41 protein-coding genes and 2 tRNA genes (1 of these 43 running past the window's edge) are annotated in these 57671 nt (G+C 39.2%); 23 read left to right on the top strand and 20 right to left on the bottom strand.

Annotated features, from left to right (window positions below; translation table 11 throughout):
• On the bottom strand, positions 1–669 hold the 5' portion of the coding sequence (locus M0Q46_02715; protein MCK9582522.1) for a hypothetical protein. It extends 345 nt beyond the left edge of the window; only the first 669 of its 1014 coding nucleotides appear in the window; its start codon is at positions 667–669; the stop codon falls past the left edge of the window.
• A 128-nt stretch (positions 670–797) separates the two neighbouring features.
• Between M0Q46_02715 and M0Q46_02710 the strand changes: the two genes are divergently transcribed.
• The 18 genes from M0Q46_02710 to hisS all read left to right on the top strand — a co-directional run bounded on the left by M0Q46_02710 (position 798) and on the right by hisS (position 24942).
• Positions 798–1151, top strand: a complete 354-nt coding sequence (locus M0Q46_02710; protein MCK9582521.1) for a DUF192 domain-containing protein — start codon at positions 798–800, stop codon at positions 1149–1151.
• Between the two features lie 547 nt (positions 1152–1698).
• Entirely contained in the window at positions 1699–2760 is a 1062-nt protein-coding gene (locus M0Q46_02705) for a DUF1646 domain-containing protein (protein ID MCK9582520.1), read from the top strand.
• A gap of 159 nt (positions 2761–2919) precedes the next feature.
• Positions 2920–5154, top strand: coding sequence for a trehalose-6-phosphate synthase (locus tag M0Q46_02700; GenBank protein MCK9582519.1), 2235 nt, complete (start codon positions 2920–2922; stop codon positions 5152–5154).
• A gap of 1 nt (position 5155) precedes the next feature.
• Complete coding sequence (gene otsB, locus M0Q46_02695) at positions 5156–5944, top strand: trehalose-phosphatase (protein MCK9582518.1); 789 nt, start codon at positions 5156–5158, stop codon at positions 5942–5944.
• 1 nt (position 5945) lies between these two features.
• Complete coding sequence (locus tag M0Q46_02690) at positions 5946–6605, top strand: DUF5752 family protein (protein MCK9582517.1); 660 nt, start codon at positions 5946–5948, stop codon at positions 6603–6605.
• 1 nt (position 6606) lies between these two features.
• Positions 6607–7818: a glycosyltransferase gene (locus M0Q46_02685; protein ID MCK9582516.1), complete on the top strand. Its 1212-nt coding sequence runs from the start codon at positions 6607–6609 to the stop codon at positions 7816–7818.
• Positions 7819–7910: 92 nt separating this feature from the next.
• Positions 7911–7983 (top strand) — tRNA-Lys (locus M0Q46_02680).
• Between the two features lie 61 nt (positions 7984–8044).
• Positions 8045–8126, top strand: a tRNA-Leu gene (locus tag M0Q46_02675).
• A 39-nt stretch (positions 8127–8165) separates the two neighbouring features.
• Entirely contained in the window at positions 8166–9443 is a 1278-nt protein-coding gene (tig, locus tag M0Q46_02670) for a trigger factor (protein MCK9582515.1), read from the top strand.
• A 306-nt stretch (positions 9444–9749) separates the two neighbouring features.
• Positions 9750–10358: an ATP-dependent Clp protease proteolytic subunit gene (locus M0Q46_02665; protein ID MCK9582514.1), complete on the top strand. Its 609-nt coding sequence runs from the start codon at positions 9750–9752 to the stop codon at positions 10356–10358.
• A 1-nt stretch (position 10359) separates the two neighbouring features.
• Entirely contained in the window at positions 10360–11619 is a 1260-nt protein-coding gene (gene clpX / locus M0Q46_02660; protein ID MCK9582513.1) for an ATP-dependent Clp protease ATP-binding subunit ClpX, read from the top strand.
• A gap of 41 nt (positions 11620–11660) precedes the next feature.
• A complete protein-coding gene (gene lon, locus M0Q46_02655) occupies positions 11661–14018 on the top strand; it encodes an endopeptidase La (protein ID MCK9582512.1) in 2358 nt (785 codons plus the stop codon).
• A 353-nt stretch (positions 14019–14371) separates the two neighbouring features.
• Positions 14372–15514, top strand: coding sequence for an alanine--glyoxylate aminotransferase family protein (locus tag M0Q46_02650; GenBank protein MCK9582511.1), 1143 nt, complete (start codon positions 14372–14374; stop codon positions 15512–15514).
• Positions 15515–15555: 41 nt separating this feature from the next.
• The gene (gene serA, locus M0Q46_02645; GenBank protein ID MCK9582510.1) at positions 15556–17136 is read left to right on the top strand and encodes a phosphoglycerate dehydrogenase; all 1581 of its coding nucleotides are present in this window, start codon (positions 15556–15558) and stop codon (positions 17134–17136) included.
• Positions 17137–17204: 68 nt separating this feature from the next.
• Positions 17205–18440: a M48 family metallopeptidase gene (locus tag M0Q46_02640; GenBank protein ID MCK9582509.1), complete on the top strand. Its 1236-nt coding sequence runs from the start codon at positions 17205–17207 to the stop codon at positions 18438–18440.
• Positions 18441–19170: 730 nt separating this feature from the next.
• On the top strand, positions 19171–21669 hold the full coding sequence (locus M0Q46_02635) for a mannose-1-phosphate guanyltransferase (GenBank protein ID MCK9582508.1): 2499 nt from the start codon (positions 19171–19173) through the stop codon (positions 21667–21669).
• 504 nt (positions 21670–22173) lie between these two features.
• Positions 22174–23607: a phosphoglucomutase/phosphomannomutase family protein gene (locus M0Q46_02630; GenBank protein ID MCK9582507.1), complete on the top strand. Its 1434-nt coding sequence runs from the start codon at positions 22174–22176 to the stop codon at positions 23605–23607.
• Between the two features lie 81 nt (positions 23608–23688).
• Positions 23689–24942, top strand: coding sequence for a histidine--tRNA ligase (gene hisS, locus M0Q46_02625; GenBank protein ID MCK9582506.1), 1254 nt, complete (start codon positions 23689–23691; stop codon positions 24940–24942).
• 14 nt (positions 24943–24956) lie between these two features.
• Here hisS and rsfS read toward each other — a convergent pair whose 3' ends face one another.
• The 15 genes from rsfS to cysE form a co-directional block, all read right to left on the bottom strand.
• Positions 24957–25313, bottom strand: coding sequence for a ribosome silencing factor (gene rsfS, locus M0Q46_02620; protein MCK9582505.1), 357 nt, complete (start codon positions 25311–25313; stop codon positions 24957–24959).
• Positions 25314–25337: 24 nt separating this feature from the next.
• Positions 25338–26510 (bottom strand): LCP family protein, encoded by a 1173-nt coding sequence (locus M0Q46_02615; protein MCK9582504.1) that lies wholly within the window; start codon positions 26508–26510, stop codon positions 25338–25340.
• Positions 26507–27100, bottom strand: a complete 594-nt coding sequence (gene yqeK / locus M0Q46_02610; protein ID MCK9582503.1) for a bis(5'-nucleosyl)-tetraphosphatase (symmetrical) YqeK — start codon at positions 27098–27100, stop codon at positions 26507–26509. The genes M0Q46_02615 and yqeK overlap by 4 nt, the downstream gene beginning before the upstream one ends.
• Positions 27097–27678 carry a nicotinate-nucleotide adenylyltransferase gene (gene nadD, locus M0Q46_02605; GenBank protein ID MCK9582502.1) on the bottom strand — a complete coding sequence of 194 codons (582 nt, stop codon included), beginning with the start codon at positions 27676–27678 and terminating at the stop codon, positions 27097–27099. Before nadD ends, yqeK begins: the two co-directional genes overlap by 4 nt.
• 61 nt (positions 27679–27739) lie before the next feature.
• On the bottom strand, positions 27740–28477 hold the full coding sequence (locus M0Q46_02600; GenBank protein MCK9582501.1) for a hypothetical protein: 738 nt from the start codon (positions 28475–28477) through the stop codon (positions 27740–27742).
• Positions 28474–30402 carry a BatD family protein gene (locus M0Q46_02595; protein MCK9582500.1) on the bottom strand — a complete coding sequence of 643 codons (1929 nt, stop codon included), beginning with the start codon at positions 30400–30402 and terminating at the stop codon, positions 28474–28476. The genes M0Q46_02600 and M0Q46_02595 overlap by 4 nt, the downstream gene beginning before the upstream one ends.
• A 616-nt stretch (positions 30403–31018) precedes the next feature.
• On the bottom strand, positions 31019–31732 hold the full coding sequence (locus M0Q46_02590) for a tetratricopeptide repeat protein (GenBank protein ID MCK9582499.1): 714 nt from the start codon (positions 31730–31732) through the stop codon (positions 31019–31021).
• Positions 31729–32736, bottom strand: a complete 1008-nt coding sequence (locus M0Q46_02585) for a VWA domain-containing protein (GenBank protein MCK9582498.1) — start codon at positions 32734–32736, stop codon at positions 31729–31731. The genes M0Q46_02590 and M0Q46_02585 overlap by 4 nt, the downstream gene beginning before the upstream one ends.
• Before the next feature lie 9 nt (positions 32737–32745).
• On the bottom strand, positions 32746–33741 hold the full coding sequence (locus M0Q46_02580; protein MCK9582497.1) for a VWA domain-containing protein: 996 nt from the start codon (positions 33739–33741) through the stop codon (positions 32746–32748).
• Entirely contained in the window at positions 33738–34673 is a 936-nt protein-coding gene (locus M0Q46_02575) for a hypothetical protein (protein MCK9582496.1), read from the bottom strand. Before M0Q46_02575 ends, M0Q46_02580 begins: the two co-directional genes overlap by 4 nt.
• A 38-nt stretch (positions 34674–34711) precedes the next feature.
• Positions 34712–35593: a DUF58 domain-containing protein gene (locus tag M0Q46_02570; GenBank protein ID MCK9582495.1), complete on the bottom strand. Its 882-nt coding sequence runs from the start codon at positions 35591–35593 to the stop codon at positions 34712–34714.
• A gap of 68 nt (positions 35594–35661) precedes the next feature.
• The gene (locus tag M0Q46_02565) at positions 35662–36657 is read right to left on the bottom strand and encodes a MoxR family ATPase (GenBank protein MCK9582494.1); all 996 of its coding nucleotides are present in this window, start codon (positions 36655–36657) and stop codon (positions 35662–35664) included.
• Positions 36658–36864: 207 nt separating this feature from the next.
• Positions 36865–38127 carry a glutamate-5-semialdehyde dehydrogenase gene (locus M0Q46_02560; GenBank protein ID MCK9582493.1) on the bottom strand — a complete coding sequence of 421 codons (1263 nt, stop codon included), beginning with the start codon at positions 38125–38127 and terminating at the stop codon, positions 36865–36867.
• 95 nt (positions 38128–38222) lie between these two features.
• Entirely contained in the window at positions 38223–40160 is a 1938-nt protein-coding gene (locus M0Q46_02555; protein ID MCK9582492.1) for an aconitate hydratase, read from the bottom strand.
• Positions 40161–40219: 59 nt separating this feature from the next.
• Entirely contained in the window at positions 40220–40921 is a 702-nt protein-coding gene (gene cysE / locus M0Q46_02550; GenBank protein MCK9582491.1) for a serine O-acetyltransferase, read from the bottom strand.
• 526 nt (positions 40922–41447) lie between these two features.
• On the opposite strand from cysE, the gene M0Q46_02545 reads away from it, so the two are divergent.
• From M0Q46_02545 to M0Q46_02535, 3 genes are read left to right on the top strand one after another with little or no spacing between them, the layout of a single operon-like run.
• Positions 41448–42332 (top strand): metal ABC transporter substrate-binding protein, encoded by an 885-nt coding sequence (locus M0Q46_02545; protein ID MCK9582490.1) that lies wholly within the window; start codon positions 41448–41450, stop codon positions 42330–42332.
• A 25-nt stretch (positions 42333–42357) separates the two neighbouring features.
• Positions 42358–43089, top strand: a complete 732-nt coding sequence (locus M0Q46_02540) for a metal ABC transporter ATP-binding protein (protein MCK9582489.1) — start codon at positions 42358–42360, stop codon at positions 43087–43089.
• Between the two features lie 17 nt (positions 43090–43106).
• On the top strand, positions 43107–43952 hold the full coding sequence (locus M0Q46_02535; protein ID MCK9582488.1) for a metal ABC transporter permease: 846 nt from the start codon (positions 43107–43109) through the stop codon (positions 43950–43952).
• 222 nt (positions 43953–44174) lie between these two features.
• Here M0Q46_02535 and gltA read toward each other — a convergent pair whose 3' ends face one another.
• The 4 genes from gltA to M0Q46_02515 all read right to left on the bottom strand — a co-directional run bounded on the left by gltA (position 44175) and on the right by M0Q46_02515 (position 48754).
• Entirely contained in the window at positions 44175–45551 is a 1377-nt protein-coding gene (gene gltA / locus M0Q46_02530; GenBank protein MCK9582487.1) for an NADPH-dependent glutamate synthase, read from the bottom strand.
• Positions 45548–46375 carry a sulfide/dihydroorotate dehydrogenase-like FAD/NAD-binding protein gene (locus tag M0Q46_02525; protein ID MCK9582486.1) on the bottom strand — a complete coding sequence of 276 codons (828 nt, stop codon included), beginning with the start codon at positions 46373–46375 and terminating at the stop codon, positions 45548–45550. The genes gltA and M0Q46_02525 overlap by 4 nt, the downstream gene beginning before the upstream one ends.
• Before the next feature lie 358 nt (positions 46376–46733).
• On the bottom strand, positions 46734–48092 hold the full coding sequence (locus M0Q46_02520) for a TrpB-like pyridoxal phosphate-dependent enzyme (protein ID MCK9582485.1): 1359 nt from the start codon (positions 48090–48092) through the stop codon (positions 46734–46736).
• Between the two features lie 62 nt (positions 48093–48154).
• The gene (locus M0Q46_02515) at positions 48155–48754 is read right to left on the bottom strand and encodes an HNH endonuclease (GenBank protein ID MCK9582484.1); all 600 of its coding nucleotides are present in this window, start codon (positions 48752–48754) and stop codon (positions 48155–48157) included.
• Positions 48755–49056: 302 nt separating this feature from the next.
• On the opposite strand from M0Q46_02515, the gene M0Q46_02510 reads away from it, so the two are divergent.
• Both M0Q46_02510 and M0Q46_02505 read left to right on the top strand, forming a co-directional pair.
• Positions 49057–52860 (top strand): carboxypeptidase-like regulatory domain-containing protein, encoded by a 3804-nt coding sequence (locus M0Q46_02510; GenBank protein ID MCK9582483.1) that lies wholly within the window; start codon positions 49057–49059, stop codon positions 52858–52860.
• A 7-nt stretch (positions 52861–52867) separates the two neighbouring features.
• Positions 52868–57671 (top strand): fibronectin type III domain-containing protein (locus tag M0Q46_02505; GenBank protein MCK9582482.1); only part of this gene is annotated, 4804 nt, incomplete at its 3' end.

The raw sequence follows: 57671 nt of genomic DNA, 5'->3' as shown, positions 1-57671 counted from the left end.
AGCAATTGGGTTTAGGCGAAGTTTAATTTCACCGAGCATTCTTGATAGGTCTTTTGGCAGTTGTTGCGAAGAGTTAGTAAGAGCTTTAAGCAATTTGTTTCTTGCATTTGTTACGCTCAACTTTGAGATGTAGTAAAATACAAAAGAAAGTACAATTATCAGTATAACGCATAAAAGTAGGGTCGTTCTTAAAAAGGTGTCTAATGCCGCAGCTTGCTCTTTGGTAGATGCGCGCAAAAAAAGCAAATGTTCATTTGAAAGTGAGAAAGCGTAATAAGGGTTTTGAGCAATTTTGGTTTTAACATACGCTTGCGCCTTTAACTTTTCAAATATATCGCTTGTTACAATTGGGTATTTTTTGCCCCATTCTTGAGTGTTTGTGTGCGCAATTACGAGAGATTCTTTATCTAATACAAAAATGCTCTCAATACTTTCTTGTTTTGAAAGTTTTTCAAGTGCAATAAGCAAGGCTATATCATCTTTTGCATTAAGTGCTTGTTGGATTTCCGGGGTAGAAATTTTTGCTATGGCATTAATTCTTTGCTCCAATGCGCTCTGCATAGTTTTTTGCGTGAAAGGCAATGTTTGAAAATAAATTATTGCCCCTGCGAAAAGTGATATAAGAACAATAAATAAGATAGTTGAAGTTTTTGTGGTAGATAATTGCATAACATATTTATTATATAATAGCTTAAAGGTTTATTGCAAAATGCAATGAAGTTTTTTATTTTTATTTTTTTACTTATTAATTGCAATAATATGTTACTTTTTAAAATCAAAATTATTGTGGGGTGAGCGTGAATAAATTAATTTGCCCAAATGGTACACTTGAAATTTGTGTTGCGAAAACTTTTTTTAGTAAATTTTTAGGCCTTATGTTTATGCCGCAAGAATTTTTCTGTGGTGCGTTGCTGATACTAAAGTGTTCTTCAATACACACTTTTTTTATGCGTTTTTACATAGATGTGGTTTTTTTAGATAAAACATATAAAGTCTTAAGGGTTGTTAAAAACCTAAAGTCATGGCATGTAGTTATGCCGGTAAGTAGTGCCAGCTCGGTGCTTGAGTTAAAAGCTGGTCTTGTAGACATATATGGAATAAAAGAGGGTATAACATTGTTGTTTGAATTTTCGGATTGTAATGAAAAATGAGCTGATATAGCTTAGAAACTCTTTGCAGTACTTATTTTTATATTTTCAAGAGATTGCGCATTTAGTGAGAAAAGTTGTAAAATCCACATAACTTAATAGCAAACCAACAGGGTTCGAAAGCTTTAATGCTTTCGGAGGATTTGGATGGTCGGGCCGCCATCTGGTTTATAACCAGTGGGCGGTTTTTTATTGCCACTTACTGGATAAAAATTCAGGGGTGGCTTTTAATTTTAACAGGGAGGTATATAACACATGAATTTTGCGCAAGATTGGCCGGTGATTGTTGTTATGATAATATTTGCCGGGTTTATTGTTTATGTTTATCAAAACAGCAGAAAAAACTCTATGAAGGATAAAGATAAAAATAAAAAGTAAAAGAATCATAACACAAAAACATTTGAAATATTATTGTGAAAATTAGCGGCTGGATAATTATGCTGATGTTTTGGTCGGCTATTATAAGCTTGGCGATATTCTGTTGTAGCAGAATATTAAAAGACAATAGCAAGTCAATAGAAATGAAAAAGCTGGACAAGGAAAATTTATAGTGATAGAAATAGGGTTGATCAGTGCCATTATTCTTGTATTAATTTTACCTCTTACATTGCATGTTATAGAAAAAAATTTGGAAATATTTCTTTTTATCATGGGTGTGTTAGTGGTAAGTATTTCGCATTTTTGGGGAATAGAACCGGCGTGGTCAATGCACCTTATTAGGGAATCATTAGTTGAACCAATAATGATAACTTTGGCTGTTATTACGATAGGGTTTTTAGTTTATTTTTTCAGAAATAAAATAACAAATACCGTCGTTAATATAGAGCGTAAAATCGGTTCAAAATTATTCTGTTTTGTGTTGATTATGGTTTTAGGATTGCTTTCAAGTATTATTACGGCTATTATGGCAGCTATAATACTTGTTGAAATTATTAGTGCATTAAAATTGGACAAGAAATATGAAATAAAGCTTACGGTACTCTCTTGCTTTTCTATTGGGCTGGGCGCAGTGCTTACCCCTATAGGAGAACCGCTATCAACCATTACTATAGCAAAGCTAAAAGGAGAGCCATTCAATGCCGATTTCTTTTTCTTATTCAGGGAGCTTGGCCTATATGTCTTGCCGGGCATTTTGCTTTTAGCAATAATAGGCAGTATAATAAACCCTTCTGTTAAAAAAGGAGAAAACATAAAAGGATTAGTAGAAGAAAAAAGCAGTAATATTAAAGAAATTTTTGTTTATGCTGGGAAAGTTTATATCTTTATCATGGCTTTGATACTTCTTGGTTCCGGCTTCAAACCTATTGTTGATATGTACATAATAAAATTTCCGACTACGCTACTTTACTGGATAAATTCTCTTTCGGCTGTTTTAGACAATGCAACTTTGGCTGCTGCAGAAATAAGCCCTAAAATGAATTTGCCTCAAATTAAGTATATACTTATAGGGTTTTTGATATCAGGTGGAATGCTTATTCCCGGGAATATTCCAAATATAATTTCTGCAGGAAGGCTTAAGATAACAAGTTGGGAATGGGCGAAAATAGGGTTGCCGATTGGTTTTGTTTTTATGGTTGTCTATTTTATTGTTTTTTCCCTGATATTTTCATAAGTACTTGGCATTTATTCGCATATCAACATTCAATAAATTATAATTAAACATATAGCAAACCAATGGGTTCTAGAGCTTTTAAGCATTCTGAGGACTTAGATGGTCGGGTTGCTGTTTGACAAAAGCCATAAAGTGGCATTTATATTAAAAGGGGATGTAATGAAAAAAATTCTGATATTCTTATTACCCATACTGATAGTCATTACTGCCGGCTTTATTATTGCCGGGTTTTTCCAGATTGAGTTTCAAAAAGAAAAACTCATTGACGATATAAAAAGAAAAACCAAAAATGTGGCTGAAAGTATTGAGGTTTCAGCGGGCAGTGTGTTGGAATCTAAAGACAAAAAGACTGCCCAGAAGCTGGTCGGTACATTTCAGAAGAGAGAGCGGTTTCAGGGTGGGATTTTTTATACAAAGGATGGAAATATATTTGCTTTTACCGAAAGATTATCTAATTGGATAAAAGAAGAAAAATCTTATGTTAAAAAAATATTTTCTGAAAAGAAAGTATATGAAGGTTTTAATAATTACGGCAAATATAATCTATATACTTATGCATTGCCGGTTACTGATGAAAGTGGCCAGTTTTTGGGAGTTGTTGAGGTTGTGTATGATGTTTCTTATGTAAATGAGCTTCTTGTTGTTTTTTGGAAAAAGATGAGTATAGGGCTTATTTTTTTAATAAGTTTAATCTCTATAATTATAATTGTGCTTCAAAGGCAGATATTTCTATTGCCGGTTAGAAGAATTACCTTTTGGCTGCAAAAATTTTATAAAGGTGAAACCGACGAGAATCTTAATTATAAATATACCGATGAACTGGGTAAATTTGCCAGTGAAATAGAACAGGTTGCATTAAACTTACGAATTGCGCGAAAATCTGTGTCAGAAAGCGCGAAAGAACGAATTAAAGATGAAAAAAAGTGGACGCCGTCAAAACTTAAAGATTTAGTTAATGCGAAACTTGGCGAAGATTCTCTCTTTGTTGTTTCAAACAGGGAACCTTATATGCATGTTTCCGATGAACACAAAGGTAAAGCAAAGTGTGTAAGCCCTGCAAGCGGTGTTGTTACGGCGCTTGACCCTGTTATGCGCTCTTGCGGCGGTATGTGGATAGCTCATGGAAGCGGCAATGCCGACAAACAATTTGTAAATTCCAGAGATAAACTTGGTGTCCCGCCAAACGATATCCATTACATTCTCAAAAGAATCTGGCTATCAAAAGAAGAAGAGAAGGGGTATTATTTTGGTTTCTCTAATGAAGGTTTGTGGCCGTTATGCCATATAACGCACAATCGCCCTACTTTCCGTGAATCTGACTGGCAGATGTATAAGAAAGTAAATCAAAAGTTTGCGGACTCTATTATTGAAGAACTGCCAAAAAGCGCGCCTTTTATTTTTATTCAGGACTATCACTTTACGTTGCTTGCCAGAATGATTAAAAAGAAAAGACCGGATGCTAAAATTGCAATGTTTTGGCACATACCATGGCCAAACCCCGAAGTATTCGCAATTTGCCCTTATCAAAAAGAAATTTTAGATGGTATGCTTGGTTGCGACCTTATAGGGTTTCATATACAGTACCATTGCAACAATTTCTTAGATACCGCAAACCGCTTTCTTGAAAGCAGGGTAGATGCCGAAAGATTCTCGGTAGTGCGTTCGGGCAAGGAAACATTTATTAAGCAGTACCCAATTAGCGTTGATAATTTTGCCGACCCAAAATTGGCAGGCGCAATTACCAGTCAAAAAGAAAAAATAATAAGTGAGTTAAACCTGGAAGGTAAAATTGTTGCCCTTGGTGTTGAAAGAATAGATTACACAAAAGGCCTTGCTGAGCGAATGCTTGCCATAGACAGATTTCTTGAAAAATATCCTCAATATAAAGGCAAGTTTGTTTTAGTTCAGTTGGCGGCTCCAAGCAGAACTCAAATAAAAAAATATCACGATTTGATAGCCGAAATAGATGAATTGGTTGAAAAAATAAACTGGAAACACTCCGAAAACTCGTGGAAGCCGATAATTTACTTTAAACAGCATTTTTCAAGTGAAGAAATTAAACCATATTATCAGCTTGCCGATATTTGTGTTGTAAGTTCGTTGCACGATGGTATGAACCTTGTTGCCAAAGAATATGTTGCCGCAAAAAATGATTTAAATGGAACGCTTATACTTTCAGAGTTTGCCGGCGCGTCAAGGGAACTTACTGATGCAATTCTTATAAACCCATATTCAATTGAAGAGTTTGCCGAAGCATTCAAACTTGCGGTAGAAATGCCTCAAGAAGAAAAAGAAAAACGCATGAAAGCAATGCGTTCTATAATTGAAAACAATAATGTATATAAATGGGCAGGAACAATTATTTCTGACCTGATTTCATTAAAAAAGGAATAAAATGCGCCAAATTACGCCAGAGTATCTTGTTGAAAAACTTTCCGATAATATTATTTTATTGATGCTTGATTATGATGGAACAATAGTTCCAATATATCCAAAGCCTGAACTTGCTATATTGCCCGAGTCAACAAAAAAAATTCTGTCTTCTGTAGCCAAATCTCAGAGAGTAATTTTCTCTGTAATAAGCGGAAGAGCCCGTGAGCAAATAAGTAAAGTAATAAATATTAAAAAAGCAATTTATGTGGGTAACCACGGTTTAGAAATTACGACACCGCATTTTAAATTTAACTCTATGCTAAATGCGCCAATGCAAAAAAAAATACAAGATATCGCGCAGGAAATGGAAACTGCGGTTATTGGTAAAAAGGGTGTAATTTTTGAAAACAAAGGTTTTACATTGAGTGTTCACTACCGTTTGGTAGATAAAAAAAATGTTTCTGCAATAAAAAAAATAATAAAAGACATTGTTTCAAAGGCAGTGCAAAAACAGTTAATTAAAATTCATTATGGGAAAAAGGTTATTGAAATAAGGCCAAATGTAGCATGGGATAAGGGGAAAGCCGCGCTGTGGTTAGTGAAAAAATACAAAATTATGTATTCCGGTAAAAAAATAATTCCTGTTTATATTGGCGACGATCGCACCGATGAATCGGCCTTTAGTGCTCTTAAAAAAAATGGTTTAACGGTGCGGGTTGGATACAAAAAAAATTCTTCTGCCAAATACGCGCTAAAAAATGTCAGTCAAGTTTTAGAGTTTCTAAAAATGGTTGCAATAAGGAGTAAATGAAATGGGCAAAAAAGCAAAAAATTCATTTCAATTCTATACCCGATTGCATTTATCTGAGGCAACTGGCCTAAAAGCTGAGACACTAAATGAGTTGCTTGAGATGCTAAAAATTGTTCCGGGCTCAAGCATTTATCATCATACTCACCGTTTTTTACAGCAGCACCAATTTTATTCTCCGGAACCTCCAAATGATTTTGCTTATTGGGTGCGTGATGCCCTTGGCGAAGATGAACTTGCGGAAAGTGTTGCTTCTATTGATATTGTTCAATTTAGCACTATACGGGAATTGAGAGAAGAAATAATTTCAAGAGTTGAAAAATATATTAACCAAAACACAACAACAGCGAACAGAGTAGTTAAAAGCAATAAAATATTTTACTTTGTCAAATCTACTAGTTTTATTATTCGCACTCCCTATGTTGTAAATAACCTAAATGAGTTTTGTGAAGCATTAAAAAAAATCTCAATAAATTCTTTATACTTTCATATATTTGAATCGCGTCTGCGGCTTGAAAATGAAAGCAACGATTTTTCTAGGTGGGTTGAAATGTCGTTAGGAAACAAAGAACTTGCCAGCGCAATTTCAAATATTGATCCTTACACCTTTGCCATGGAAGATTTAAGAAAAATTGTAATTAAATTAGTTGAAAAGGCGGTGTAAAATGCCGAAAATAAATGATTATATACCAATTGTCGGCCAGGTCAACATTGATGACTTGCATTTGCTCGCCCAAAAACTTAAAGGGAAGCTTATACAGCACTTTAATTCTGCTGCGGTTGGTGGAGGTGTTGCCGAGATACTTAACCGAATGGTACCTTTGTTATTGGATTTAGGAGTAAATTCTCGCTGGGATGTAATAAAGGGAGGGGAACAGTTTTTTGAAGTAACAAAGAAATTTCATAATGCACTGCACGGAAAAGATGCTAAATTAAAGGAAAGAGATTTTGAGATATTTGCTGAAACTAATGAAAAAAATGCGCGGGAATTTGAAATCATAGGTGATATAGTATTTGTCCATGATCCTCAACCGATAGGCCTTATCAAAAAAAAGAAAGGAAATAAGTGGATATGGCGATGCCATGTAGATGTTTCTCAACCTGATATGAAAGTATGGGATTTTCTTTTGGACTATATTCAAAAATATGATGCCTCGGTTTTTTCTTCGCCAAAATATTCGCATAAACTTCCGATTAGGCAATTTCTTATTGCTCCTTCAATAGATCCGTTAAGTGACAAGAATAAAGAGCTTGAGCAGCATGAAATTAATGCCGTTCTTCAAAAATATGATGTTCCCCAAGATAAGCCGATTATAGCCCAACTTTCCCGGTTTGACCGGCTCAAAGATCCAATAGGGGTAATTGAAGTTTACAAACTCGTCAAAAAATATGTGGATTGCCGATTAATTTTGGCTGGTGGGCTTGCCGCGGATGACCCTGAAGGGGTACAAGTTTTTGAAGAAGTAAAAGAAAAAGCAGGAAATGACCCGGACATACATCTGTTGCTTCTTCCCCAGGATGATATTGCGGTTAATGCTATACAAAGAGCGTCATCGGTAATTCTTCAAAAGTCGGTCAGGGAAGGGTTTGGGCTGACTGTTACAGAAGCTCTTTGGAAGGGGAAACCTGTTGTTGCGTCAAATGTCGGCGGGATACCGCTTCAAATAACTCACAAGTTTTCCGGTCTTTTAAGTTATTCAACGGAAGGTATGGCATTTGCCGTAAAACAGTTTTTGAATAATCCTGAATATGCCAAAAAACTTGGGCAGAATGGCAAAGAACATATAAGAAATAATTTTCTTATAACACGGCATCTGAAGGAATACTTGCTATTATTTCTCTCGCTTTATCATAATGAAAATATAGTTTATCTTTGATTGTCTGTATGAAACTTTGTTGGCATTAGATTTTATTGACTATACACCTAAGCGTTTGATAGAATACATAACCCCAAACAATATTTACTAATGCGCTGCTAGCTCAATTGGTAGAGCAGGCGACTCTTAATCGTCAGGTTATAGGTTCAAATCCTATGCGGCGCACTCTTCTTTACAAAGACCTTTGGGTATACTCAAAGGTTTGGTGTTTTTATAGTCAAATTTTGCGGACGTGGCGGAACTGGCAGACGCGCTAGACTTAGGATCTAGTGCCGCAAGGCTTGTGGGTTCAACTCCCTCCGTCCGCATAATTGTTATGTTAATTAAATTAATTGGAGCCAATTGTAATGGAAAACCTGAAAGTTAGCGTTGTTGAAAGTAAGCCATGTTCAGTAACTTTAAAAGTAGAGGTGCCGGAAGGGGAAGTTGTTAATACCGTTGAAAAAGTATTCACCCAAATACAAAATGAGGCAAGGGTTCCCGGTTTTAGGGTAGGCAAGGCACCAAAAGAGTTTGTAAGAAAAAACTTTGAAGGGCTTGCAAAAGAACGCGCGTCTGAAAAAGTTATTCAGGCGGCTGTTTTCTCCGCTTTTAAAGAGAAAAATATTGACCCTATAACATATCCGCAAATTGGCGAGTTTAGTTTTGAATTTAATAAACCATGTGTTTTTAATATTACGGCGCAGGTTCATCCAAAAGTTACTATAAATGACTATACAGGCATAAAAATAAAAAAAGAAGATAAGCCAGTCACCGACGAAATGGTTGAAAAGTTGTTGCAAGAACAGTGCGAAAGAAATGCGCGCTTAAAAGATGCATCACAGGACACTGTGATTGGCACAAACAGTTTTGCTTTATTAGATTACGATTCGTTTGTTGATAATGAACCCCTTAAAGAATTATCCGCCAAAAATCAGTTAATAGATCTTTCTTCAAAACAGCTTATAGAGGGTTTGCAAGAAGGCCTGCTTGGGGCAAAAAAAGGCGATGAGCGCCAAGTTGAAGTAAGCTTTCCTGCAGATTCACCGATTAAGAAAGCGGCTGGCAAAAAAGTACTTATTAAGGCAAAGGTAAACCAGATAAAAGATAAGATACTGCCAAATATTGATGACGAATTTGCCAAAGACCTTGGTTTAAAAGATATCTCTGAGCTTAAAGAAAAACTAAAACAATCGCTCGAAGCGCAAGAAAAGAGCCGTGTTGAATCTGACTTGGAAAAACAAATAGTGGACGAGCTTCTTGCAGCCAACAGCTTTGAAGTTCCAGCTGTGCTTATAGAGGAGCAAATGAGCTTTATCTCATCAAAGGCCGATGAGTATATGCGTTCTTATGGAATGCCGGAACCTGAACGCAAAAAAAAGATAGAGGCAGAAAAAGAAAATTATAAAAAAGAAGCCGAAAAAACAGTAAGGCTTTCTTACATACTCAATATAATATCAGAGAAAGAAAAGCTTGAAGTTACTTCGAATGATATGAACGCGGAAAAAGAACGCCTCTTAGCCGCAAACCACTCAAGTAAAGAACAGACAATTAAATATTTTTCGGAAAATTCAGACAAAATAACAGCACACTTAAAAGAAGAAAAAATATTTAAGTTCCTTATAGAAAAAGCAAAAATAAAATAAACACAGAAATATTTTCTTAATAAGTTCTTTTTACGTCCTCGCTTGTTATTCCCCATTGGCTGATAATGAACGAGTATTTTTTTGGAGGTTTCGGCGAGGACTGTCTGAGTCCGACACGCAGTGGCGAGGCGAGTTCCACAGCCGCCAAAAAAAACGAGTGAATAGCCATCAGGGGGTGCATTTCTTTTGGTTACTTTTCTTTGGGCATACAAAGAAAAGTATCACAGGGGTGCAGGGGCAGAATAGCCCCGCGACTTAAAAATGTTTTAGTAAAAAACAGATGGCAAATGTAACATAGGAGTTCTTATGAGCATTATTCCAACAATTATAGAAAGATGGAACCAGGGTTCGGCCGTTGGCTATGATATATATTCCAGGTTATTAAAAGACCGCATTATTTTTGTTGGTGGTGTTGGCGGCGCGGTAAGCACCGATTCAGCAAATCTAATAATTGCCCAATTGCTTTACCTTGAAGCCGAAGACCCCGAAAAAGATATAAACCTATACATCAACTCACCTGGTGGTTTAGTTAGCGCGGGCCTTGCCGTTTACGATACAATGCAATACATAAAATGCCCCATTACAACTATATGTATGGGTATGGCAATGTCTTTTGGTGCGCTTTTATTGGCCGCCGGCACTAAAGGTAAACGCTATGCTCTGCCGCGTAGCCGGATTATGATACACCAGCCGCTAATTTATGGCGAGGGACTTTCTGGTCAGGTTACAGATATAGATATTGAGGCAAAAGAACTTTTTAAAACCAAAGAAAAACTTATAGAAATTATGTCAAAGCACACAGGTCAAAGTGTGGACAGGATAAAGCAAGACACCGAGCGTAATTATTATATGTCTGCGCAGGAAGCACTAAGTTACGGCATAATTGATGAAGTAATAGAAAGCAGGAAAAAATAATATGGACAACATAAAAAAAACAAGCTGTATTTTTTGCGGTTCCGTGGAAAATGGCAATGGCAAAATGATAGGTGGTAACGGGGCGTATGTGTGCGAAGAGTGCCTAAGGAGCTCTATAGAACTTCTTAATAAGCTTGAAAGTGAAGAAGAAAAAAAGAACATCACCACCTTGCCAAGCCCAAGCGGCATAAAAAAATTCTTAGATGAATTTGTTATAGGCCAGGAGCACGCAAAGAAAGTTCTCAGTGTGGCTGTGTACAATCATTATAAACGCCTTGATTGCGCCAAAGACAAAAAATCAGATGTTGAAATTCAAAAATCAAACATACTTTTAATTGGGCCGACAGGCACAGGAAAAACACTGCTTGCCCAAACGCTTGCAAAGCTTTTACATTTGCCATTTGCCATAGCGGACGCAACCACGCTTACCGAGGCCGGTTATGTTGGGGAAGATGTAGAAAACATAATTCTTCGTTTATTGCAAAATGCGAATTTTGATGTAAAACGCGCCGAAAAAGGCATTATCTACATAGATGAAATTGATAAAATTTCAAGAAAATCCGATAATCCGTCAATAACCCGCGATGTATCGGGCGAAGGTGTTCAGCAGGCACTTTTAAAAATACTTGAAGGCACTATTGCCAATGTGCCACCGCAAGGAGGCAGAAAACACCCTCAACAGGAATACATAAAGGTAGATACCACCAATATACTATTCATTTGCGGCGGCGCGTTTGAGGGTTTAGATAAAGTGGTGCAGGCGCGTTTAACAACAAAAAATATGGGCTTTAATTCGGAAATAAAAACAAGAAAAGATTATGCTTACAGCCAGCTTATGACTTCATTGCAAAGCGAGGACTTAATAAAATACGGGCTTATACCTGAGTTTGTCGGCAGGTTGCACAGTGTTGCGGTGCTTGAGCAGTTAAAAGAGGCGGACCTTGTGCGTGTGCTTAAAGAGCCAAAAAACGCGCTTATTAAACAGTATAAAAAAATGTTTTCAATAGAAGGTGTTGAATTAGATTTTACCGACGGTGCATTAGTTGAAATTGCCAAAGCCACATTAGTGCGTGGCTCAGGAGCTAGAGGGCTTCGTTCAATAATGGAGAAGCTTTTAATAGATGTTATGTATGAATTACCCGATAAAAAAGATCTTAAAAGCGCTATAGTTGATGAAGACGTTGTGCGCGGCAGTTCGGCAGTAAAATTAACTTATAAAAAAAATATAAACGATAATGTTAAACTTAATAAGGCTGTTTAACCCAGCTGTTGCAAAAGCCGGGTTTAGAGTGGAGTGAAAATATGAGCGAAGTAGATAGACAAACCAAAACAAGCAAATTAGAAGATATACCAAATAAGCTTCCATTATTACCGGTGCGTGATTTGATTGTTTTCCCTGCCATGGTTGTGCCACTTGCCGTTGGCCGCGATAAATCTATAAAAGCGCTTGAAGAGGCAATGTCGGGTAATCGCTTAATATTTCTTGCAACGCAAAAACAACTGCAAATAGAAGACCCTTCTCCTGATGATATTTACCAAATAGGTACTGTTGCCGATGTGTTGCAGTTACTAAAAATGCCCGATGGCACTTTGAAAGTTTTGGTAGAGGGTTTGTTGCGCGCTCGTTGGACCGACTTTCATATGCACGAAAGGGGCTATGTGGAAGTTGGGTTGAACCTGCTTAGCGAAGTTTCGGTGCTAACTCCTGAAACGCAAGCGCTTATGCGCCGTTCGGTTTCACTTTTTGAACAGTATGTTAAATTAAACGCAAGAATCCCGCTTGAAATAGGTGTTGCCGTTGCAAACATAAACGACGCGGGCCGCCTGGCAGATACAATTGCTTCTCACATGTCCGTAAAAGTTTTTGAAAAACAATCTATTCTTGAACTTGCAAACCCAAGTGAACGCCTTGAAAAGCTTGTGCAAATTTTAAGTTCTGAAATTGAAATTTTAAATATTGATAGGCGCATACAAAGCCGCGTGCGTACTCAAATAGAGAAAAGCCAAAAAGAGTACTACCTTACAGAACAGATGAAGGCCATACAAAAAGAACTGCGACAAAAAGATGATTATGCCAAGGAGTTAGAAGAATTAAAAGCAAAAATTAAAGCCGCAAAAATGTCTAAAGAGGCACAGGAAGCGGCCGATAAAGAAATTGCCAGATTAGAAAAAATGATGCCTTTTTCACCTGAGGCAACGGTAATAAGAACATATATTGACTGGCTTATAGCACTTCCGTGGCACGAAAGTACAAAAGATAACTACGACCTTAGGCAAGCACAAACTATATTAGACCAAGACCACTTTGGTTTAGAAAAAGTAAAAGAACGAGTTACTGAATACCTGGCTGTACTTAAACGCGTTCAAAAAATAAAAGGCCCTATTCTTTGTTTTGTCGGGCCTCCGGGTGTCGGCAAAACATCTATAGCTAAATCAATTGCCAGAAGTTTAGGCAGAAATTTTGTACGCATATCTATGGGTGGTGTGCGAGATGAGGCCGAAATAAGAGGACATAGAAGAACTTACATTGGCGCATTGCCCGGCAGAATAATACAATCTATGCGCAAAGCAAAATCAAACAACCCTGTATTTATTTTAGATGAAATTGACAAAATGGGCAGCGATTTTAGGGGCGACCCTTCTTCGGCATTGCTTGAAGTGCTTGACCCAGAGCAGAACTATGCTTTTGTAGACCACTACCTTGACCTTGACTACGACCTTTCAAAGGTAATGTTTATTACAACCGCAAACACGCTTTACAACATTCCAAGCACTCTATTAGACCGTTTGGAGGTTATAAGGTTCCCGGGTTATACATTAGAAGAAAAGTTAAAAATAGCAGAAAAATTTCTACTGCCAAAGCAAATGAAAGAACACGGTTTAAAAGATGGAGAGCTTGTTATTACACCTAAAACCATGGAACTGCTAATTAAAAACTATACGCACGAGGCAGGTGTAAGAAATCTGGAGAGAGAAAGCGCGAACCTCTGCCGAAAAGCTACAAAAGCAATGGACTTGGAGAAAAAAACTTCTATTAAAATAACCCCTGAAAACTTAGAAAAGTTTTTGGGTATACCAAAGTTTTCAAAAGACAGTGTAGCTGCAAACAACATTGGTGTGGCAACTGGCCTTGCCTGGACGGAAGCCGGAGGGGAAACCCTTACAATTGAAGTAAATAAAATGAAAGGTAAAGGCATATTAAGCTTAACCGGCAAACTTGGAGATGTTATGAAGGAGTCGGCTCAGGCAGCGTTATCTTATGTGCGTTCTTCCGCAAAAAAATTAAAAATTGACGAAGACAGCTTTAAGGACTTAGATTTTCATATTCATGTGCCCGAAGGTGCTGTTCCTAAAGACGGGCCAAGTGCCGGTATAGCGCTGGCAACCGCTCTTGCATCGGTAAGCACCGGCAGGGCGGTAAAAAAAGATCTTGCAATGACAGGTGAAATTACTTTGCGTGGCAGGGTGCTTGCCATAGGCGGACTAAGAGAAAAAACACTTGCCGCTTACCGTGATGGCATAACAACAATTCTTTTTCCGGAGGGCAACAAAAAAGACCTTATTGAAATTCCAAAAGATATTTTAAAAAAAATAAAAATGATACCTGTAGCGCATATGGACGAAGTGTTATCGCTTGGGCTTGAAAAGGCAACAAAGTAAGCTATTTTTTTCTTGGTGTGTCATCTCGGGTGAGCGAAGCGAATCAGCCCGAGGCAATGTTTCTTTCAATGTGTTTTGTCATTGCGAGAAGCATAGCGACGAAGCAATCTAACAGTTAATAAAAGATTGCTTCACCCATTCGGGATTTCCGCCTTTGGCGAGATCTAGCCCCTTGTCAGCCTGAGTCTTGTCTAGACCTCGCCAAAGGCGGGGGCTGACGCAATGACAGCTAAAAAAGAAACCATGTCTCAAATTTTAATTTGACAGAACAAATTTTTTTTAATAGTATTTCATTGTGAAATATTTCACAATGTTTTTATTGAGTGTAAAATAATTTTTGTATTGGAGGCAGAATGAAAAAACATTATCTTTTAACACCTGGACCAACACCCATTCCAACAGAGGTTGCTTTAGCAGGAGCAAAACCAATTATTCACCATCGCACAGCAGAATTTGCGGCAATATTTGGTAAAGTTATAGAAGGCCTTAAATATGTTTTTTGTACTCAAAACGATGTGCTGATAATGGCATCTTCCGGTACGGGTGCAATGGAGTCGTCAGTTGTAAATCTGCTTAGCCCGGGCGATGATGTAATAGTTGCCCAAAGTGGAAATTTTGGAGAACGTTGGGTAAAACTTTTAAGTGCTTACGGAATAAATCCGATAATTGTTGACACAGAGTGGGGCAAAGCTGTCAATCCAAATGAAATTGAAAAAGCGCTCAAGGCAAACCCGGGTGTTAAGGTTGTTTATACCACTCATGTTGAAACCTCAACAGGTGTTGTAAACGACATAGAAACAATAGGTAAAATTGTTCATTCATCGCAGGCAGTGCTTGTGGTAGATGCAATATCTGGTTTGGTCGGCCAAGAGCTTAAAACCGATGCTTGGCATATTGATGTTGTTGTAACCGGTTCTCAAAAGGGCCTTATGCTCGCACCCGGCCTTGCGTTTGTTTCAATAAGTAAGAAAGCGTGGCTTTTGGCAGAAAATGCAAAGCTCCCAAGGTTTTACTGGGACTGGCGCAAAATGAAAAAATCGCTTGCTGATAACGAAACTCCATTTACGCCGGCAATTACTCTTATAGTTTCACTTGCAGAGGCAATAAAAATGATTGAGGCCACGGGGCTTGAAAATATGCAAAAAGAGTATAAGGTAATGGCGGCCGCCACAAGAGCAGGTATGCAAGCTATTGGAATGGAACTTTTTGCGCAAAGACCTTGTGAAGTTGTTACAAGTGCCCGTGTTCCAGATGGTATTGAAGGCGGCAAAATTGTAAAGTTGTTAAGAGAAGAATTTGGTATATCAATAGCAGGTGGGCAGGGCATACTTAAAGGAAAAATAATTCGTTTTGCTCATATGGGTTACATCACAAAAGCAGATTTGCTTGTTGGTTTTGCCTGTCTTGAAATGGTGCTTACAAAACTTGGGTACAATGTGCAAAAAGGCAAAGCTGTTGCGGCAGCGGAAGAAGTGCTTTTGAAAAATAATATCTGACAATTTAGATTACTATAAAAGACATATTTGGAGAGTATAAAATGTTTAAAATACTTATGACATACGACAGTACCGAAGGGCTTGAGAAAGTTCTTGAGAATAAGAACTTCGCTATAGAAATACACGCAAAACCGACTCCAGAGCAATTCAAAGAATTAATTGCCAACTATGATGGCTTGCTTATTCGTTCAGAAGTAAAGGTAACAGCCGAAATAATTGGGGCAGCAAAAAAGTTAAAATTTATCGGAAGGGCAGGCACAGGTGTTGATAATATAGACATTATGGCTGCCACACAAAAAGGCATTGTAGTGGCAAATGTTCCCGGAGGAAATACAATTTCGGCCGCAGAACATACAATTGGTTTAATAATGGCAATGGCACGGAACATTCCTCAGGCACATGCTTTGCTAAAAAATAAAGAGTGGAAACGCGAAAAGTTTATGGGTACTGAGTTATATGGCAAAACGCTTGGGCTTATTGGACTTGGCAGGATTGGCAGAGAGGTCTCTCATAGAATGCGTTCGTTTGGTATGAGAATTGTGGCGTATGACCCTTTTGTAACTGAAGAATTTGGCAAAAGTTTAGGTATAGAAATAAAAACACCCGAAGAAATTTACGCCGAGGCCGATTATATTTCAATTCATTCTCCGCTTAATGACAGCACAAGAAATATGATCAACGCTGAAGCACTTAAAAAAATGAAAAAAGGCGTTAGAATTGTAAATTGTGCCAGAGGTGGAATTATAGATGAAAAAGCTCTCGCCCAGTCCATAAAAGATGGTCATGTAAGAGGTGCCGCCATAGATGTATTTGCAAAAGAACCGCCGGTTGACTGGACTATAATTGAATGCGAGAACACAGTTGTAACGCCGCATCTTGCCGCGTCAACTGAAGAGGCACAGGTAAAAATTGCGCAAGAACTTGGCGAAGTGCTTGTTGATTTTTTTACAAAAGGCCTTATTAGAAATGCCGTAAATGTGCCAACTGTCAACTGGGAAGAATATAAACAGATTGAACCATACATAGCGCTTTGCGAAAAGCTTGGTTCATTTCAAAGCCAGCTTGTTAGCGGCGGGGTTGTAGAAGTTGAGCTTGAATACGCAGGAACCATAAGCAAATTAAATACGAACCCGCTGCTTGTAGCTTATTTAAAAGGCCTGCTATCTCCAATGTTAGACATAGAAGTTAACTTTGTAAATGCTCCTTTGCTTGCAAAAGAAAGGGGTATAAAAATAAAAGAACTTAAAACAGATGTTTCGGATGATTACACAGAGCTTGTAAGCGCAAGCGTGTCAACACAAAAAGGTACACTTAAAGCATCTGGCACTATATTTGGCAGCAAAATGGCGCGCCTTGTTATTGTTGACGGCGTAAGCGTAGATATACCACTTTCTGGTTGCTTGCTTTTGGTAAAAAATGTAGATAAACCAGGTATTATAGGTCAAATTGGTACATTTTTGGGTAAGAGTAACATCAATATAGCAGGTATGCAGGTTGGCAGAACGCAGTCGGGCGGGGAAGCAACAACCATAATTAGCATAGACAGCTGTGTAGAGGCAGATGTTATAAAACAAATTGCAACACTCCCGGGTATAACAAGTGTTAAGCATGTTGCGCTTTAATAGGTAGTTTATAAGGCACTGTCTCAAGAAACCTGAGGCGGTGCTTTTTTATTTTAACTGGAGAAAATATGTCTATTTTTACAGTGGTGATTATAAGTTCAATAGTTTTATCTTTGATTGTGCGCTTACTTGTTGAAGCGCTAAACATCTCTGCGCTAAAAAAAGAAGTGCCCGATGAATTTATTGGTGTTTATGATAATGAGCGCTACGCGAAAGCTCAAGGTTACCTTAAAGACAACACAAAGTTTACAGTATTTAACACAGTTTTTATGGGAGTTATTACTGTTTTAGCGTTAATGTTTGGTTTTTTTGAAAAAATAGATATTATGGCAAGAGGTTTTGCCTTAAATCCAATATTAACCGGTTTAATTTTCTTTGGGATAATTTTTTTAATTTCAGAGTTGTTAAGTTTGCCATTTTCACTATACAAGGTTTTTGTCTTAGAGGAAAAGTATGGTTTTAATAAAATGAACGCACGAACTTTTATTGGAGATTTCATTAAGAGCTTTATTCTTCAAACAGTTTTAGGAGCTATATTGCTTTTTGGTGTACTTTATATTTTTCAAAAATTTGGTTTTTCCGGCTGGATTTTATGCTGGGTATTTATGCTTATTTTTGAGGTTCTGCTTATATATATCTGGCCTGCGTTAATTATGCCGTTATTTAATAAATTTATTCCATTAGAAGAGGGAGAGTTAAAAAACGCAGTGTTAAATTTTGCAAAATCAGAAAACTTTAAAATGCAGGGAATTTACAAAATGGACGGCTCGCGCCGGTCGGCTAAAACAAACGCTTTTTTTACAGGTTTTGGCAGATTTAGAAAAATTGCTCTTTTTGACACTCTAATTGCAAAACACACAACAACTGAAATTGTTTCCATACTTGCACATGAGATTGGGCATTACAAAAAACGACATATTATAAAACAGTTTGCCCTATCACTTATATTTTCCGCTATTGGTCTTTTTTTAGCAGGGTATTTCGCAACAAATGAAAATTTCTCATACGCATTGAATGTTAAAACCTATTCTATTTATGCGGGGTTATTTGCATTTATGATCCTTTATCCTGTTATTAATTTGTTTTTTTCTGCGATTAGTAATTACTTTTCAAGAAAACATGAGTACGAAGCCGATGCCTTTGCTGCAAGTAGTGTTGGAAACAGTAGTGATATGCTAAACGCCTTAAAAAAACTTAGCGTGGATAACCTTTCAAACCTCACACCCCACAGTGTTAAAGTATTATTTGACTACACCCACCCTCCTGTGCTTATGCGAATACAAGCACTTATAGATAGAAAATAATGGCGGGGCTATCCTGCCTCACTTCACTCGTCGAGGTGACAAATTTTTTGCCTTACTAACTTTATCCCCACTTTGGCTGATAATGAACGAGCATTTTTGTGGAGTTTTCGGTGAGGACTGCCTGAGCCCGCCACAAAGTGGCGAGGCGAGTTCCGCAGCCGCCAAAAAAATGTGAGTGAATAGCCACCGTGGGTGCATTTCTTTTGGTTACTTCAACCCAGATTTTGCAATAGGTGTGTGGACCGAGACGAGCGAGGCCGAGGGTTTTTCAACTCAAAAAGAGAGAGCGATGTGTGAACATCGGTCGAGCTTTTTTGAGGAAGAAAAAGTCCGGCATCGTTTGTCGAATCCCGCATCCTATTGTAAACTCTGGGTGTAACTTTGGGCATGCAAAGAAAAGTATTACGGGGGCGTCAGCCCGAGGCTGACAGGATAGCCCCGCGACTTTGATTTTCAGTAGTCAAAATTAATTTGGGCAGTTGTGGCAAAAAAACAAAAATCTCCGACTTAAAGAACAAATTACCCATAAAACAATAATCTTGCCTTTTGATGGCGAATTTTGTACCATCAATTAGCATTTTTTATCACAATAATTTCTTATAGACATTCTGTAAGATTCAGGATGTCTTGACTACACGGATGGAACAAATAGATCCGTTAACTGAAAAAATATATCAAAATGCAATTTTGGAAACAAAAGGTATAATGAATATTATACCAGGAGAAAGTTATGCAAGCCGTAATTATGGCCGGTGGTTTTGGAACACGGTTAAGACCTTTAAGCTGTAATCTCCCAAAGCCCATGGTACCTGTAGCAAACAGGCCAATCCTTTATCACATTATAAACCTTCTAAAAAAACACCAAATTACAGACATTGTAATGATGCTTTACTATCAGCCAGATGTTATTACTGACTACTTTGGCGATGGTTCTGAGTTTGGGGTAAAACTAAAATACATAACCCCAAAAGCAGATTTGGGAACTGCCGGCAGTGTGCGTTGCGCGAAAGACCACTTAAAAGACACATTTATTGTTATTTCAGGCGATGTTTTAACGGACATAGATATCACCGAGGCGCTTGATTATCATAAGAAAAAAAATGCTGTTGCCACCATGGTGCTTACCCGTGTTGCAAACCCTTTGCAGTACGGTGTTGTAATAACGCAGCCAGATGGCAAAATTGAAAGATTTTTAGAAAAACCCTCTTGGGGTGAAGTTTTTTCTGACACAATAAATACTGGCATTTACATTTTAGAGCCGAAAGTATTAGAAGAGATACCGGATGAGAAACCATTTGATTTCTCAAAAGATTTATACCCATCGCTTCTTTTGCAAGGTAAAGGGCTTTATGGTCATACCGCAGGCGGTTACTGGAAAGATATTGGCAATTTAGACGAATACCGTACCGGCCATTACGATATTTTAGAAGGTAAAATAAACCTTAGCATAAGCGGCAGAAAGGTTATATCGGGCGCCAAAAGTTTTATAGTTGGAGAAGGTACTACCATAGAAGAAGGTGCCGAAATAAATGAACGGGTTATAATAGGCAGTAATTGCTTTATTGCCAAAGGCGTTGTTGTAGGCAACTGTGTAATTGGCAACAGTGTAAAAGTTGGTGAAGGCGCGAACCTTTACGGTTCAATACTTTGGGATGGTGTTAGCGTTGGGCGCGAGGCACGCTTAAAAGAAAGTGTTGTTGCAAAAAATACCTCAATAGGCGACAGGGCTGTTTTACAAGTTGGTACAGTGGTTGCCGATAATTGCAAAATAGGCAACGAGGCCGTAATCAGGGCATACATAAAAATCTGGCCCGATAAAACAGTAGAAGAAGGCGCGACACTTGCCACAAGTTTGGTGTGGGGAGAAAAATGGAATAAAGAGCTTTTTGGCGCCTATGGCATTACAGGCCTTGGCAACATAGAAATAACACCTGAGTTTGCCACCAAAGTTGGTGCGGCATACGGGGCATTTATTGGTGCCGGCGCTTATGTGGTAACTTCAAGAGATGCCCATGGTTCGTCGCGAATGATAAAGCGCACAATGATATCGGGGCTGCTTAGCGCTGGCGTAAAAGTTGGCGATTTGCAAACCGCGCCAATTCCGGTTGTGCGTTACGAAATTGGAAAGGAAGGCGAAGTTGGCGGAATACATGTGCGCTTATCTCCGTTTGACAAACGGCTTATGGATATAAAAATTTTTGACTCTGATGGCGGCGACCTGCCAATTTCTAAAGAAAAATCCATAGAACAACTTTTTCTAAGAGAGGATTTTAAACGAGCCAGTTTGGACGATGTTGGTGATATAACTGTGCCATCAAGAGCTCAGGAGTATTATAAAACAGGTTTTTTTAAGGCTATAAATAAAGATGAGATAAAAAAAGCCAACTTTAAAATTGTTTTTGACTATTCGTATTCCTCCGCGTCAATGATTTTCCCTGCAATTTTAGGGCCGCTTGAGGCAGAGGTTGTTGCCTTAAACGCCTATGTTAACCCATACAAAATAACAAAAACAGAACACGAGTTTAAGCACTCTCTTGAACAACTTTCCGACATAGTTACAACTCTCAAGGCCGATGCCGGATTTTTAATTGACAATGGCGCGGAAAAGATTTTTTTAATTGATGAGCGCGGCAGAATAGTGCCAAACAATCTCGCACTCATTTTGGTGGCAGATTTGGTTATGAGAAGTACTCCAAATGCCACAATTGCAGTGCCGGTTACAGTATCATCAGTAATTGATGAGCTGGCGCGAAAGTATAATGCCACGGTTATAAGAACTGCAACAAGCCCAAGGCAGATAATTTCCGCGTCGCGCATCAAAGGTGTTTGCTTTGTTGGTGATTGCTCCGGCGGTTTTATTTTCCCGGAGTTCCAGCCTGCTTTTGACGCAATGTACGCAACCGCAAAAATTCTTGAGCTAATGGCAAAAGAAAAAAACCGGCTAAACCGTCTTAGCCGCGAGATACCTGCTTTTGAGGTATTGCACAAAAAAATTCCTTGCGCATGGGATAAAAAAGGCCAGACGATGCGCTATGCTATGCAAGAAGCATCAAAAGCAAAAGCTGAACTTATAGACGGTGTTAAGATTTTCTTAAAAGGCGGTTGGGTGTTGTTATTGCCAGACCCCGATGAAGCATTCTTTCATGTCTGGGTAGAGTCGGATAAGGAAAAAGTAGCAAAAGATTATTTGGAGCAATATAGCGAAAAAGTAAAAAAGTGGCAGTTATAGAATGTTCTTTTAACTTGATAATTCCGCCCAGCTTGCTGGGCGGTTACCAAATAATTCCTTCTCCCCTTTGCGGGAGAAGGTTAGGATGAGGGGTCAAATGAGACCTGTTATCGAATGTCCACCCTCACCTCAATCCTCTCCCATCGAGGGAGAGGAAGAAGAATTAGCACCATTGATACCGCCCAGCTTGCTGGGCGGGGGATCTTGGTTTTACTGTCATTGCGTCAGCCCAAGGGGCTAGATCTCGCCAAAGGCGAAAACCCATCAGGGGTGAAGCAATCTCGTCCTGATTATTAGATTGCCACGCTTCGCTCGCAATGACACCAAGATTGTTTCGTCGCTTCGCTCATCGAGATGACAATGAAAAAGAAGTGCCGGTCCAAACAAAAGAGCATGTCATTCCCGTCCCGCCGATGGCGGGATTAGCGGGAATCTAAAATGGCGGATATAAGTATTGTGTCCCCGAAATACCCAAAGGGTGGGCAATATTGGAGAAGAAAGAATATGATTAAATTTGGAACATCTGGTTGGAGAGGCGTTATAGCAGAGGACTTTACATTTGATGGAGTGCGGCGTGTAACGCATGCCATAAGCCAGTACATAAAAAAACAAAACAACCCAAACAATGAAGTTATAGTTGGTTATGACACAAGGTTTTTGTCAGATGAGTTCGCAAAGACCGCATCTTGTATACTTGCATCAAACGGCATAAAAGCATTATTTTGCAGCAGAAATACACCCACTCCGGTAATATCTTATGAAATAATACGCAGGAAGATAGCAGGTGGCATAAATTTTACAGCAAGCCACAATCCATCAAACTACAACGGTATAAAATTTTCACCCACTTGGGGTGGCCCGGCTTTACCTGAGACAACTAAGGTTATTGAAACACTTGCCAACGCTCCGATGCAATCCGGGTCAAAAGAAATCAGCTTTGAAAGTGCCCAAAAGTCAGGGCTTATTGAGATAATAAACCCAAGGCCGCAATACTTAAAAAGAATAAAACAATTGATAGATTTTAAGGCAATAAAAAAAGCCAACTTAAAAATTGCTACCGATGTGCTTTATGGCACTGGGGCCGGGTATTTAGACGATTTATTAGACACTGCCGGAACCATGCAGAAGGTGATAAACAAACAAAGAGATGTACTTTTTGGCGGCCACGCGCCGGAACCATCGGAAGAAAACTTAAGCGAGCTTTGCGCTCTTGTAAAAAAAGAGTCGTGCCATCTGGGGCTTGCAACTGATGGCGATGCAGACCGCTTCGGAATTTTAGATACAGACGGATCTTTTATTAACCCAAATGAAACAATCGCTCTTTTGCTTTATCACATGATAAAATCGCGTGGTTTAAAGAGCGGTGTTGTCGCAAGAAGTGTTATGACAACTCATCTTGTAGATAAAGTCGCGCAAAAGTTTGGCATTGAGGTAAAAGAAACCCCGGTCGGCTTTAAATACATTGGCGAGATAATGGTGAAAGAAGGCAAGAACTTTATAATAGGCGGAGAAGAGTCGGGCGGGCTTACAATTACAGACCATGTGCCGGAAAAAGACGGAATTGCCGCCTGCCTGTTAATGGCCGAAATGTATGCGCATACAAGAAAACCTCTTAGAAAAACCCTTGAGGAAATTTTTGCTTTAGTGGGTAGAGTTGTTTCGGGCAGAAAAAACTTTCATCTGACACAAAGCCGCATTGAGCAACTTGAGTGTGAACTTGGGTGCGGTCTTAAAAGTTTTGCGGGGCTATCTGTGGTAAGCACAATTACCATTGATGGCTTTAAATTTATTCTTTCAGACGGTTCATGGGTAGGCATCAGACCTTCAGGTACAGAGCCGGTGGTGCGCTTTTACGCGGAAGCAGAAAGCAATGAAAAGTTAAAGAAACTTTTTATTTATGGTTCCAAACTTATGTTGGATAAAACTACAAAACAATAATGCAATTCTTTCAGCTTCCAATGGAAATATTTTAGTAAAAGATATAAATAAACTTAAATTGATTATTAAACAGGGGTATTAATGAAATTTAACGCGCCGCGCGGCACACATGATCTTTACGGTGATAATGCTGCAAAAATTACAAAGTTAGAAAGCATAGCCCGGGCAGTATTTAAAAAATATAACTACTCTGAAATCCGTGTGCCTACATTTGAAGATGCCGGGCTTTTTACGCGCTCAATAGGCGAAACCAGCGACATAGTTGAAAAAGAAATGTATGTATTTAGTGACCGCAAGGGCCGAAAACTTGCGCTAAGGCCTGAGGGCACGGCATCGGTTGTAAGGTCCCTCATAGAAAATAATTTAGACAGAACGCTTGCCAGCGCGAAACTTTTTTATATGGGTTCAATGTTTCGTTACGAACGCCCGCAAGCAGGCAGGTATAGAGAGTTTTTTCAGATAGGCGCGGAGTATTTTGGTGTTAGTGGGCCAAGCGCCGATGCCGAGATAATATTACTTGCCATGCAGCTTTTAGAAAGCGCGGGTGTGAAAGATGCAACGGTTTTAATTAACTCATTAGGATGCCCAGCATGCAGGCCTGCTTTTCGCCAAGCGTTACTTGATTGCCTAAAAGCAAAAGAGGGCGAGCTTTGTGATGATTGCGCAAAAAGAATTGAAAGAAACCCCCTGCGTGTATTAGATTGTAAAATTGACTCTCCAAAAATTACCACGCTTCCTATAATGGAGGAGTTTTTGTGTGCTGAGTGTAAAGATCACTTTGAAATGGTCAAAGCATTGCTTAACGCGGCTGGTTGTAAGTTTAGCGTAGATAGTAAACTTGTGAGAGGGTTAGATTATTATAATCGTACAGTTTTTGAGGTGCGCTCATCAAAGCTTGGGGCGCAAGATGCCGTTGCCGCTGGCGGCAGGTATGATAAGTTAGTTAATGAAATAGGCGGCCCAAACATTGCCGCTGTTGGTTTTGCTCTTGGCAGCGAGAGGGTTATTATGGTCTCAGATATGTTGCAGGCATTTAAGGCAAATAAGGATGTTAAAACTATTTTTGTCGCAACTGCAGGGGATACCATATTAAAGGCATTTAACTTTGCAGCTCTGCTTAGGGCAAGCGCAAACACTAAACTAATTGTAGAAGGCCCTCTTGCAGGAGTTCAATTAAAGGCACAGTTGCGTTTGGCCGATAAAGTGCAAGCCGCTTATGCGGTTATTTTTGGCGAAGAAGAGTTAAAAGAAGATAAAGTGCTTTTAAGGGATATGAAAACAGGCAAACAAGAAGTGCTTTCAATTGATGATACACAAAAAAAGTGCCTAGAATAAAATTAGAAAATTGATTAATACTTAATCTTACCGGCATTAGCCCAAATTTTATCTAAAGCGTAAAGCTCTCTTAACCTTGCGGGCATTATGTGAACTAACACACCGCCAAAATCCAACACCGACCACGATGAAGTTGCGCTCATTTCAAAATGCAATGGCAAAATAGCGAAATCTTTTTTAAAAATTCCTTTAATTTCCTGGTAAATCGCGCTTGTTTGCGGGGCCGATTCGGTTGTAGCAATTACCACATAATCGGTTTCAGTAGTAAGCTTCGTTACGCTTAATACGGTTACCTCTGATGCTTTTTTATCATCCGCAATTCTTGCCGCAGCTCTTGCTAACTTGAGAAATCTTCCTTTTTTATTTTCCATTTGCACTCCATGCCTATCAATTTATTAGTCTTGCTCTTTGTACTCAAATTGGCAATCAGTCCCTAAAATTACCTTTATTTCAACTAAGCCGTTTGCCAAGTCGTATTTTGAAATTATATCTCCGCATTTTATAAGCCCTTGTAGTTTCTGTGCAGCTTTAATGTTGCCGCTAAAATCTGTTATGGTGGTATTTTCCTGAATTATTTTTAAAGTACCCCAGTCAATAACATCAAACCCGTTTTTGCGCAGCATCCACATAACGCGTTCTGCCAGAGCTTTCCTGCCCGATGCATTCCAAACTTCAACTGTAGTTAATTTTTCAGCTGTAGTTGCAGTTTGCGAAGATGAAAAAATTTTCTCAAAAAGCCCGATCGTATTTTGCGTATTTGGCTGCCAGTAAGCACCTTTTGTGCTGCCAGGCACCTGTGTGGTGCGTATATTGCTTTTTTGAAGTTTGCGTAATTCTAATGCCGCGCTAAAAATATCAAAGCTATTAAGATTTGTTTTAACATCTCTTAGAACCAAAGAGCTAATTTGCGGTAAGCGCCAAATTACCGCCGGATTTTTCAATTTATCTAAAAATGCCTTGATAAATTTTTGCTGACGGGTTATTCTGCCAAGGTCGCCTTCTTTGGAGCGAAATCGCACATACTCAAGTGCCTTTTGTCCATTAAGAATTTGAGTACCAGTACTTAAATGAATATTTAAGTCGCCCGTTTTATCTTGATAGTCCATATTTAACTCTACATCTAACGGGACACCGCCGATAATATCTAATATATCTTTAAAGTTTTTATAATCAATTTGAAAATAGTAAGGAATTTTTACTTTGTTTTGAAATAGCTCTTCAACCCCATCTCGTACCTGACCTGCCGCAAAGTCAGAGTTTTGTGTTTTAGCGTAGTTATAGGCAAAAATTTCATTAATTTTTTTAAAGCCGTACCCAGTTGGGCTAAAGTGTGTGTCACGCGGTATAGATATCATGTCTAAGAAGCCAGTTGATGGGGCATAGCTTATAAAAACAAGCGTGTCGGTATGTCTGGAGCGGTCAACAAGGTCAGTACCTATGATAAGGGCGTTAATGCGTTCGCCTGTGCTTAGGGCTTTTGCAATAGGGCTTCGCCACGAAAAATATAATATTACTACGATAACTAATACGAAAAGTAATAATAGAACTTTGAAAATTAAGCTTTTCATTTTTGGTTTTCTGAACAAGTGAGTACAAAAGCATTCCAACTCTCAAGGGCTTTTGGGTGCAGCCACGCTTTTTTTTCTAAAACATGCGCAATCTTTGTGCCTTGAGCCATCATCAAGGCGCTATCTAGGTTTGTTAAAGCAGTTTGTCTTATATCATTTACACCTTTATAAGAGCGGTCAGGCGAGGCGGCATCTGCCAGATAAATAATTTTTGCAAGTGTGTCCATGTTTGGGTCACCCAATGTGTGAAATGCAATGGCATTTAGCACAGATGTGTTTTTTATGCCGAAAACATTTTTTGCAATATGCGCGCTTATAAAACTGTGCAGTAATGCCGGGCTGTTTTTTATTGTTTGCTTTAAGTTTGGTACGCTAACTTTGTGACTAATCGCGTAAGCTTTCATAGCAGCTTTATCAAACTGTTTTCCTGTGTCGTGCAACAGTGCGGCAATGAATGTATTTGTTAAATTGGTTTTATGTTTTTTTGCAAGCACTTGCGCAAGTTTGAGTGTGGCAAGTGTGTGGCTAAAACGCCCAGGCGAAAGGCGGGTTTTAAGATAGTATTTAATGGTTTTAGAAGTTATTTTCATTGATATATTTTATTTTTTTTAATGTATGACGCAACTTTAGGTGGCACAAGTGTTTTAATAGATTTATTTTCTTTTACTTTATCGCGTATTTGTGTTGATGAAATGTTTGGCATTGTTCTGCTTAAAAAAGACACGGAGTCCTTAGCAAAAGCTGGTATATTAAAGTTTAAATTCCCGCGCTTTGCAGCCAAAATGTGGCATTGCGAGACAATCTCCTCTGGGTTTTTCCAGGTAACAAGTTCGCTTAACGAGTCAACCCCGAGTAAAAAGAAAAGTTCTTTACTTGCAAATAGTTTTTTAAAATGTGCTACGGTTTGGTATGTGTAAGTTGTGCTTTTTTGATTCAATTCAAAAGAACTTATTTTTAAATTTTTATATGGTTTTAATGCAAGTTTTAACATTGCAAGGCGGTCTTTTACTGCGGCAAAACTTTCCTGTTTGTGTGGTGCAAGCTTTGCAGGTACAAATATAACGTCATTTAAGTTAAATTGCTTTTGAGCTAAAAGGGCAAGTTTTATGTGTCCGTTGTGTGCAGGGTCAAAAGAACCGCCAAAAATACCAATTTTTTTTACATTCATAACTAAGCACAGTTTACCAAAACCACCCGGTAAAATCAAAGAGTTTTTCGTTTTATTTTTTTTATATTTTTTCAATATACTGGCTTTGAACCCAGCCTTTGTACCCTTCAGCTTTTAGGCCAATGGCCACCCATTGCCCGCTTTTGCCAAGCAGTAAAACTTTTCTGCCTTCAGGCAAACTAAAGCCAACAGAGTTTCCCTCGCTTGGGCCATTGCGTACCTCTGCCGGACCTTTTACTACAATGGCAAAGTTTGAAAACTTTTCGGCATTTAGTTTAATTCCAAAAAATAGTGAAAATAAAAGCAATGCGCAAAATATAGCCAAAACCATAAAAAACAGTTTTTTGTAGTTTGTAATAAAGTAGATAATGAGCACCGCCGATAAAAGAACAAATAGTGTGGAACAAAGTAAGGCAAGCTGGTTTAATGTAAACTGATTTGGCAGGAACATTAGTGCGCTTTCAATAAAACTTGGCTCAGGCTCGCCGCACAACTTTCTTGCAAATTCAAGGTTAAACCTAATGTCGGTATCCCGGGGAGCCATTCTTAGCGCGCGTTCAAAGTTTAAAAGGGCAATGCCCACTTTTTGCATTTTTAAATTGGCGTTACCTAAGTTGTAGTATAGTTCAGGGGTCTTTTCACCGTTTTCTAGAAGTTGATTGTATAAATCCGCGGCTTTTTGCCAGTCGCCTTTCGCATACTGTTTGTTTGCATCATTAAAAACTTCTTTTGGCGTTTGCGCAAAAGCAATGCAAGACAAACTAAAAAGTATACAAAGCGTTATGGGTAGAATTTTCATAAAAACTTCTCCAAAGAATTTATAATTAACTGGGCCGATTTTAAAGCATCTTGCATTTGAGTTTTTTGCGGGGTGTAGGGTGCAAAGCAGGCAAAGTCACACTCAGCAATTAGTTCAAAAGTTTTATTGGCAAGTTCAATCGGAACTTTATGTTTTTTGAAAGTCGCTGATATCTCTTTTGTTGTAAGGCCCTCTGCCGATATATTAAGCTTATCCGCAATAAAGTTACGCAAAGCACGGCTGAGTGCGGAATAAAAGCCCGAGTGATTATGTTTAATCTGGGTTTTACAATAGGATGCGGGATTTGACAAACGATGCCGGACTTTTTCTTCCTCAAAAAGTTTGCCCGATGTTAACACATCGCTCTCATTTTTTGAGTTGAAAAATCCTCGGCCTCGCTCGTCTCGGTCCACACACTTATTGTAAAACTCAGATTCGAATAGTTTTGAGGCCTCTTTTAAATATTTTTTTGCTTTTGAGCTTGCGCCAAGCTTTCTTGAAAGGTGAACATTTTCTTGAAGCGTGCGTGCGCGCGTAGCAAATATTAAAGATAGAATTAGCAGTATAAGAGCAGATAAATTAATTATAAGCAGAATATTTTTTAGTGGGTAATTTTTTACCCGGGTGAAAGTATCTTTAATGTAGCGGATGTCTGAATTTAACAGTTTTACTTCACTGGAGGCAAAAGAAAAATTAGTTGTCGTGTTTGCGGTTGTGCCCTGCGTAACATTTATAGAAATAGGTTTTGAATAAATCTTTTTATAACTTTTTGATTGTGGGTCAAAATAAGAAAACTCTATTGCCGGTATGATTTTTGTTCCACTGCTTTGCGGTGAAAGGAGTGTTTTAAATGTTTTTGACCCCGTAAATTTTCCAGCTGATTTATTAATGTCGTAAGTGCTTGCGGTGTCAAATTTTCTAAACTCCATAAGTTGCGGCATTTGTGGCTCGGGCAGTGTTTTAATGTTACCAGAACCAGAAACAATAATGCTGAATGTTACAGGGTCGTTTGTTTTTGTGTTTGATTTATCGCTTTGGGCTTGTATTTCGTATTGACCAACAGCGCCCGAAAAATTAGCCGGTTTATCTTTATTAGGTAGAGGGTAAACATTTATTGTTATTGAGTTTGTGCGCAGTGTAATAGGTTTGCCCATGGTAAAAAAACCATCAAAGAAGTCATCCGGGTTGTTTGATGCAATTTGGCATTGAAGTGTTGATGGGTCAATTGTTATTTTGCCAGGCGATGTTGGAAAAAGTACAAATTTTAATTCGCTTAGCATATATTGCCGGCCGTTTATTTCGGTCATATTGTTTGTGGGTGGGTATGACTCACTCCAAAAACCACTGAAGCCGGGTGGCGCAAACTGCGGCTGGTTTAAAAAATCTACCCTTCTATATAAGTGAAAATAGTAAGTTAATTGTTCATTTACATAGACGCTTGATTTATCCGTTATGGCTTTAACAAATATCGCTTTATCGCTCAAAGTTGCATCTTGTGTTGTTACTTTAGTTACGTTTTGGTTCGCTGATGTAACACTCGCTTTTTGCGATGCGCTTACTGATATTTCTATATTTTGTGTAGAGTATGTTTTGCCGTCATACTTTAAGTTTAAAGCCGGGATTGTAAATTTCCCCTGAGCATTTGGAATTATAACATACCTAAAAGAAATAGAGTTTGAAACCTGTCCATTTACAAAAGACATGCTTTGCGAGCGGCCTGAGGAGTATATTGAAAAGTTTGCTATTGCGGGAACTTCTATACTGGGTATGTTTACCGACTGCCCGGATATATCTATGGTTAGCAAAATTTCTTCACCAACAGCAACGCTTGTTTTATCTACCGCGGCAGAAACTTTAAGCTCTGCTGTGGCATAAGATACGCAAGAAATTAGAATAAATGATAATACGATTATGGTTTTTTTCATTGGCTTATTAATTTATTGTTGCAGTTAAATATTATTTGAAATATAAGTGTTGCATCTTTTTTATTTAAAGTCCCGCTTGGCTAACCTGCCTTTAGCGAGAGCTAAACTTTGGATTAGTAACTATAAAACCTTTCAAAGTCGCGGGGCTATTCTGCCTCACCGCCTTTGGCGGGACCTTCGGCCTGCGCCCCGTGATACTTTTCTTTGCTGTCCAAAGAAAAGTAACCAAAAGAAATACACCCGCGCGGCTATTCTCTCGTGTTTTTTTGCGTCTGCGGAAACTCGTCTCACCACTTTGTGGTGGTCTCAAACATCCGCAGACGAAGACCCCAAAAAACACTCGCTCATAAGCAGCCAAGTGGGATTTTAAGATGACAAACTATTTTTATCTCCATGTCTCATTCAACATTTTCCCATCACCTTAATCCTCTTCTTCACTCGCGGGCTCGGCCCAAAAACTTACCCGCACGGGGAGAGGGAAACCACTTCTCTACAGAAACTCCTCTCCCTTGATGGGAGAGGTAAGGGTGAGGGTGAAAAATAACATTTTTTTAACCAGACAGCTGTGAAAGTTTATATTTATTGTTTAATTAATACATTATACAGTGTTTTATAGTTACCAGTCCATTTCAACTTTTGGCAAATTTGGTGTTTGCATCTTGCGTTTTTTTGCCGCATTTTTATCTGCTTCGTCAAAATAGCTTAAAATCCTTTCGGCATCTTCTTTAGACATTTTATCTTTATCCTGTTTTAAGTCATTTTGGTTTTGTTGTGGGTCTTTACCGGTCTCGTCTTTGTTTTGTTGCTGATTTTGTTTATTTTTATCATCTTTGTTTTCATCACCTTTATTTTTTTGCTCTTGTTTATTTTGCTGGTCTTTTTTATTTTTGTCTTGTTTTTTATTTTCCTGTTTTACTTTAAGTAAATACTCAAGGTTATATTTTGTATCTTTATCAGTATGATCTAAACGCAAAGCATTTTTATAGCATTCAATTGCTTTGTCGTTGTCTTGCAGTTTATACGCTGTGTTGCCAAGGTTATAATAAGAACGCGCCATAAGTTTTTTATTTTTTGAAGAAATAGCTCTTTCATACTCGCTTGCGGCACCCTGATAATCCTGTGTTTTATAAAGCGCGTCAGCAATATTATAGTTAATTGTAGGGTTTGCGGGGCTATCAATTTGGGCACTGCGGTATTTGTTAAGCGCATCCTGGTATTTATTGTTTTTATAAAGGCGGTTGCCTGAGTTTACATTTGATGCCGCTGAGGCATAAATATTTTGTATGCCAAAAATAGATAAGAGAAGTAATAAAATAAATATTTTTTTCATATTTGTTTCTTTTTTCTTTGTGGAAGTATAAACTCAATAAGAAAACAAAGCAGTGCCAACGCAAGAAAATATTGAAACCTATCAACTAACTGCCGATTCATTTTTGAAGATAGTTTTTGCTTGTCTAAGCCGTTTACTGCCCGAGCTATGGCATCGGTGTCAACATACCCATCAACAGACCTGATATAAGCACCGCCTGTTATTGATGCAATTTGAGAAAGTAGTTCTTCGTTTAGCTTTGACATAACCACTTGTCCGCTGCTATCTTTCTTATAGCCTGTAAAGTTGCCGTTTTCGTCTTCAACTGGAATTGGTTCGCCGTTTGCCTTGCCAAAACCGATGACAAAAATCTTAACACCGCTTGCCGCGGCTGACTTTGCCGCATCAATCGGGCCGCTGTTGTGGTCTTCTCCATCGGTCAAAAGAACTATTGCTTTTGCCTTTGGCGCAGTTTTTTCAAGCCCGGATAAGCTAAGCGATATAGCCTTGCCTATGGAGGTGCCTGCAAGTGGAATTAGGTTTGTATCTAAAATTTGTAAAAACATAGCTGCGCCGGAGCGGTCCAGCGTAAGAGGGCATTGCCAAAAAGAGGCTCCCGCAAATGCCACAATGCCTATGCGATCGCCTTCAAGGCGGTTTATAAGTTCCGATAACACATTTTTTGCGCGTTCAAAACGACTTGGTTTTATGTCTTGCGCCAGCATACTTTTTGAAACATCCAGCGCGATAACAACATCCGAACCGGTTCTTTCTAACTCAATAAGTTTTGTGCCAAACTGCGGCCGCGCGAGCGCAAGTATTAAAAAAAATATTCCGCAAATAAATAATGAAGCTTTAAGGACAGTTGTTCTTTCGTTGGCGTTAGAAAGTTTATTAAAAAGCTCATCCTGGGCAAAAACCTTGGCAATCTTGCGTTTTGATATTTGTGCCGCAACAAACCCAAGCGCAAGTATGGGGATAAGTAAAAGCAAGTAGAGTGCTGATGGATTAGCAAATTGAAACATTTTTACCTTTTACGGCAATTTTCTTAAATATGTTTTATTTAAAAACTTGGAGCCAAGCAGCAGTAGTAGCGTCGGCCATAAAAAATAAGCGAATAATTCTTTGTAATCGGTGTATTTAAGTGCCTTAATTTTGGTTTTTTCCATGTTGTCAATTTGCTTAAAAATTGCAGATAGAGAATTTGTGTCGGTTGCCCTAAAGTAACGGCCATTTGTTGTACCTGCAATGTTTGCAAGGGTGGCTTCATCTAAATCCTGATTTTCAATTTTTACCAAACGCCTGCCAAAAACAGGGTCATCTATCGGATAAAGTGATTCACCAGGTTTGGCAGCTCCTATGGTATAAATCTTTATACCCATTGCCAAAGCGGCCTTACTTGCGCTTATTGGGTCAATTTCACCCATATTATTTCTGCCGTCAGTTACAAGTATTATAACCTTGCTCTTTGCGTTGCTTGCTTTTAGCCGGCTTGCGGCAGTTGCGATAGCCGAACCAATTGCTGTGCCGTCAACTCCGGTCATATTTGTTTCAATTTTATCCAAAAAATTCAAAACAGCGTCATGGTCAATGGTTAGAGGGCATTGCGTAAAAGCAAGCCCGGAAAAAACCACAATGCCAATACGGTCATAAGTGCGGCCTTTTACAAACTCTTTTGCAACTTTTTTTGCTGCCTGCAGCCGGTCATCGGGCTGAAAGTCAAGTGCCTGCATACTGCTAGATGTATCCATTACAAGCATTATATCTATGCCTTGATTATAAACCTCTTCTTTGTTTTGTCCGGCCTGCGGGCGTGCTAAGGCAACTATTATAAGCGCGATAGCTAAAACTTTTATCCATACAAGCATTTTTGAAAGTTTAGCCCTAAGTGTTGAGCCAGCACTTTTAAATATCTCTGCCTGCGGTAAATAAATGGTTGCGGTTTTATTAAGTTTGAACTTTCTTTCTATAAATATATAAATCCCAAGAGCAATTAGCAGAAGTAGAAAATAAGGGTGCGCGAATATCATAAATTACCTTCAGCAGAACCGGTATTTTCTATAGGGTTTTCTTTCGGCATTCGTTCAAGCACAATTGTTTTTGCTAGTTCAATATCGTAAGTGCACTGGTTTTCTTTAGGGGTAAATTTTGCGAACTTTACCAAATCACAGTTTTCAAAGAGTTCTTTTATTTTTAATGTTATTTTTTTATCTACCGATCTGCCTTTTAAATCCTGGTAGAGTTCATGCGTGGTTTTTTCAAATGTTTCTATGCCAAATGAGTTTGAGATATAGTTGCGCATTATCTCTGCAAGGCGAATATAATACTCTTTAATAAGGCCTCTTGATAATAAGTCGGATGCCGCAAGATCATTAAGTGCGAGCAAGGCAACTTCATAAGGTGGTAATTTGGGTTTAGAGGCCAGTATTGTTTGTGCTAAAGTTTTCCTGCGATAGTAAATATATGCCCCAATTAATAGCAATATAATCGTGACAAGAATGTATACTAACATCCCATTGCCAATGCTTAAGGGTTCTTTTATGTCTTTTATGTCTCCAAGATCTCCAATTTTCGCAAGTGTGCTTTCAATATTAACGCTTTTACTTGAAGAGTAAACAGTGTATGCCTCAGTTGAGCTGTTTACAAGGGTAAATGGAATTGGCGGAATAATAGCCATTCCTGTAGAAAAACGGACTACTTCAAATACAGCCAACGAGCTAAGAGTATCTTTTGTTTTTTTAGTTGAGGTTGAAAGGTTTGTACAAACCCATGTGCCTATTTCGCTTGGCATTGTAACGCTTGATAGCTTAAGTTCATTTGGGTAAGAGATTTCTACGCTAACTTTTAGCGGGTCGCCAATAGTTATGTTTGTTTTATTTATGGTTGTATTTACGGTTACTTCGCTTGCGTAAACCGCTATGCTAAGTAAGCTTAAAAATAGTGTTATAAAAAGCTTTTTCATTTTTAATTAATCCAACCTGTATTTTGCAAAATCCGGGTTCAACAGGTCATTCGTTTTTCGCGTCGCTTAAAAAACGCAATTAATTCAGCTGTGTATGGCTTGTCAGTTGAAACAGAAATTGTATCAACTCCAGATGAAGAGAAAAGTTTCTTAAGAGCTATATTTTTGGTTTCTTTTACTAATATAGAAGCATTTATAACAGATCTTGCAGATGTGTCTGAGAGCAGGCACAAGCCGCTTTCAGGGTCTTCAAACTCAATTAGGCCAATGTCTGCCATATTATTTTCGCGCGGGTCTGAAATTTTTACCGCAATAAGGTCGTGCTTGCGAGATGTAACTTTAAGTGCTGCTTCAAAATTATTATCTTGAAAATCAGATAATAAAAAAACAACCGCCTTTCTTTTCCATATATCATTTAGGTGTTTTAAAGCGTCAGATATGTTTGTTTTATGCCCTTGAGGTTTGAAAAAAAGAATGTCACGAATAAGGCGCAAGATATGGTTTTTGCCTTTTTTAGGGCGTATAACTTTTTCTACCCTGTCTGTAAAAATAAGCATGCCAACACGGTCATTATTTTTAATGGCAGAAAATGCAAGTGTTGCCGCAAACTCGGCGGCAATTTCGTTTTTAAACTTTTCCTTTGTACCAAAACCTAATGAAGCGGAAGCGTCAACAAGCAGTATTACGGTCATCTCGCGTTCTTCGGTGAATTTTTTAACAAATGGTTTGCCGTAGCGCGCGGTAACATTCCAGTCAATAGTGCGCACATCGTCGCCGGGCATATATTCGCGCACTTCAGAAAACTCCATACCGCGGCCTTTAAAAACGCTGCTATACTGGCCGGCAAAAACTTCATTGGCAAGTTTTCTGGAGCGAATTTCAATTTTTTTGATTTTTTTAATGATGTCGGATGAAAGCATAACTCAATAAGATACTTAAGAGGTTTTTAGTAATGATTTAGTTTTTTAAATACGCACAGGATGTATTTTTACGGAACTTCAACGCCGTCAAATATTTGTTTAACTATATCTTCCGTTGTAACTTCCTCGGCTTCTGCTTCGTAGGTAAGTATTATTCTATGGCGTAAAACATCAAGGCCAATAGTTTTTACATCTTCAGGGGTAACATAGCCGCGCCCTTGTATAAACGCGTATGCTTTTGAGGCAAGCGTTAAGTTTATTGTAGCACGCGGCGAGGCACCAAAAGCAATAAGTGGTTTTAAAGAATTTAGTTTGTATTCAGTTGGGTTTCTAGTGGCATGAACTAAATCAACTATGTAGTTTTTAATTTTTTCATCAACATAAATTTGGCTAACGGTGTGTTTCGCGGTTTTTATTTCTTCTGGTGTGGTAATCGGGTTTATTTTAATTTCATCACCCGATGTCATGCGTTCTAAAATTTGCCTTTCTTCTTCTTTGCTTGGATATGTAATCTTTAATTTGAGCATAAAGCGGTCTACCTGTGCCTCGGGCAGGGGGTAAGTACCTTCTTGCTCAATTGGGTTTTGGGTCGCGAGTACTAAAAATGGGTCTGGCAGTTGAAAAGTTGTATCACCAATAGTAACCTGCCTTTCTTGCATTGCCTCAAGCAAGGCGCTTTGCACTTTTGCCGGCGCGCGGTTAATTTCGTCGGCAAGTATGAAGTTTGCAAACAACGGGCCTTTTTTTACGGTAAATTTTCCATCATGTTGAGAGTAAATTGTTGTGCCGGTCAGGTCGGCCGGTAGTAAATCGGGGGTAAATTGCAGGCGTTGAAATTTCGTTTTAATGGCGCCGGCCAATGTTTTAACAGCCAATGTTTTTGCAAGGCCCGGTACACCTTCAAGCAAAATGTGGCCATCGCTAAGCAGTCCAATTATTAATTTTTCTAATATGTAATTTTGGCCAACAATAACTTTGCCAAGTTCTGCCATTAGCGCTACAACAAAAACGCTTTCTTTTTTTACCTTCTCATTGATTTCACGAATCTCTTGTGCGCCGGACATATTAACCCTCCAACAAATTTATTATTGAATTGCCTGTCACGAAACTCATTTTCCGTTGAGAATTTCAGAGGTCAAAATATTTTTGTCTTCTTGCCACTTCTAACGACACTTTTACATCACCCTCACCTGCCCTTCGGGCTTCCTCTCCCCTCGAGGGAGAGGATTGAGGTGAGGGGCATTTTGTGACCGGCTATTTATTATTGAATTTTATCGTACTTGCCCTGAGCCGTAAACAATATATTTTGTAGTTGTAATTTCCTTAATGCCCATTGCGCCTCTGGCATGTAGCTTTTGGGTAGATATTCCTAACTCTGAGCCAAACCCAAACACCCAGCCGTCGTGCAGCCGTGTTGACGCGTTATGAAACACCGCCGCTGCATCTACCTCTTTTAAGAATTTTTGCGCCGCCTCTTTATCATCTGTAACAATTGCTTCAGAGTGCCCTGAGCCATATTTGTTTATATGGTGTATCGCTTCATCAATAGATTCTACAACCTTTATTGAAATTATATTGTCCAAATACTCACTTGACCAGTCCTCTTCGGTTGCCTCAACAACCTGTGGAACTATTTTTTTTGTTATTTCACAGCCGCGAACCTGCGTGCCGGCTTTTGTGTAAAGGCCGCAAACAATTGGAAGAAACTTTTGCGCAATATCTTTATGCACAAGCAATGTTTCCATAGCATTGCACACGCCAGGCCTTTGGCACTTTGCGTTAATTGAAATTTTAGTTGCCATATCAATTTGAGCTGACTTATCAATATAGGTGTGGCATAGCCCTTTACCGTGGGCAAGCACTGGCACAATGGAGTTTTGCCTTATAAAGCGCACCATCTCTTCGCCGCCTCTTGCAATAACAAGGTCTATAAGGGTGTCAAGTTTGATAAGGTCAAGCACAGCTTCTCTGTCGGTTGTGCCGATAAATTGTATCGCGCCATCGGGCAAGCCCGCCTCTTTTGCTGCAGGAAGTATTGCATGCACAAGCGCGCGGTTTGTATTAATTGCTTCAGAACCGCCTTTTAGTATTACCGCATTGCCAGATTTAAGGCAAAGCGCTGTGGCGTCTATGGTAACATTCGGGCGTGATTCGTAAATCATACATATTGCGCCAAGCGGTACGCGCACTTTTTGAATTTGCATTCCGGCTGGCACGGTCCAATCAGCAATTATGGTACCTATCGGGTCTTCTAATGAGGCAACTTCCATAACGCCTCTAATCATTTCTTCAATGCGAGTTTCATTTAGTGTTAAACGGTCAATAAGCGCAGAGGAAAGTTTTGCTTCTTTTGCGGCCTCAACATCAATTTCATTTTGAAAAAGAATTTCACAGGATTGTTTTTTAAGTGCCGACGCGATTGCGGCCAAAATCTTATTTTTCTGGTCATTAGCCAAAAGCGCAAGTTTTCTGCTGGCGAGTTTTGCACCTGCGGCCTGATTTGCCGTTAGCTGTTTTATTTCATTTTTTTCCATAAACCTTCCTTAAAAACTTAAATTTTAAGTTTTACCTAAACACGCAAAAGCAAATTGACAAGTATTTAATAAACAGCACAATTTAAGTGCAGAGATTACTTTTTATTTTTGATTAAGTTTAAAAGACCGCCGCAACGCACTATTTCAAATTGTCTTTCGCTAAGCAGATGATTAAGATGAATTTTGCTTTCTTTGCCCTGAGAAATTAACTTTGCTTCAATTTTTTGGTTTGTGGCAGAAACATTTTCTATAATAATTTTATCGTTAAGAGAAATTTTATTATACTCAGCGGCATCTTCAAAAACAAGCGGTAAAATTCCAAAGTTAATTAAATTTGCAAGATGAATGCGCGCAAATGACTTTGCAATTACGGCCTTTACTCCTAAAAACCTTGGGGCAAGCGCAGCATGCTCGCGCGATGAGCCCTGCCCGTAGTTTTCACCGGCAACTATAACACATGAGCCGGAACTTTTTGCTCGCGCGACAAAATCTTTATCAACCGCTCCAAAAGTGTATTGCGAAATGGCCGGTAAATTTGAGCGAAGCGGCAATATCTTTGCACCAGCCGGCAATATGTGGTCAGTTGTTATATTATCTTGCACCTTTAGACAAACATCAAGTACAAAAAGTTTGTCCATTGGCTTAAAGTTTGGCAGGGGCTTTATATTTGGTCCTCTAATGATTTCTATTTTAAATGCTTTTTTTTCTGGTGCGATTATTAGTTTTTCATCAATCAAAAAATTACTCGGCAGTTTTATTTTAGGCGCAAGCCCAAGTTTTAATGGGTTAGTTATTTTGCCGGTTATCGCGGCAGCAACCGCAACATGAGGCGAGCAAAGGTAAACGCTTGCGTCTTTTGTGCCGCTTCTGCCTTCAAAATTTCTGTTAAAAGTTCTTAAAGAAACAGCACCGCTTTGAGGAGCTTGCCCCATACCTATACATGGCCCGCAGGCATTTTCAATAATTCTCGCACCCGACGAAATTAAGTCATTTAAAGCGCCGCTTCGCGCAAGCATTGCTACAACTTGCCGTGAGCCGGGGGATATAACTAAACTTACATTTGGGTGAACTTTTTTGTTTTTAAGAACTTTTGCCACAAGCAGCATATCGGCAAGCGAAGAGTTTGTGCAAGAGCCGATAGCTACCTGGTTAACTATTATACCTTCAACATCTCTTACTTTTTTTACATTGTCGGGGCTATGAGGCAGTGCGATGAGTGGTTCTATTTTTGAAAGGTTAATTTCAATTGTTTCGTCGTATTGTGTGTTTTCATCTGCAACGAGTTTTTTCCAGTTTTTTTGACGCTTTTGCTGTTTCATAAAAGCAAGTGTAATTTCATCTGATGGGAAAAGCGATGTTGTGGCGCCAAGTTCCGCGCCCATATTTGTTATTGTTGCGCGTTCCGGCACACTTAGAGTTTTAACTCCTGGGCCGCTAAACTCAAATATCTTTCCTCTGCCACCTTTAACGCTAAGAATTCTTAGAAGTTCAAGAATTATATCTTTCGCGCTTGCCCATCCTAAAAGTTTTCCTGTAAGTTTTACATTAACAATTTTTGGCATTGCAAAATAAAAGGGTTGTGCCGCCATGGCGCATGCCACATCAAGCCCGCCGACACCAAAGGCAAGCATACCAATTCCACCGGCAGTGGGTGTGTGCGAATCAGAACCTGCAAGTGTTTTAGCAGGCACTCCAAAGCGCTCTAAGTGCACCTGGTGGCATATACCGTTTCCGGCAGGGGAAAAATAAATTCCGTATTTTGCCGCAACGCTTTGCAAGTAGGCATGGTCGTCGGCATTTTCAAAACCTGTCTGCAGTGTGTTGTGGTCAACATAGCTAACTGAAAGCTCTGCTTTTGTTTTTTCTACACCCATCGCTTCAAATTGCAAGTATGCCATAGTGCCCGTTGCATCTTGCGTGAGGGTTTGGTCAATTTTTAGCGCTATTTCCTGGCCTGGCTCCATTTTGCCGCTTATAAGATGTGCCGAAATTATTTTTTTTGCAACTGACATAGGTGTATTTTTAGGTGTCATAAATTATCCTCTATTAGCAGCAGACTTTTAAAAAAATTTATTTAATGAAGTGTACATGTCTATTCAAATTCTTTTTCCAACTCTTTTTTCTTGTCTTGGAAAGATTGGTTGGATTGTTGTGGTAGGCCTTTCGCTGCTTCAAGTTTTACAATTCTATTTTCAAGTTTATCTTGTTCTTTTAAAACAAATTGTATTGCATCTGCTATTGGGTCTGGCAGTTTGCTGTGTTCAAGTTCCGCAAGTTCTTTATCAGAAAAGCCAAGCCCTATTCTTGCAGGTACACCAACGGCAGTAGAGTGTGGCGGCACATCGTGAAAAACAACCGAACCAGCACCTACCCGCGAATGATCTCCAAGTGTTATAGCGCCAAGCACAATAGCGCCTGCGCCAATTACAACATTGTTGCCTACCGTCGGGTGGCGTTTCTTTTTCTCAAGTGAGGTGCCGCCAAGTACAACTCCTTGATAAATAAGTACATCGTCGCCTACTACGGTAGTTTCACCAATTACTACACCCATACCGTGGTCAATGAAAAAGCGTTTCCCAATTTTTGCTCCTGGGTGAATTTCAATGCCGGTTAGCGTGCGCGCAATGTTAGAAATAAACCGCGCAACAAAATAAAATTTTACTTTCCAGAAAAAATTTGCAAAACGATAAAACCACAAAGCGTGCAGTCCTGGGTAGCAAAAAAGAACCTCAACCCACGAGCGCGCCGCGGGGTCTCTGTAAAAAACATTCTTTATGTCTTCAGTAAATTTCATAAGTAGATTTTAGAAAATTTCGTCGGGAATTTCAAATATAAAAAGGAACATTGGAAGTTTTAAATTTTTAAATAAATTAAAACATAGAATTGAAAAATTGTTTTTAAAAATATATCGTCGGATAACCAATAAATAATTGCAAATTAAATAAATTAGTGTTAAAATACAAATGCATGAAAATAAAAAAGCCAACAAAGAAGTGGCTTAAGAATAATCCGAAACGGGGGTAATGCCCTACTCGGATTTTTTTATTTTTATTTAGTTAATATAAGGGGGTGAGTACTAATGGCAGGCAAGAAACCAGCAAAAAAAGCAGCAAAAAAAGCTAAAAAAGGTGCAAAAAAGAAAAAAAAATAGTTTTTAATGGGGACATTTCCAAAAAATTTTGTAAAAAGCTAAAGCGCTTGGAAATGTCCCCTAACTATTTTTAAGTAAGTTGTAAAGTTTGTTCCCTTGTTGACACAAAAACCTTCCTGCGGTATAATCAACTAACACTAAGAGCAAAAAAGTATAATAAAAGGTTATTATGTTTAATAGTTCTAAATTTAAACAATTATTTCTGTTATCATTTCTTGTTCTTTTACCTATAAATATTTTCTCCAAAGAACAGCCAACAATAAAAGCAATTGCATCATTTTACCCTATACGCATAATTCTATTGAATGTAACCAATGGTGTTTCTGGTATTTCGGTTGATAGCCTTGCTCCAAATTACTCAGGTTGCTTACACGACTACTCGCTTAACACAAAAGATATGCAAAAGTTGCAAAATGCCGACTTGTTTATTGCAAATGGCGCAGGGATGGAAAACTTTATTGAAAAGGTTGCAAAAACAAATCCGAATTTGAAAATTGCAAAGTTGTCTGACGGTATCAAACTTATTGAAGACAGCTACGGGATTGAAAATTCGCATACATGGGTGAGTGTTTCAAATGCAATTTTAATGACAGAAAACCTCTCGCAATTCTTATCAAATGTTGACCCGAAGAATTCTTTGCTGTATAAAAAAAACGCGGATTTATATAAAGAAAAACTTGGCAAGTTGCTTACAGAAATGAAGCAACAGTTAAACCAGTATAAAGGTAGAAAAATTATAACTTTTCATGAGGCGTTTCCTTATTTTGCCAGTGAGTTTGGCTTAGAGATAGCCGATGTTATTGAGCGCGAACCAGCATCAAAACCATCGGCCAAAGAGTTGGTTGAAACAATAAACACTGTCAATAAAAATAAAATAAAAGTGCTTTTTGCCGAGCCGCAGTATCCTGCAGATGCGGCAAACATAATTGCCAAAGAAACTGGTGCCAAAGTTTACATTCTTGACCCTGTAGTATCGGGCGAGCTGAAACCAGACGCCTACATTGAGATAATGCGGGGGAATTTAAAAACCTTAAAGGAATCGCTTTCAAAATAATACCGAAAATATTTAGAAATTTAATATGAACGAAAAAACGAGTTGTTCTCACTGTTGCACTAAAATAGAAAAACTAACCGTTAAGTTTGGGGATGTTTACGCGCTTGAAAATGTTGACCTGCATATAAATTGTGGTCAGTTGCTTGCGCTTGTTGGCCCAAACGGAGCAGGAAAGACAACTTTGCTTAGGGCATTGCTTGGCGAGGTAGCTTACAGCGGTACAATCTCATATAAGGTTAAAGGTACTCTTGGGGAAAAACCAAAAATTGGGTATGTACCACAAAAATTGCATATAGAACCCGATTCACCCTTAAGTGTTTTGGATTTGATGGCCTGTGCCTGTGCAAAAAGGCCGGCATGGAGTGGTTTTGAACAAAATTGGAAAAAAACCGCTTTATCTGTGCTTGAACTTGTTGGCGCAAAAGAGCTTGCCAACAAAAAGCTTGCATTGCTTTCGGGTGGAGAACTTCAAAAAGTTTTACTTGCAACTGCTATAAATCCGGTACCTGAAATTATGCTGTTAGATGAGCCGGTTTCTGCGGTTGATGCCTCAGGACATTCGCTGTTTTATAAAATAGTAGATGAGTTAAGAAGGAAATTTGATTTATCGGTTGTTATGGTTACCCATGACCTTGACTGTGTTGCGCCGCATGCAGATGCTATGGTTTTTTTAAACCGCACTGTTATTTCTCATGGGACTCCAAAAGAAGTTCTTGAAAACCAGAATGTTCAAAGAATGCTTAAACATGGGTTTTAATAGAGGTAGAATTAGTTATGTTAAGTTATGTTAATCATATTATAGGGTTACTCCCATTTAGCTGGGCTCATTACGATTTTATGCGCAACGCGATAGTTGCGCTTTTCGCGCTTGCGCCAATTTTTTCTTTGCTTGGTACGGCTGTTGTGGGAAACCGGCTTGTGTTTTTTTCGGATGTGGTTGGACATAGCGCTCTTTCCGGAGTGGCGCTTGGAGTTTTATTTGGTATTTTTGATATGAATATTGCGGTTGTGGGTTTTGCCTGTGTTGTTGCGTTGCTTTCAATTTTTATAAAAAAATTCACGGGCGCTTCTTACGACACAGTTTTGGGAGTTATATTCGCGGCGGTTGTAGGTTTGGGTGTTTTTTTACTTAGTATCGGCGGCGGGTTTGCGAAGTACACAGCTTATTTGACAGGCGATTTATTGGCCGTTTCTGCCGGTCAGATTTTGTGGTTGTATATTTTGCTTTGTTGTGTGCTTGTTTACTGGGTTTTATTTTCAAACCGGCTTACTTTAGTTGGCGTAAGCCCGCCTTTGGCGCGTTCGCGAGGAGTAAATGTAAATGCGGTTGAAATTATTTTTATGCTTGTGCTTGCGGTGTCGGTAGCATCAGCGGTGAAGTTTTTAGGTGTGCTTTTGGCAAGTTCCCTTTTGGTTTTACCAGCGGCAAGTGCGAGAAATATTTGTAGAAATTTTAAAAGTTACACGGTCGTGGCATTAGCAATTGGGTTGTTTTCTTCTATGTGCGGTTTGGTGCTTTCTTTTTACTTTGGAAGTTCGGCTAGTGCCGCAATTGTGCTTGTTGGAGTGGCTTGTTACGCCATTTGTGCTGTGATTGGGTTTATTAGGAAGAACTTTTAAAAAGAAGTTTTAAAATTTATTGTTTATTACATGTGTCAAATTTGAACAGCATATTGCGTTGAGTGGTCATTTTTAGAACAGTAATATTTTTATTTTAAAATGTCTTTGTCGTCATTGCGGCCCCCAACTAAATCACTCGAGGGTAAATTCCAACCGCAATCCAGTTAAATATTGATTTTGTTTCATGGATACCGGCTTTCGCCGGTATGACGGCTAATTTGGTCAGCTATGATTGTTTAGGTAACTTATTATTGACCTTGCCGCTTTTTTACCCATTCCCATTGCTTGTATTACCGTTTCACCACCTACAATATCGCCTCCGGCAAAAACACCTGGAATGCTTGTCATAGCATTTTCATCAATTATTAAGTGTCCATACTTATCTGTTTTTAGGTTTGCTGTCTGGGAGGGAAGCAGGGGGTTTGGCCCAAGCCCAATGGCAATTACCGCCATATCTATTTCAATTTGAAAGTTAGAGCCCTCTATTGTTCTTGGCTTTCTTCTGCCCGATGCGTCTGGCTCGGTAAGCTCCATTTTTACGCATTCAACCGCGCTAACTTTTCCTGCTTCATCGCCAATAAATTTAACAGGGTTAGTAAGCATTGTAAAAATAACGCCTTCTTCTTTGGCGTGTTTTGCCTCTTCTGCTCTTGCGGGCATTTCATCTTGTGAGCGTCTGTAAATTAGGTAAACTTTTTGGGCACCAAGGCGCAGTGCTGTGCGGGCGCTGTCCATAGCGGTATTGCCGCCGCCGAAAACAGCCACGGTTTTACCAGAGTAAATTGGTGTGTCGTATTTTGGAAAACTAAAGGCATTCATTAAATTTACACGCACTAAAAATTCATTTGCGGAATATATGTGGTTTAGGTTTTCACCTGATATATTAAAGAATTTTGGAAGTCCTGCGCCGGTGCCGACAAATATAGCATCAAAACCCTGAGAGAAAAGTTCCATTAAAGGGATTGTTCTGCCAACAAGGCAGTTTAGCTCTATTTTTACGCCCGATTTTTCAAGGTTTGTTATCTCTGTGTTTAATACTTTTGGAGGCAGGCGAAACTGAGGTATGCCATAGCGCAAAACACCGCCTGCAAGGTGCAGTGATTCAAAAACAGTTACCAAAAAACCTTCTTTTGCCAAGTCGCCCGCGCAGGTGAGCCCGGCAGGACCAGAGCCAATTACTGCAACTTTTTTGCCATTGTTTTTTATAGTATCATTTTGTGTTATGGAATTTTCCATTGCCCAATCTGCGGTGTAGCGTTCAAGGTTTCCTATGGCAACACTTTTGCCTTTTTTTCCGAGAATACATTTAAGTTCGCACTGTTCTTCCTGCGGGCAAACCCTGCCGCAGACACCTGGAAGGTTGTTTTTGTCTTTAAGAACTTTTATTGCTTGTTGTGGGTTATTTTGTGCAAGTGCCTTAATAAAACCGGGTATATTTATCTCTACCGGACATCCGCTAACGCACAGTGGATTTTTGCATTGTAGGCACCTGCTTGCTTCAATAGCGGCTTGTTCTTTTGTATATCCTTTGTTTACTTCTAAAAAATCATTTTTGCGTTCGCTTGCCGGACGCTCTGGCATATGTATGCGTTCTATCATCTTTGCCCCATAAAGGAATCATTTGAAATTTTTTCTTCTGATTTGAAAGTGCTAAGCCGTGTGGAAAACTCTGCCCAGTTTACAAGGTGCCCATCAAACTCCGGCCCGTCAACACAGGCAAACTTTGTTTTGCCTTCAACCGTGCAGCGGCATACACCGCACATTCCGGTGCCATCAAGCATAATTGGGTTTAGTGAAACAATGGTTTTAATGTTATGGGGTTTTGTTATATCGCAAATAAATTTCATCATTGGCACAGGGCCAATGGCGTAAACAATATCAATTTTATTGGGGCCTGCAATTAACTCTTTTAAAACATCGGAAACAAAACCTTTTCTTTTGTAAGAGCCATCATCGGTGGTTATAAAAAAATTATCGCAGGTGTGCGCCACTTCATCTTCAAAAATTATTAGATCTTTTGAGCGGGCGCCTATTATGCCGGTAACGGTGTTTGATAATCCTTTGTAAAAGCGAGCCACAGGTAAAATTTCGGCTACGCCGACTCCGCCGCCAATGGCAACTATATGTTTGCCGGTTTGTGGCTCTGTCGGGTGCCCAAGCGGGCCAAGCAGGTCTTTAATACAGTCGCCTACATTGAGCGTTCCAAGCAATTTTGTGGTTTTGCCAATTTCTTGAAATACAATAGTTATTGTGCCCTTTTCTTTATTTATTCCGGCAATGGTCAGGGGAATTCTTTCACCCAAGGCGTTGACCCTTAAGACAATAAACTGGCCAGATTTTGTCGCTTTGGCAATTTCAGGCGCCGAAACTTCCATGCGTTTTACATTTACGGAGAGTGTTTGTTTTGAAAGTATTTCGTTCATTTAATATCCTAATTTTTAGTTATTTTGTATCACAACTGTCCGGTTAAAATACGCCGGACGGCGTCTTCGCGAGGCCAAAGGCCGTGGCGATCTCGTCGTAAAATTTTAACACCAGATTGCCACACCCTGCTTCGCAGGATTCGCAATGACTTGAAAATTAAATGCGATTGCAGATTAACTTTTAATCAAACAGCTATGACTACACCATTGTCCCACATATTTTGTCATTGAATGACATAAACTGGGAGGGGTCGGAAATAACAAAATCAAACACTAATGATTTACAATAGCTAAATACACACAAAGAGTTCTTTAGCGGCAATATTTTTGCCAACTTAAGAACTCTTTTAATTTATTTTTAGCTTATCTTTGGCAGTTGTTTAAGGGCTTCGGTTACTTTTTCCGATGGATATTCAAAATCAACCAACTCGCCGTTTAAATATGATTCGTAAGAGGCAAGGTCAAAGTGCCCGTGGCCTGAAAGGTTAAACAAAATTACCTTTTTCTCTCCGCTTTCTTTTGCCTTTAATGCTTCATCCATAGCGGCTTTAACAGCGTGAGCCGACTCGGGTGCCGGTATTATGCCTTCGCACTTTGAAAACTTTATCGCGGCTTCAAATACAGGGTTTTGATTGTAAGCAACTGCCTCAATTATGTTTTCATGTTTGAGTATTGATACTAACGGCGATGCTCCATGGTAGCGCAGTCCGCCCGCATGTATGCCGGCTGGCATAAAAGTATGCCCAAGTGTGTACATTTTTAAAAGTGGGGTCATTCCTGCTGTGTCGCCAAAGTCGTACGCATAAGGCCCTTTTGTTAGTTTTGGGCAGGCCGCTGGTTCAACGGCTATTGCGCGTAGTTTTTTCTTTTTACCTTGTAGTTTGTCCATTAAAAATGGGAATGAAATACCCGCAAAATTTGAGCCGCCACCAAGGCAGCCGATAATAATGTCGGGGTAATCGCCAGCCATTTCCATTTGTTTTTTTGTTTCAAGGCCGATTATTGTTTGGTGCATAAGTACATGGTTTAGCACACTGCCAAGGGAGTACTTTGAACCGCTTTTAACAGCATCTTCAATTGCTTCAGAAATTGCTATACCCAGCGAGCCATTTGAGTTTGGGTATTTTTCTAATATGGCACGGCCGGCCTCTGTTCTTGTTGTTGGGCTTGAAAATACTTCGGCACCCCACATATGCATCATATATTTGCGGTATGGTTTTTGGTCAAATGAGACCTTTACCATATATACCGTGCACTTTATGCCAAATAGGTCACAGGCAAGTGCAAGCGCTGAGCCCCATTGGCCAGCACCGGTTTCTGTAGTTATGCGTTTTACGCCTTCTTTCATATTGTAGTAGGCCTGTGCGATAGCTGTGTTTGGTTTGTGGCTTCCGGCAGGGCTTACACCTTCATATTTGTAGTAGATTTTTGCGGGGGTATCTAAAAATTTTTCAAGGCGATGCGCTCTAAAAAGCGGTGCAGGCCTCCAAAGACGGTATATTTCGCGTACCTGATCTGGTATTTCTATCCAGCGCTCAGTGCTTACTTCTTGTTTTATAATTTCCATTGGAAAAAGCGGAGCAAGGTCTTGCGGGCCAATTGGTTTTTTTGTGCCAGGGTGAATTGCAGGAGGCAATGGGTTTGCTAAGTCGGCCTGAATGTTATACCAATGTGTTGGCATTTCTTTTTCTGGCAGTGTAATTTTGATGTCTTCCATTTTCTTCTCCAGTAATTTTATTTTGTTTGTGGCTAAACTATTATTTTTGCATTTTGTATAGTTTAACTGTTTTCTAACTCTGTATTCCAGTAAGCGTTATCTATAAATTTTTGCCAAGATATTTTTATTTTTATTGGTGAGTTAAATGCAATAGCCATTGGCCCGCGCCACTTTGGTTTTGATGGGATAGTTAGAAGTTTCATTCCTGCTTCGCTTGGCAAGTGGTTGCTTTTTTTTAGGTTGCAGGGTATACAAGAGGTTACAATGTTTTCCCAGTTGGTTTTACCGCCCTTGCTTTTTGGGGTAACATGGTCTAAATTTAAGTTGTTTGTTTCAAATTTGTTGCCGCAGTAACAGCATTTGTATCCGAAGTGTTCGTAAATGTTTCTTCTGGTAAATTTTACCTCGGAAACAGGGAGTTTGTCGTAAAATTTTAATGCAATTACATCCGGTATGGCAATTTTAAAGTTTGGTGTTGTAACAAAGCCCGAAGGTGTAGAACCCACCATTTGTGAAAGTTCTTTCCAGTCGTTGAAAGAATAGGTTTTGTAGTCATCATCAACCACTGAGGCATGGTCAATATAAAGCAGGCTAAGCGCTCTTTGCCAGCTGGTTATTTGAATTGCATAAAAGTTTCTGTTTAAAATTAAAACATCACTCATAATTTATTTGATTATATTCCAATTGTGTGCATATTGTCAACAAAACATAAGGTGTTTTGGGCAGTATTTTAACAGTTGAAAAGTTAAAAACACAAAAAGTATTTTGATTTGTGATAATTTTCAGGAATTTTTTAAAAAAACTTGTAAAATTTTTATTGACAAAAACAAATTTTTATGGGATACTTTATATGTTGCGAAATCTAATTTAACAGATTACAATGGAGACAATAAAAAGTATCATATAAAATTAAGCCGTAGACAAATGTGCCTGTGGCTTTTTTATTTGATTTTTAGGAGAGTTTATGGAAAATTTTATGACAAAAAAAATTAAAATGTGGGCTGTTCTGTCGTTCTTTTTCGTGTTTTGTTTTTTTGTCGCAAGTGCCAATGCGGCGTCGTTTAAGAATTATATTGTTGATGGCAGTTCAGTGGATTGGAGTAGTGATGAGCTACTTGGAACTGAGAATTACTCAGGCATAACAACATCTATTTATACCACATGGAGTTCTACTGCAATTTACTTTGGTCTGCAAGATACTCCAAGTTGTTTACATGACTACTTTATTTATATTAGCACATCAAATTCGGGTGGTACTAACTCGTCGCTTGATTGGAACACAAGCAGTTCATATCACACACTTCCGTTTAACGCGCATTATGCTTTTGTTTATGATTCCGATACTCTAAAAGGCCTTTACAAATATGATGCTGCTACGCACGCTTGGGTTTTGGCATCTTGGAGCGGGTCGCTAATTTCTTCTTCCTCAACTTTTGGAAATATTCATGAGCTTTCAATTCCTATGGCTGACCTTGCTATAACTTCTGCTACAAGCATAAAAGTTATGGTGTTTACACAAGATGATGTTTCAAATAATGTGCAGAATTGTTTTCCTGAACAGAATCTTTCCAGCCGCAATCCCGCAACTTTTACAAAATTCTTTGATTTTGGAACACTTTCTTCTGGTAAAACCGCAAACACAATACCTGTGGATTGGCGAATTTATGGTTTAACTGCTGATTTAGACCAGGGTACACACTCCGGTAATTTAACCGCTGGCTTTACCCCAAATAACGATAATAATCAAGACAACATATACTTTGATTTTCTTTCGGCAGTAGATGGTAGCTATGTTTTCACAATAGATACAAATTTAGATGGGGTTTTTGACCAAAATGACTATGTAGTAAATAGTAATATTTGGGCAGATTCATACGCAAGCCCGCGTGTGCAATGGGATGGCAGTAAACAAAACACAGGCACCCCAGATCCAGGCCAGATGATGATATCAAAGAACATAGTAGATAACAACACGACCTATTACGCTCAGATAAAAGTGACAGATAGCTATGGTAATACCACAACTGAGCAAGGAAGTTTGGGCGCTTGGGCGGTTTCGGGTTTTGCAACTGGTAAAGTTATTGCCAATGGCTTGCCTTGCGCAGGAGCGGTTGTGAGTGTTGGCAAGCAGTGGTCGGAGAGTTATTATTCTGGTTGGGACCGCTATGGTGTTTGCGATGCAAGCGGTAACTTTAAAGTGTTTGGCATAAATGCGGATAACTCTACATATATGTTAATGGCAGTTTCAAGCCCTTATGCAAGCGCTTATAGTGCAGCAAAGCAAATTGGAAATATTTACGGGGTAGATTTTGGCACTATTACTCTAACAAAGGGTGTAAAAATACATGGAACAGTAACAAATTTTTACACCGGCGCGCCAATTGCAGACGCAACAATAACTTCATACTTAGAAACGATGAGCAACAGTCCAACTATTTGGGAGCAAACTAATACAGATGCTTCCGGAAATTATGTGGACCAGGTAAGCTCGGGCAGTGAAAGTATTACAGTTTCTAAAGATGGTTTTGGCAATATAACTGCTAATAGAACGCTTTTGCCAGGCACCACAACGCAGATTGATTTTGTGCTTGCATATGGTGGCTCAATATACGGTCAGATACTTTCTGGAACAATGCCTGTTGCAAATTGCAGCGTTTCACTTTACAACTCACTTAACGATTTGCATGATGGCAGCAGTTCAAACAGTACTCAAGCAAACTCAGAAGGTTATTACACATTTTCTAACCTTGCCGCCGGCTCTTATATTGTTATGGCAAACCCTTCAGGTGTTGACTCATCTCTTGGTTTTGCATATCACACAGATATAGATGTTTTTGAAAATCAAACAACAAACTTTTCCGTAAACCCAGATGTTAACATTAACCTACCTCCAGCTGTTGCTATTGAAGGTACTGTGTCAGATACCGGTGGCCCTTTGGGTAACATTAATGTTTATCTTATGTGGTCAGATACGCAAAGAGAGGTATCACAATATAGCGTAATAACCGATACTGGTGGTTACTATTATATTGGTGGTGTTTCAACTGGCACAGGGATGGAACTTCATGTTTCAGATAAGAATGATGGTCATATCTCTCAAACTTCTGACCTTTCATTTATAACTCACCCGGGTACAAACACCAAAAATTTTCTTTTAACTTTGCCCTTAGGTGGTATTTCTGGCAATATTATCAATAATACAACGCATAGCGGGCCGTTTATGATATTTGCCTTACCTGCGGGTTCGCCTGCACCAAAAAGTAACCCTGATTTTGTTTCTATGGCTACTTCTACAGGCCATTATGGTATAAATGTTGCTACCGGGTTAGTTTATGGTATTGGTATTTTCAACGAAGCAGAACAGCAGGTAATCGCGCGAACAATTGGTGTAGCTGAAGGCACACTTAACGCTGATATAATAATCAGTACCGGAGTTAGCGTTTCTGGAGATGTTAAAAATGCGGCTTCAAGCTCTACTATAAGTGATGCGTCTATTGAAATTATATCTGGAGCTTATCTAATTGGTTTTAGCAATAGCGATTCTGGAGGAAATTTTCAGGTAAAGTACTTGCCAGTTAGTTCCACATTTTCTGCAAGAGTTAATGTGACAGGTTTTAATACTTGGACTGGAATTCTTTCAACGGCATCGCTAAACCACATATATTTAACCCCAGACCCGTCCCTTGACACACAAAAACCTGTAATAAGTTTTATTTCGCCGGCAATAAACGGTCTTATAGGCAATATCAATCCAACTATACTTGCAACCCTATCCGATGGTGATGGAACCGGTATTAATGTCGCTTCAACAACTATAAGTTTAGACGCTTCGCCGGTAACCCCAAGCTTTAACCCTTCAAATGGCGAGCTTTCTTACGACTGCTCTGGCCTTAGCGAGGGAAGCCACACTGTTTACCTAAGTGTTCGCGATAAAGCCACAATACCAAATATCTCAAATATAAGTTGGACATTTAGGGTTGATACATCTACACCAGTTATTTCATTTAATTGTTATGATTTAGACGGCAATCATGATAAACACTTAAACGCTAACCCCGGTTCACTTGAGCCCAGTTTACAGTCTGATTTTAGTGCCAACGAAAATGGTAATTACTCGCTTTATTTTGATATGAACGACAATGGTGTGTTTGATGATGGGGTTGATTACTTCCCTGCTTCAGCCTCCTCAAGTGTACCTTACAACCTTGCATACACAACTGGTACTTTAGGAAGTTCGCAATGGATGAACGGTTCCCTCTATGATAAAAACGGGAGTTGGTATGGGCAAATTTCAGAAGGTGTGCATACTTTGATTTTTGAATTTACTGATGGGCTCCATATCGTAAAAAGCACAGCCGCAATTACAGTTGACCGCACAAATCCGACTCTTCAAATTACACACCCAGCTGGCAGTGAGCGATTAATTTTTAGAAATGGTTTTTTTGATGTTGATTACTCACTTAGCGAAGATTGTTACACAATTCCTGTAGCTACAACAATGTTTTCTGCAAGTGGGTCAAACTTTCCATTGTTGGGTGACCAGTTAATAACGGGAGAGAATAGTGTTTCACTTAATGGTTCACCACTTAATATTTTAACTGACAACACCTCTTTGAATTTAACCCTTAGCGGCTATGATTTGGCAGGAAATTACAATTCCACAGAAATTAATACTAATTGCCTTGTCGCACCTTCAACCCCGACTTATTTTGTGGCTGTTGCAAGCTCAACTCCTCGTACCGCAATTGTGTCCTGGGGCACCGGGTGATGATGGTATGTTAAACCAATTGCAAGCTGGTAGTGTGTTTGCCTTGCAATATTCGCAAAGTCAGGGCGTTGTATGGAGCACTGCTTCTGCGCAGATTATAATTGTAACAACCAGTTCAATTAACCCGGGAGATTCTCAAAGCGTTACACTTAGCAGTAGTGCGCTTAGCGGCAATACTACCTATTACTTTAAGCTTTGGACAAGAGATGAAAATGTTGATTGTTGGTCAAATACATCCGCAATGAGTTCTGCCTATATTTTGCTTGGTGATACAATAGCTCCAGCGGCGGTTACTACACTTGTGGCAAGAACGGCAGATACACTCGGTGGCAATGTTAAACTTTCATGGGGTGCTCCCGGTGACGATGGAATGTTTGGAAGTTTGCCGGTAGGGTCACAATATAAAGTGCAATATGCCACAGTGGCAAGTGGGGACTCACTCTCTGGCTGGAATTATCCGCTTGCGCAAATAACCGTTTCAACTTCAAATGTTACGTCGGGCGATGTGGTTTCGCAAATTGTCGGCCCGCTTACTTCGGGTGTAACATATTATTTTGCAATTTGGAACGCGGATGAAGTGAGTAATTGGTCTGCAGTTTCAAATATCTCAAGTGCCTGTGCTTCTGAGGCATTGCCGATAACTTCCGGAACAATATCCGGTATTATGAGTTACAATGGCTCTTTTGTTGGCGGCGTATATAAAGTTGCTATAGCAAGCGCTATCGGCGATAATGGTGTTATGAGTTTTGTAACGCCTATAACTTCTTTCACTGGTGCAGGGTATTATAGTTTTAGCAATTTGTCGCTTCCAAATACTTTCTATGTTATGGCGCTGATTGATGAAAATGATAATGATGTGCCGGACGGCTATGAGCCGATAGGTTATTTTAGGCAAGCGTCAAATTGGTGGAATGCAACGCCAATATATTTAAGCGCATCATCACATACTGCTTCAAATGTGGATTTCTCTTTATTTGATTTTGGCGCTATAAGCGGACATATAACCAACAACTCTGAACAAATAGGCAACATTGTTGTAATTGCATCTCCTTCTTTTGGCGGTGCAAGCCCTTATAATGTTACTGAAAGCACTCCAAACACACCGGCATGGGATTACTCGTTAAGGGTTTCAACACCATATAGTTTTTATAAAGTGACTGCTTTTGTTGATGTAAACGAAAATGGTCGGTTAGATTCAAACGAATATTACAGCATTTACGCAGATTCTGTTCCTGTAGCATCACAATTTAATAGTTTAGGTATTGATATTACAATAAACACCGCTCCGCCAGCTGCGCCAGGCTCATTTAGTGGAGCAGTACAAAGCACGGGGTCAATACAATGGAGTTGGACATTAAGTGCGAATGCAACATACTATGCGATATACAATGGCACTGATGACAGTAAAGTTGGAAATGTAGAGGGTGTGACACAATGGCTTGAAGTTGGTTTAAGCAGCAACACACAATACACAAGATATGTAAAAGCAGGTAACATAAGTGGAATATCAGGTGCATCAAACAGTGATGCTAAATACACTTATGCAATTATACCTTCATCGGTAAGTGTTAACGCCGTTAATGTAAGTTCAATTACACTTAGCTGGGCGAATACTGGGGCAAATTCGTATCGCCTTGAAAGAGATAGTGTATTTGTTGCAAGTGTTACCGGCACGAGTTATAGCGATACCAGTTTAAGTGCCGATACATACTATGCCTATAGAGTTGGCGCAATAAATAATGAACTTGTTGTTTCACCGGGATACAGCAGTGTTGCAAATGTGCTTACATTGCCGGCATCACCAAGTGGTTTTGTTGGTATTGCCATTGGAACAGACACAATAAAATGGCAGTGGAACCATGGCAGTACTTATGTAAGTGGATACAACCTTTATACTTCAACGGGATTTGAGTTAGCGATTGGCTTAGTTTCAAATGTAACAGCCTACATTGAAACCGGGCTTAATGCAAATACCCAATACACAAGAGTGCTAAAACAATATAATGGCGCTGGGTTAAGCAGTGCAACAGCAACACAAAAATACACTTATGCAATTATACCTTCATCGGTAAGTGTTAACGCCGTTAATGTAAGTTCAGTTACGCTTGGCTGGGCAGATACAGGAGCTATCGCTTATCGTCTTGAAAGAAATAGTGTATTTATTGCAACTGTTCCCGCCACAAGTTATAGCGATACCAGTTTAAATGCCGATACAATTTATGCTTATAGGGTTGGCGCAATAAATAATGAGCTTGTTGTTTCACCGGGATACAGCAGTGTTACAAATGTGCTTACATTGCCGGCATCGCCAAGTGATTTTGTTGGTATTGCCATTGGCACAGACACAATAAAATGGCAGTGGAACCACGGCACTACTTATGTAAGCGGATACAACCTTTATGATAGTTTGGGAAATGGTATCGCACTTGGGTTAACATCAGATGTTACGGCTTACATTGAAAGCGGGCTTGCATTAAATACAACACATTACAGATATTTAACACAGTATAACTCCTCCGGTGAAAGCGGCGCAACCAATTTAGTTGGCAGGTTCACTTTACCCAGAACTCCGCAAAGTGCATCATTTAGCGAAGTTTATTATACAAGCGCAACGCTAAACTGGGATGCAAATGGTAATGCCTCTACCACCACAATTTATGAGGTAATTCAATCTACCGATAGTAATTTTGGCTCATACACAACGCCGGTACCTTTTGTTTCACGCATAAGGACGACAACGGTTCTAATTAACACACTTATTCCGGGCGCGACCTCGTATTTTAAAGTAAGGGCGCAAAACTCAGACGGTATTGCAGGTGATTATAGTAATGTTGCAAGTGCCTTCGTGGTTGTAAAAACAAGAAAGTGGGTATCAACATCGTTAAGCAATTCTTTAAACTCTGAGGCATGGGAACCAGCTGGTGTGCCTCAAAACGGCGAAACAATAATATTTGATGGCACAGGTAACGGAGATTGTCATTGGGTAAGTGATATTTCAATTGCTTCAATGACAATTCTAAGCCCATCAGCTTCAACAATAATGCTGATAAGCGACCTTAACATTGACGGCGATTTAGATATGCAAAGCGGTTATATGAGCACTGAAGGTGGTAGTACAATTACAATTAAAGGTGATTGGAAACAAACTGGCGGTATTGTAACGCTTAACACTGGTGGTGTTAGTTTTGCAGGAACTCTCGCGCAAAAAGTTATACAAACTCAGAACTCGTACTTTAACAACTTCAGCGTAATAACATCTTCCTATGTTCAGGCAAATTCAAACTTGAACATAAAAGGCGACTTATACTTTCCATCTGGTGCCGGAAGTTTTAATGCAAACAATAACGCAGTGCAAATGGGTTCTCTTTCAATGTATGCAGGTAGTTTCATTGCCGGCTCTGCCACTCATACAATTACAGGCAACTTTCTTGTGAGCGGCGGCGCAGGGTTTGACGCGGGCACTGGAGCGCTTAGTTTTGCAGGCACAACAGACCAAACCATTTACCCGGGCAGTGCTGGTTTTAATAATGTGTTAATTGAAAGCACAGGTACGGTTTCTACTTTGGGCACAATGAATGTTTTTGGGAACTTTGATATAAACCACGGCGGTTTTGATACAAACAATGCGCAAGTGTCTCTGAGGGGTAGTGGCAATATGACACAAAAAGCAGGCACCACATTTAACCCTCGCGGCACATGGCAAACTCATGGTATTCAAACTCAAACATTATCTCCGCTTTTAGGAACATTTGATGTTTTTGAAGTTTATGGTACATCTCTTACTAAAATAATAACACCGGCCGCAAGCGTGCAAATTAGCAGTATGCTTGTTTCTGGCAACTCTCAGTTTGATTGCTATGGTGCAAAACCAATGACAGTTATTAATACGCTATACATTGATGGTAAGTTTAACCTAAATGATTCAACACTTACTGCTATAGGCGGCATAGGTGCTTACAACTCAAGTACCTTTGATATGGGCAACGGAAGCATTTATCTTGCCGGTGGTTCAACTATAAGTGTAAGCGGCATACTAAACACTTACGGTACCTACAACACAATAACTTCAAATGCCGGCTACTTTGGTTTTATTATCTCAGGTGCAACGCTAAATGTAAATGGTTTAACTTTAAGCGGGTCAAACGGTGTTTCAATAGACACCTTTACAATAGTTAATGGAATGTTTGGTTTTAGAAAAATAAACTTCCTAAACACAAAACCAGGCGCAACTGCAATTACATTTATGCCGGCAACTGGTGTTTATATAATGCAGAATTGTTCGTTTGACGCAAATGTAGGTGTAAATGTGTCGGCTATAAATATGTCTTCTCCAAGCGTTAATGACATAAGAATGGATAACGCCACAGGCGCAAAGGCGGGCCATGCTTATGAAAACGATCCAAATAATGTAGTGTTCTGGGGCACTCCATCTGCTTTCACATTCTTTACAGGAAGAGCTTTAAGCGACAACTCAATTGAAGTAAGCTGGAGTGATGTAAACGAAGAAACATCGTACACAATCTATTCTGGAACAACCGATGTTTCCGGGGAATTACCTGCGGGCACCACTTCTTTTATGGGCACGGGGCTTTTACCAAACAAAGCTTACACTGCTTTTGCAAGAGCACACAACCCTGTTGGCTATACTGACTCAACATCATCTAGCATTTACACGCTTTCCAAGAGCCCATCATCACTTGCCACCCTTGGAGTAACAAGTGACACAATCAGGGTAAGCTGGTATGAAAACACCAACCCCGATGGAACGCAATACAAACTTTATTATTCAACAGATCAGGCAAGCTTTACAC

The organism is Endomicrobiales bacterium (genome assembly GCA_023228045.1).
GTDB lineage: Bacteria > Elusimicrobiota > Endomicrobiia > Endomicrobiales > JALOBY01 > JALOBY01.
The sequence above is the reverse complement of the archived record's forward strand: the minus strand, read 5'-3'. Positions and strand labels throughout refer to the sequence as shown.

Excerpts from the sequence above, each read along its gene's own strand:
- rsfS (MCK9582505.1), bottom strand. The coding sequence starts at position 25,313 with ATGGAAAATAAAAAAGGAAGATTTCTCAAGTTAGCAAGAGCTGCGGCA.
- clpX (MCK9582513.1), top strand. The coding sequence starts at position 10,360 with ATGGACAACATAAAAAAAACAAGCTGTATTTTTTGCGGTTCCGTGGAA.
- otsB (MCK9582518.1), top strand. The coding sequence starts at position 5,156 with ATGCGCCAAATTACGCCAGAGTATCTTGTTGAAAAACTTTCCGATAAT.
- M0Q46_02575 (MCK9582496.1), bottom strand. The coding sequence starts at position 34,673 with ATGAAAAAGCTTTTTATAACACTATTTTTAAGCTTACTTAGCATAGCG.
- M0Q46_02510 (MCK9582483.1), top strand. The coding sequence starts at position 49,057 with ATGGAAAATTTTATGACAAAAAAAATTAAAATGTGGGCTGTTCTGTCG.
- M0Q46_02665 (MCK9582514.1), top strand. The coding sequence starts at position 9,750 with ATGAGCATTATTCCAACAATTATAGAAAGATGGAACCAGGGTTCGGCC.
- M0Q46_02545 (MCK9582490.1), top strand. The coding sequence starts at position 41,448 with ATGTTTAATAGTTCTAAATTTAAACAATTATTTCTGTTATCATTTCTT.
- M0Q46_02615 (MCK9582504.1), bottom strand. The coding sequence starts at position 26,510 with ATGAAAAGCTTAATTTTCAAAGTTCTATTATTACTTTTCGTATTAGTT.
- M0Q46_02700 (MCK9582519.1), top strand. The coding sequence starts at position 2,920 with ATGAAAAAAATTCTGATATTCTTATTACCCATACTGATAGTCATTACT.
- M0Q46_02640 (MCK9582509.1), top strand. The coding sequence starts at position 17,205 with ATGTCTATTTTTACAGTGGTGATTATAAGTTCAATAGTTTTATCTTTG.
- serA (MCK9582510.1), top strand. The coding sequence starts at position 15,556 with ATGTTTAAAATACTTATGACATACGACAGTACCGAAGGGCTTGAGAAA.
- gltA (MCK9582487.1), bottom strand. The coding sequence starts at position 45,551 with ATGATAGAACGCATACATATGCCAGAGCGTCCGGCAAGCGAACGCAAA.
- hisS (MCK9582506.1), top strand. The coding sequence starts at position 23,689 with ATGAAATTTAACGCGCCGCGCGGCACACATGATCTTTACGGTGATAAT.
- M0Q46_02570 (MCK9582495.1), bottom strand. The coding sequence starts at position 35,593 with ATGCTTTCATCCGACATCATTAAAAAAATCAAAAAAATTGAAATTCGC.
- nadD (MCK9582502.1), bottom strand. The coding sequence starts at position 27,678 with ATGAATGTAAAAAAAATTGGTATTTTTGGCGGTTCTTTTGACCCTGCA.
- M0Q46_02560 (MCK9582493.1), bottom strand. The coding sequence starts at position 38,127 with ATGGAAAAAAATGAAATAAAACAGCTAACGGCAAATCAGGCCGCAGGT.
- M0Q46_02635 (MCK9582508.1), top strand. The coding sequence starts at position 19,171 with ATGCAAGCCGTAATTATGGCCGGTGGTTTTGGAACACGGTTAAGACCT.
- M0Q46_02540 (MCK9582489.1), top strand. The coding sequence starts at position 42,358 with ATGAACGAAAAAACGAGTTGTTCTCACTGTTGCACTAAAATAGAAAAA.
- lon (MCK9582512.1), top strand. The coding sequence starts at position 11,661 with ATGAGCGAAGTAGATAGACAAACCAAAACAAGCAAATTAGAAGATATA.
- M0Q46_02585 (MCK9582498.1), bottom strand. The coding sequence starts at position 32,736 with ATGTTTCAATTTGCTAATCCATCAGCACTCTACTTGCTTTTACTTATC.
- M0Q46_02525 (MCK9582486.1), bottom strand. The coding sequence starts at position 46,375 with ATGAACGAAATACTTTCAAAACAAACACTCTCCGTAAATGTAAAACGC.
- yqeK (MCK9582503.1), bottom strand. The coding sequence starts at position 27,100 with ATGAAAATAACTTCTAAAACCATTAAATACTATCTTAAAACCCGCCTT.
- M0Q46_02565 (MCK9582494.1), bottom strand. The coding sequence starts at position 36,657 with ATGTCCGGCGCACAAGAGATTCGTGAAATCAATGAGAAGGTAAAAAAA.
- tig (MCK9582515.1), top strand. The coding sequence starts at position 8,166 with ATGGAAAACCTGAAAGTTAGCGTTGTTGAAAGTAAGCCATGTTCAGTA.
- M0Q46_02555 (MCK9582492.1), bottom strand. The coding sequence starts at position 40,160 with ATGACACCTAAAAATACACCTATGTCAGTTGCAAAAAAAATAATTTCG.
- M0Q46_02630 (MCK9582507.1), top strand. The coding sequence starts at position 22,174 with ATGATTAAATTTGGAACATCTGGTTGGAGAGGCGTTATAGCAGAGGAC.
- M0Q46_02685 (MCK9582516.1), top strand. The coding sequence starts at position 6,607 with ATGCCGAAAATAAATGATTATATACCAATTGTCGGCCAGGTCAACATT.
- M0Q46_02580 (MCK9582497.1), bottom strand. The coding sequence starts at position 33,741 with ATGATATTCGCGCACCCTTATTTTCTACTTCTGCTAATTGCTCTTGGG.
- M0Q46_02600 (MCK9582501.1), bottom strand. The coding sequence starts at position 28,477 with ATGAAAATTCTACCCATAACGCTTTGTATACTTTTTAGTTTGTCTTGC.
- M0Q46_02520 (MCK9582485.1), bottom strand. The coding sequence starts at position 48,092 with ATGGAAGACATCAAAATTACACTGCCAGAAAAAGAAATGCCAACACAT.
- M0Q46_02595 (MCK9582500.1), bottom strand. The coding sequence starts at position 30,402 with ATGAAAAAAACCATAATCGTATTATCATTTATTCTAATTTCTTGCGTA.
- M0Q46_02690 (MCK9582517.1), top strand. The coding sequence starts at position 5,946 with ATGGGCAAAAAAGCAAAAAATTCATTTCAATTCTATACCCGATTGCAT.
- cysE (MCK9582491.1), bottom strand. The coding sequence starts at position 40,921 with ATGAAATTTACTGAAGACATAAAGAATGTTTTTTACAGAGACCCCGCG.
- M0Q46_02535 (MCK9582488.1), top strand. The coding sequence starts at position 43,107 with ATGTTAAGTTATGTTAATCATATTATAGGGTTACTCCCATTTAGCTGG.
- M0Q46_02650 (MCK9582511.1), top strand. The coding sequence starts at position 14,372 with ATGAAAAAACATTATCTTTTAACACCTGGACCAACACCCATTCCAACA.
- M0Q46_02515 (MCK9582484.1), bottom strand. The coding sequence starts at position 48,754 with ATGAGTGATGTTTTAATTTTAAACAGAAACTTTTATGCAATTCAAATA.
- M0Q46_02590 (MCK9582499.1), bottom strand. The coding sequence starts at position 31,732 with ATGAAAAAAATATTTATTTTATTACTTCTCTTATCTATTTTTGGCATA.